This is a genomic window from Geodermatophilus sp. FMUSA9-8, from assembly GCF_037034165.1.
Classification (GTDB): domain Bacteria; phylum Actinomycetota; class Actinomycetes; order Mycobacteriales; family Geodermatophilaceae; genus Geodermatophilus; species Geodermatophilus nigrescens.
On the sequence record NZ_JBAGKE010000008.1, the window covers coordinates 228,817 to 273,540 of the forward strand.

Here is a 44,724-nt window from a genome sequence, read left to right on the forward strand (position 1 = left end):
TCGCCAGCACGATCAGCTCGCCGACCAGCATGATCTTGTTGACCCGCGCCGTGAACTCGATGCCGAAGTAGTTGACGACGGTGTTGAGCACGACGAAGCCGATCAGCCAGACCAGCACCGGCACCGAGGTGATGATCGAGTTCATCGCGATCGCGGCGATGAGGTAGAGCAGCGCCGGGACGAGCACGTAGTCGAGCAGGATCATCCAGCCGGCGATGAAGCCGACCGGCTGGGCGATGCCGCGGCCGGCGTAGGTGTACACCGACCCGGCCATCGGGAACGCCCGCGACATCTGCGAGTACGACGCCGCGGTGAAGGCCATGGCCAGGGCACCGATCGCGTAGGCGAGGGCGACCATGCCGCCCGACGCCTGGAAGACGCCGCCGAAGATGCCGAACGGCGCGATCGGGACCATGAAGACCAGGCCGTAGACCAGCAGGTCGGTGAAGGTCAGGGAGCGCTTGAGCTCCTGGCGGTAGCCGAACTCCTCGACGCCGGCCGCGCCGGCGGCGGGCACCGCTCCGGCGCCGGTCCCGGACAGGTCGGGTGAGTGGGTGGTGCGGGGGTCGCTCACGGCTCCTCCTCTCGGCCGGCTCGGGGCCGGACGCGGGGGAGGGTAGACCCCAGTTGTTTCCAACTGGAAGCACCGGTGTCTCGGCGGTGTCTAGCCGACCTCGCGGAAGACCAGCCCGTCGGCGCGCGCCAGCCGTGACGGGGCCGGCCGGGCGGGCGCCGCGCCCCCGCCCGCGAGCAGTGCGGCCGCGGTGCGGACGCCGTCGTGCACGCCGCGGGCGTAGGCGCAGACCACCGGCGCCGACGGGCCGGCGCGCGCGGCCAGCCGCTCCTGCAGGTCGAGCTGGCCCTCGTCGCCGGTGCCGTCGGCCGCGGCGAACGACGGCATGCAGGCGTAGAGCTCGCCGGTGCCGTCGCCGCCCACGGCGTAGAGGCCGTTCTCCTCCAGGGCGCCCGACAGTCGCACCACCCGCCGGTCGAGCCCGGCGCGGGCGAAGGCGCGGTTGAAGGCCACGAGGTCGCGGCCGACCAGGCTGAGCAGGACGGCGTCGGCCCGGGTGCGGCGCACCAGGTCCAGTGCCGGGCCCGGGTCGGTCGGGCCGAAGGGGACCAGCCGCTCGCCCACCACCTCGGCGCCGAGGTCGGCGAGCACGGCGCGGGCGGCGCGGTGCACGGCCTGCGGCCACACGTAGTCGGTGCCGAGCAGGACCCAGCGCCGCGCCCGGCGGGAGCGCACCAGCCAGGCGAGCGCGGCGGCGTGCTGGGCGAGCGGGGACGAGCCGATGCGCAGCACGCCGGGCCGCGACCGGCCGCCCTCGTGGGGCGGGGTGAACACGTACCCGGCCCGGCCGGCCAGCGCCGCGGCGACGGCCCGGGAGACGTCGCTGGTCGAGAAGCCGACGAAGACGTCGACGGCGCCGGCCGCGTGCAGGGCCGCGACGTCGGCCGCGACCTCCGCGGGGCGCCGGCCGGCGTCGACGGCGACTAGCTCGACGGCGCGCCCGCGCACCCCGCCGGCGTCGTTGAGCTCGTCGGCGGCGAGGCCCGCGAGGTCGAGCGCGGAGGGCGCCGTCATCGCCAGCGGGCCGGAGAGCGGGACGGCCAAGCCGACGCGCACGACACCGGGGGAGCGGCCGGTGACCGCGGCCTCCCAGGCGTCGATCGGGACGGTCGGTCCGGGCACTCCCTGAGTATGGTGCGGTCCATGCCGGTCGAGCAGCAGGCCCCGGGGTCCCCCGTGCCGCCGGCGACCGCGCCGTCGCTGGTCGAGCTGCTCGCCGTCGTCAGCCGGAGGGTGGCCCGCGGGGTGGGGGCGGTGCTCGCCGAGGACGGCGCCACGCTCGAGACCTACCGCCTGCTGCGGGCGCTCGGCGCGGGCCCCGGCCGGACGATGACCGAGCTGTGCGCCGCGCTGGCCGTGCCGGCGGCCACCGCCACCCGGCTGGTCGACGGCCTCACCGACGCCGCGCTGGCCTACCGGCTGCCCGACCCCGACGACGGCCGGCGGGTGCGCGTGCACCTGTCCGCGCGCGGGCGGACGCGGCTGGACCGGCTCGAGGCGCTGGTGGCCGCGCACGAGGCGGCGCTGGCCGCCGAGCTCGGCGCCGGGCGGGTGGCCGCGCTGACCGCCGCGCTCACCGACCTGGCGACCCCGCCGGAGCCCGCGGGGTCCTGACCGCGGGATCCGGACCGGCGGGGCTCACTCCGCCGGCGGGAGGACGCGGGGGACGAACACCTCGTCGATCGGGCGCGGGCCGACGTACTGCCGGCAGGTGCAGGGCACCCACGTGTGGCCGGCCCAGCGCCCGCGCTTGTCGTAGGCGTCGCGGCGCAGCTCGGCGTAGCAGGTGTTGGTCTCGGTGTCGTGCTGGCTCAGCGTGTGGCCGCAGCCGCAGACCGGCTGCGGGTTGGCCGGGGGAGCCGGCGGCCGTCTCCGACCGACCCGGCCCGCCAGGAACCCGGCGGCCAGCAACGCCGCACCGACCACCAGGCTGACTGGTTCCACCGCTGATCTCCTCCCACCGCGAACGTCCTCCCGACGGTAACGCCGGGAGCGCGGCCGGGGTGCCGGAGGAGCTCAGGCCTCGTGCCGGCCTCGCCCGCTCACCGCGTCGCGCAGGTGGTCGACGAGCGCCGCCACCGGGCCCAGCGCCGTCCGGATGCCGCCCTCGTTGGGCACCAGCGGGTGCGGCCGGGTGGGGGAGATGGCCTTGATGCGCTCCACCTGCTCGGCCATCCGGACCAGCTCGGCGTGGTCGAAGCGGGCCTTGAGCTCGGTGAACATGCGGCCCTCCTCGTGCTCGACGTGCTCCCGGATCTCGGTGATCAGCGAGCGGATGCCGGCGTCGTACTGCGGGTCGGCGGGGTCGAGCCGCTCGAGCTGCTTCATGGTGTGCTCGGCCTGGTCGTGCTCGTGCTTGGAGCGCTCGGCCTCCTCGGCGTCGACCTCGGCCTCCACCCGCGGGTAGACCTGCGTCTCCTCGGCCACCGAGTGCTTGACCAGGCCGATGCTCACCTCGTCGACGAGGGCGCGCTTGCGCTCGAGGTCGGCGGGGTCGGTGCTCCCCAGGAGCTGCTCGAGCTCGCGGAAGATGCGGTCGAACTCGCGGTGGTCGGCGCTGAGCAGTTCCACCACGTCGCGCTGGGTCTCGGTCACCCCCCGTCGGTTCCCGCGCCGGGAGGGCGGCACACGCTCACTCGGACGGCGGGTTTCGGACGGTTGTGGCGCGGGGCACAGCAGGCACGTGGAGTCCTACGCGGTCGGGTTCGCGCGCCCGGACCGGTGGTCGCAGAGCAGCCAGGGGTCAGCGCGGACCCCGTGGCACGCCGTACCCGCGCTCCGTCCGCTCCGCGAGCTGGACGGCGAGGTGGAGCTCGCGCTGTGCGGCGCGATCACCCAGATCTGGGGCGGGCAGCAGTGGAGCCGGGTCGGGGCCGGCCGCACCGGCTGCGCCGAGTGCCGCCGGCTGTCCGGACTCGCCTTCGAGGTCGCGCAGCTCAGCCGCGCCGGGTGACGGGCCGGCAGACGGTCAGCGGCGCCGGCCGCTGATCGCCGACAGGCCGGTGATCTCCCGGCCGACGATGAGCGCCTGCACGTGGTCGGTGCCCTCGAAGGTGTAGATCGCCTCGATGTCGGCGTGGTGCCGCGCGATGTGGTGCTGCAGCAGGATGCCGTCGCCGCCGAAGAGGTCGCGGGCGTCGGCGACGATCTGCCGCGCCGTCGCGCAGCAGTGCCGCTTGGCCAGCGACGCCATGGCCGCCGTCATCCGGCCGGCGTCGGCCAGGCTGGACAGCCGCCAGCACATCAGCTGCATGTTCGTGATCTCGGCCAGCATCGTGGCGAGCTTCTCCTGCACCAGCTGGTAGCCGGCGATCGGCTGCCCGAACTGCTCGCGGCCCAGGCAGTGCGCCAGCGCCAGCTCGTAGGCGGCCATCGCCACGCCCAGCGCCCGCCAGGCGACGGTGTAGCGGGTGCGGTCGAGGATGGTGGAGACGTCCTTGAACGACCGGCAGTTCTCCAGCTTGTTCTCCGCCGGCACACGGGCGCCCTCGAGGGTGATCTCCGCCTGCCACACCGCCCGCAGCGCCGTCTTGCCGGTCATCACGGTCGCGGTGAAGCCGGGCGTGCCCTTCTCGACGACGTAGCCGCCGACCTGACCGTCCTCGTCGCGCGCCCAGATGAGCACGTAGTCGGCGATCGACCCGTTGCCGATCCACTTCTTCTGCCCGTCGAGGACGAAGACGTCGCCGTCGCGGCGGGCGGTGGTCTCCAGGGCGACGGCGTCGCTGCCGTGCCGCGGCTCGGTCAGCCCGAACGCGCCGATCTTCTCCATGCGCGCCATCTCCGGCAGGAACCGCTCGCGCTGCTCCTCCGACCCCAGCAGCGCGACCGACTGCATGGCGAGGAAGCTGTGCACGCCGTTGAAGGTGCCGATGCTGCCGTCGGCGCGGGCGAGCTCGGCGGCGACCAGCCCGGCGGCGACCGCGCTCATCCCCGGCGAGCCGTAGCCCTGCACCGTGCCGCCGGCGATGCCGAGCTGCGCGAAGCCGGGCACGAGCTCGAAGGGGAACTCCGCGCGCTCCCAGTAGTCGTTGATGCGCGGGGTGACCTCCTTGGCGCACCAGTCCGCCACCCGGTCGCGGATCTCGAGCTCCTCGGGCGCCAGCAGCTCGTCGAGGGCGTAGAAGTCGGTGCGCTCGGTCTCGGCCACGCACCGACGCTACGCGCGGGCGGGGGATGCCGCCGGTCGTGCGTGCGGCCCGGGTCGCGGTCCGATCAGGTGCTGGTCAGGCCCCCAGGAGGCCGCGCACGTAGGCCGCCTGGCCCACGTGCTGCAGGTCGTCGGACAGGACGCTGACCAGCCGGACGCCGAGGGTCACCGGCGGGTCCCAGCGCTCGTCGACGACGCGGTCGAGGTCCTCGTCGGTCAGCCCGCCGAGGTACTCGGCGCTGCGGGCGGCGACGGCGTCGGCGTACTCGAGCAGCAGGTCCGCGGACGGCACCCGCAGCGCCTCGACCTCCAGGCTGCTCATCCCGTAGCCGGTGGAGGTGTCGTCGGCGGGGCGGCCGAAGCGGGCGGCGAACCCCTGCGCGGTGTAGACCTGCTCGCTGCCGGCGACCTCGGCGACGTGGTCGTCCTGCACGCGCAGCAGGTGCCAGGCCAGCCAGCCGATCGGGTTGGCGTCGGGCGCGACGCGCGCGGCCAGCTGCTCGGAGGTGAGGCCCTCGACGGCGGCGCGCAGCGTCCCGCCGATCTGGGCGTAGGCGTACGTGAGGAGGTCTCGGGTGCGCATGGCGCCCCGCTACCCGTCCCGCTCGCGGGGGACGCCTGTCGCCGCGGCGGAACGGTAGGTTGCGGTGTCCGCCGCGCCGTCGAGGAGCCCCGTTGCCGTTCTTCCTGCACCGGCTGCTGCGCTTCGCCCGCATCCGGCTGCCGGGCTGGCGCCTGCCGCTGGCCGTGGCGCTCGCCGTCTTCCTCACCAGCTGGGGGCTGATGGCGCTGGCCGAGCCGGCGGGCAGCGAGCTCGTCGCCCCGGGCAACTACTGGTGGTACTTCGTCGTCACCGCCGCCACCGTCGGGTACGGCGACTTCTTCCCGGAGACCCTCGCCGGCCACGCCGTCGGGGCGTACGTGATCGTCGGCGGGATCGTCACGCTGACGCTGCTGTTCACCGAGCTGGCCACCGCCCTGCAGAACGCGCGGGGCAAGCGTCTGAGAGGGGTGGTGGCCCTGGACCTCCGGGACCACGTCGTCGTCCTGGGCTACACCGCGGGCCGGACCGAGCGGATCGTCGCCGAGCTGACCGTCGAGCCGGGCACCCAGGTCGTGCTCTGCGCCCACGACGACGTGCCGGGCAACCCGATGCCCGAGCAGCCGGCCGTCTCCTTCGTCCGCGGCGACCTCACCCGCGCCGACGTGATGGAGCGCGCCTGCGTCGCCCGCGCCCGCACCGCCGTCATCGACGGCCGCGACGACAACGAGACGCTGGCGATCGCCGTCGCCGTCGACCACGCCAACCCGGGCGTGCACATGGTCGCCGCGGTGCGCGACCTCAGCCGGCGCGAGACCCTGCGCTACGTCAACCCCGGCGTGCAGGTGGTGCAGTGGCACATGCCGTTCCTGCTGTCGGAGGAGGCGGCCGACCCGGGGCTGACCCAGGTCTACAACGAGCTGATGACCGCCGGCGGGCACGGCAACACGTACTCGGTGCCCGTGCCGGCGGGGTGTCGGCACCGCAGCTTCGGCGACGTCCAGACCGCCTTCGGCCGCGAGCACGGCGCCACCGTGCTGGCCATCCGCACGGGCGAGGGCCTGCTGGTCAGCCCCGCCTGGGACACCCCGCTGCCGGAGGGCGCGACGCTGTACTACGTGGCGGCCAGCCGCCTGGACCCCGCGCGGCTGCTGCAGCGCGCCTGAGTCACCAGACGCCGAACGCCGCCGCCAGCAGCGCGACGGCCCCGCCGAGCGCCGCGAGCACCGCGAGGACGGCGAGCACCACCGGGACGACGACCCAGCGGCGCTTGAACCGGCGGCGCCGCGCGGCCGGCCGCGGGGGTGCGGCCACCGGCGGCGGCGGCGGAGGGGCCGGTCTCGGGGGAGCCGGTCGCGGGGGAGGCGGGGCGGCCGCGCGGGCCTGCTTCTCCGCCTTGCGCTCGCGGCGCTTGTCGGCGAGGTGGCGGGCCTGGTCGCGGGCGTCGCGGGCCACGGTGCCGATGACCGAGGCGAGCGCCCGCAGGTCGTCGACGTCGAAGCGCTCCACCTGGCCGCCGAGCGAGGGCGCGTCCCCGCGCGGCGGGCCGTCGGCGGCCGGCGGCGACCACGCCTGCTGCGGCCCGGCCTCCTCGGCCACCCGGCGCAGCGCCGTCCGGGTGCGGGCGACGTCCCACCGCTCGGCGACGTCGCGGGTGAGCAGGCCCTCGAGCACCGGGCCCAGCGGCCCGGCCAGCCGGGGCGGCTCGGGGTCCTCGTGGACGACGGCGAACAGCGTCGCCATCGGCTCGGGCCGGTCGAAGGCCAGCCGCCCCTCGACGGCGGTGTAGAGCGTGGCGCCCAGCGACCACAGGTCGACGGCGGGCCCCGGCTCCTCGCCGCGCGCCCGCTCCGGCGACATGTAGGCGGGCGACCCGAGGATCGCGCCCGAGGTGGTGATCGAGGGGTTGCCGGTGGCCGTGGCGATGCCGAAGTCGGTGAGGTGGGCGGCGCAGTCGGCGCCGACGAGCACGTTGGCCGGCTTCACGTCGCGGTGCACGATCCCGGCGGCGTGCGCGGCCTCCAGCGCCTCGAGGACGTCGAGGCCGATCCGCGCCACGGTGGGCCAGGGCAGCGGGCCCGAGCGCTGCACGACCTCCTGCAGGCTGCGGGCGTCGACGTGCTCCATGACCAGCCAGGGCCGGCCGTCCTCCTCCACGACGTCGTAGAGCGTCGTGACGTTCGGGTGCAGCAGCCGTGCCGCGGTGCGGGCCTCCCGCAGGGTGCGCGAGCGCAGCGCCTCGCGCTCGTCGTCGCTGAGGTGCGTGGGGAACACGACCTCCTTGAGGGCGACGGGCCGGCCCAGCACCTCGTCGGTGGCGCGCCAGACGACGCCCATCCCCCCGCGGCCGATCACCTCGGTGACGGTGTAGCGACCGGCGACCAGCCGTCCGGTACCCGCTTCGGCGGACATGCGGGGGACAGTACGCCCGGGGTCGTGCCCGCGTCCCGGCTCAGGCCGGGTTCGCGGGCTCTTCCGGGTCGCTCTTGGCCTCGAGGTCCGCGGCGACCTCCGGCGTCTCCATCTCCAGCGCGATGTCGCGCGGCTGCGGGGTCTCCGGGTCGGGCTGCGGCGTCGTCATGCCTGCAGCCTGCCCCGGATCGCGGCCGCCCGCTCCCTAGACTCCCGCGACCGTGAGCGTCACGCGGCTGCTGGTCGCCAACCGCGGGGAGGTCGCCGTCCGCGTGCTGCGGACCGCCGCGGCCCTCGGCCTGTCCACCGTCGCCGTCGCGCCGGAGGACGACGCCGGCGGCCTGCACGTGCGCCGGGCCGACGACGCCGTCCGGCTGCCCGGTGCCGGGCCGGCCGCGTACCTCGACGTGGCCGCGGTGGTCGGCGCGGCCGTGCGCAGCGGCGCCGACGCCCTGCACCCGGGCTGGGGCTTCCTCTCCGAGAGCCCGGCGCTGGCGCGGGCCTGCGCCGGGGCGGGGGTGGTGTTCGTCGGGCCGTCCGCGGAGACGCTGGCGCTGTTCGGCGACAAGACGGCGGCCCGCGCCCGGGCGGCGGGGCTCGGCCTGCCCGTGCCGGCCGCGACCGGCCCGGACCCCGCGCCGGAGGAGGCGGCCGCGTTCCTCGCCGGCGGGCCCGTGATGGTCAAGGCGGTGTCCGGCGGCGGCGGGCGCGGGATGCGGCCGGTGACCGACCCCGCCGGCCTGCCCGCCGCGCTGGAGCGGTGCCGGTCGGAGGCGCGGGCGGCGTCCGGCGACGGCGCCGTCCACCTGGAGCGGCTGCTCCCCGGCGCCCGGCACGTGGAGGTGCAGGTGGCCGGTGACGGCGCGGCGGTGGTGGTCCTCGGCGACCGCGACTGCTCGCTGCAGCGGCGCCGTCAGAAGCTGGTGGAGGTGGCGCCCGCGCCGGGGATCGACGGCGCCGTGCGGGACCGCCTCGCCGGGTGGGCGGCGGCGCTGTGCGGGTCGGCCGGCCTGCGCGGGCTGGCCACCGTGGAGTTCCTGGTGCGCGGGGACGAGGTCGCCTTCCTCGAGGTGAACCCGCGGCTGCAGGTGGAGCACACGGTCACCGAGGAGGTGACCGGCCTGGACCTGGTGGAGGTGGGCATCCGGCTGGCGTCGGGTGACTCGCTGGCCGCGCTCGGGCTGTCGGCGCCGCCCCCGGTCCGCGGCGCCGCCGTCCAGGTGCGGGTCAACGCCGAGACCCTGCGGCGCGACGGGACGGTGCTGCCCGGCGCCGGCGTGCTCGGGCGGTTCGTGCCGCCGACCGGGCGGGGCGTGCGGGTGGACACCGGGGTGGTCGCCGGCGACGAGGTGTCCCCGCGCTACGACTCGCTGCTCGCCAAGGTGGTGGTGCGCGACCGCGACCTGCCGCGGGCGCTGGCGGGGTGCCGCCGCGCGCTGGCCGAGCTCGACGTCGCCGGGGTGCCGACCGGACGCGACCTGCTGGCCGCGCTGCTCGGGCTGCCCGAGGTGGCGGCCGGTCGGGCGACCACCGACCTGGTCGACGCGCGGCTGGCGGACCTGCTGCCCGACGAGGAGCCCGCGGTCGCGGCCGGGCCGGTCGACGGCGTGCTGCCGGTGACCGCGCCGCTGTCGGGAGCCGTGGTCGAGGTGGCCGCCGCGGACGGGGACGCCGTCGCCGCCGGGGCGCCGCTGCTGGTGCTCGAGGCGATGAAGATGGAGCACGTGGTGCCCGCGCCGGGCGCCGGCCGGGTCACCGGGCTCGCCGCGCGGGTGGGCGACGCCGTGACCGCCGGGACGGTGCTCGCCGGCGTCGTGCCCGGCGACGTGGACGCCGTCGACGGCCCGGACGACGGCGACCCCGACGTCGTCCGGCCCGAGCTCGCCGAGCTGCACGAGCGGCGGGCGGCCACCCTCGACGACGCCCGGCCCGGCGCCGTCGCGCGGCGGCACGGGGCGGGGCGGATGACCGCGCGGGAGACGGTGGCCGCGCTGGTCGACGAGGGCACCTTCGTCGAGTACGGGCAGCTCGGCCTCGCCGCGCAGCGGGCCCGCCGGTCGCTGGACGAGCTCGTCGCCCGCACGCCGGGCGACGGGATGGTGACCGGCCTCGGCGAGGTCGACGGCGTCGCGTGCGCGGTGCTCGCCTACGACTACACGGTGCTGGCCGGCACGCAGGGCCACGTCAACCACCGCAAGACCGACCGGCTGCTGGAGCTCGCCGCCGAGCGCGGGCTGCCGGTGGTGCTGGTCGCCGAGGGCGGCGGCGGACGGCCCGGGGACACCGACGGCGCGGGCGTCTCGTGGCTCGACGTCCCGACCTTCACGACGATGGCGCGGCTCGCCGGGCGGGTGCCGACGGTCGCCGTCGTCTCCGGGTTCTGCTTCGCGGGCAACGCGGCGCTGGTGGGCTGCTGCGACGTCGTCATCGCGACCGAGGCCAGCAGCATCGGGATGGGCGGCCCGGCGATGATCGAGGCCGGCGGGCTCGGCGTCGTCGCGCCGGAGGACGTCGGGCCGACGGCGGTGCACGCGGCCACCGGCGTCGTCGACGTCGTGGTGCCCGACGACGCCGCCGCGGTGGCCGCCGCCCGGGAGGCGCTCGGCCTGCTCGCCGGGCGGCGGCGCCCGGGGGAGGCCGCCGACCAGCGGCCGCTGCGGACGGCGCTGCCGGCCAACCGGGTGCGCAGCTACGACGTGCGGCCGGTGGTGACGACGCTGGCCGACGCCGGCAGCGTGCTGGAGCTGCGTGCGGCGTTCGGGCGGGGCGTGGTCACGGCGCTGGCCCGGCTCGGCGGCCGGCCGGTGGGCCTGCTGGCCAACGACCCGCGGCACCTCGGCGGGGCGATCGACGGGGAGTCGGCGGACAAGGCGGCGGCGTTCCTGCGGCTGTGCGGGTCGGCGGGGCTGCCGGTGGTGTCGCTGGTGGACACCCCGGGGTTCATGGTCGGGCCGGAGTCGGAGCGGACCGGTACGGTGCGCCGCTTCGGCGGGCTGTACGTCGCCGGGGCGCAGCTGCCCGTGCCGCTGCTGGCCGTGGTGCTGCGCAAGGCGTACGGGCTGGGCGCGATGGCGATGCTCGGCGGCGACCTGCGGGCCCCGCTGCTCACGCTGGCCTGGCCCACCGGCGAGTTCGGGCCGATGAGCCTCGAGGGTGCGGTGCGGCTCGGCGCGCGGCGGGAGCTGAAGGCGCTGGCCCCGCCCGAGCGGGAGGCACGGTTCGCCGAGCTGGTGGCGGAGTCCTACGCGCAGGGGAGGGCGCTCAACGTGGCGTCGGTGTTCGAGGTGGACGACGTCGTCGACCCGGCCGACACCCGGGAGGTGCTGCTGCGCGCGCTCGCCGGGCTGGCCTGAGGGTCCTACGGTCCCGGCATGCCCCGATTCCGCCTGACCACCGGCGACGGTTCCGTGCTGCAGGAGTGGGACGCCGCCGACGCGGCGGCCGCGGAGTCCGAGGCGGTGGAGACCGTGGCGCGGCACCGGGCGGAGGACCCGCCCGGCGCCGCCGAGTACGTGCTCGCCGACGACGCCGGTTCGGACGTGGCGCGCTGGGGGTCCGAGGCGCCCTGACCCGACTCAGGCCAGGCGGCGCTCGAGGACCTCGTGCTCGCGGCGCAGCACCACCTGGCTGACCAGGTCCCGGACGGCGGCCTCGGCCTGCTTGCCGATGAACGGGGCGTCGACCTTCGCGTCGCCGGTGACGGTGGCGCGGGTGCCGCCGCCCGGCGCCGGGACCAGCCGCCGGTCGCACGTCACCCGGGCCTCGCGGCCCATGATCTCGGCGCGCAGGTCGAGGCTGCCGCGCCAGCCGCCGTCGCCGTCGGGGGTCCAGGTGGTCACCTGGGAGACCGGGACCGTCTTGCCGACGAAGCGCGCGAAGACCGGCGGGATGCCCGTGGTCGGGGCCGACAGGCGGGTCGTCGTGCGGGTGTCGCTGCCGTCCTTCGCGCTGGACACCTCCTGCACCTGCGCCTCCAGGGCCTGCGCGACCTCGCGCAGGAACGTCTCGTCGGTGAGGACGGCGAGCACGCGGTCGGGGTCGGCGGCGTAGGTGGTGGTGGCGTCGATGGGCACGCCCCATCCTCATCTGCGCCGCCGGGCCGCGCGCCCCGGGGTGCCGGCGGGGCGGGCGGGGACGGTGGGACGACCGGCCCTCGACGCGATGCGGACCTCCCCGGTCTCCCATCTCGCGACACCTAGCGTGCCGCGCAGCGCGCCGGACACCGGGGACCGGCGCACCTCTCGAGGAGACGACACGTGCGCCGCAGCACCGCCGTCGCCGGGGCCTTCGCCGCCGGCCTGATGATCCTGTTCACCGGTCCCGCCGCCCAGGCCGCCGCGACCGACACCGTCTACGTGCCCGAGGACTTCGTGACCTCCCTCAGCCAGACCCGGGCAACGGGTCACTACGAGGTGGTCGGGACCGGGCTACGCGTCTGGACCGAGAGCAACAAGTCCACGGACAAGGTGGCCGAGTACGTCGCCACGACCACGCCGCTGGCCGGTGTGGGTTCGCCGCGGCTCAACGTCACCACCACCGCCGGGACCATCGCGCCGGGATTCCAGCTCGTCGTCGACCTCGATGGCAACGGCACGAAGGACGGCATCCTGGTGGGCGAGCCGACGGCTCCGGGTTACGAGGACAACTGGTGGCTCGCCTCGAGCACTCTGCCGTTCCAGCGGCTCGCTCCGCACACCGGCGGTGGCTTCGGCAGCCCCTACTACGGCACCCTCGCCGAGTGGACCGCGGTCTTCGACGGCGACACCGACGTCAACGGCGACGGCGTCGTGGACGCGCAGGATGACATCACCGCTGATGGCGTCGATGACAAGGCGGCCGTGGTCCAGGCGTTCGGCTTCTCGCTCGGCTCCGGCGTCTACGGGGACCACACCATCACGTCGATGGACTTCGCCGGGACGCGGTACACGTTCGCCGAGCACGTCCGGCTGAGCACCAAGAACCAGTGCAAGAACGGCGGGTGGGCCACGAGCACGTTGCCCGAGTTCCGCAACCAGGGCGAGTGCGTCGCGTCGTTCGCCAAGGCCGCCGAGCGCTGACCCGCTCCGCAGCACGACGGAGGCCCGTCACCCGGTCCGGGTGGCGGGCCTCCGTCGTGCCGGTGAGCGGTCAGGGCGCCGGAGCGGGTGCGGGCTCCCCGGTCGCCGGTCCGGTGGCGGCGCAGGAGTCGTCGGTCGCGGCGTCGGCGGCCGCCGCGTCCGGGGTGACCTCCGTGGGGACGGGCTCCGCGGGCTGCGCCGCGGGGTCGGTCACCGACGCGTCGGGGGAGATCTCGCAGCCGGCGTCCTCGACGGCCGGCTCGGCGGGTGCAGGGGCGGGCTCGACGGGTGCGGACTCGACCGGAGCGGGCTCTGCGGGCGCAGGCTCCGCGGGGGCCGGCACGGTCGGCGTCGGCTCTGCGGGCGTCGGCTCTGCGGGCGTCGGCTCTGCGGGCGTCGGCTCTGCGGGCGTCGGCTCGGCCGGGGTGGGCTCGGCCGGGGTGGGCTCGGCCGGGGTGGGCTCGGTCGGCTCGACGGGCGCGGACTCGACGGGCGCAGGCTCGACAGGCTCGGGCTCGACAGGCTCGGGCTCGACAGGCTCGGGCTCGACAGGCTCGGGCTCGACAGGCTCGGGCTCGACAGGCTCGGGCTCGACCGGGGCCGGCTCACTGGGGGCGGGCTCAGTCGGCGTCGGCTCGGCCAGGGTGGGCTCAGTCGGCTCAACGGGCGCCGGGTCCACGGGCGCCGGCGGGACGTCGGCCGGGGTCGGCGGTGTCTCGACCGCGGGCTCCTCGACCGGCGGCACGTCGGCAGGCGGGACCTCCACGGGCGGCACATCGGCGGGCGGGGCCTCGGTCGGCGGGACGTCGGACGGCGGGATCTCCACCGGCGGCGGGTCTGCAGGCGGCGCCTCCACCGGCGGCGGGTCAGCAGGCGGCGCCAGCGGCGGCGCCTCGACGGGCGGCTCGGCCGGGGGGCTCTCCGCCGGCACGTCGAGCGGAGCAGGGCCGGAGCCGTCGAGGTACTGCCGCAGCAGCGCGTCGAGGTAGGCCTCGGACTCCGCATCCAGGTCCGGGAACGGGTCGGCGGGCGTCGGTGCTGCCGCCGGCGCGGGCGGCGCGGGAGGCGGCGGCGCCCAGCCGTCCTCGAAGCCGGGCGCCACGACGCCGATGCTCGGCAGCGCGAGCGGGCCGCCGTCGGGCTCGGCCTCGCCCATCCGCGCGGCGGTGTCTCCCGCGGGTTCGATGCCCGTGGTGCTGGCGTCGGCGACCGGCGGCCCCGAGACCGCGGCCAGCGCGGCCGCCATCCCGAGCGCGCAGGCGCTCGCGCCGACCGCCGGGATGAACCGGGCGGACCGGATGCCTCGTCTCGACCTGTCCACTGCTCTTCCCCCTGAGCCGTAGGACTCTCCGCACCCATCGTGACCCGGCCGGTACCGGACGTCTACGCGAGCGGGCACGCCGGCGGCGTCGGTTCACCCGTCAGGCGTGCGGGCGACACCCGGACGCGCGGGTCATCACCGCGCGTGCACGCGTCAGAAGGGCGGGAGGTCGAGGTCGGTGCCGAACCGGGGTGGTGGGCTCGCCCGGGTCCCGCCGTCGGGGGACGTGACCAGCAGCGCGCCGTCGTCACCGACGTCGAAGCACCAGCCCGGCGCCTGGTGCTTGAGGCGGTGATGGTGCTCGCACAGGCAGCAGAGGTTCCGGGCGGTGGTGGGCCCGTCGGGCCAGCGGCGGCAGTGGTCGAGGTCGCAGGTGCGCGCCCGTGCCCGGCAGCCGGGGAACCGGCAGCGCCTGTCGCGGAGCCGGACGAAGCGGTCGAGGGCGGCACCCGGGTCGTGGGCGTCGGTGCCGGCGGGCGGCCCGAGCGCGGCCCCGCGGCGGAGACCGGTGGCATCGGTCAGGGCGACGAGGCTGCCGCGGAGCATGTCGGTGACCGCGACCCGCGGCCGCTCGGCCAGCGCGGTGCCGCCGAGGGCGCGGACGTCGAGCAGCGCACCGACGTCGAGCAGGCCGCGGAGCTCGCCGTCGGTCCACGTCCCGCGCAGCACCGCCCGGCGGGCGCCGGCCGTGGCCTGCCGCACCGCGTCCGCGTGCCGCGCCGCGGCCTCGGCCATCGGTCCGACTCCGGCCGGGGGCCGGGGCGTGGGATCGGACGGCGGCCCGGACGTGGGCTCGTCGCCGACCGGGTCGCACACCCCGCCGTCGTCCCCTGGCTGGTCGGCTCCCGGCTCGTCGTCCCGGGGCTCGTCGGCTCCCGGTGCGTCGGCTCCGGGTTCGTCGGCTCCGGGTTCGTCGTCCTGCGGCTCGTCGTCCTGCGGCCCGTCGTCCCCCGTCGGCAGGTCGTCCACCGCGGCGGCCGGGCGGGGGAGCAGGCCGAGCGCGTACGCCAGCTCGCGCACCATCTCGGCCGGCACGACGGCGCCCTCCACCAGCCCGGGCTCGCTGCCGCCGAGCATCGTCTCCAGCGCGACGACGAGGGTCAGCGCGACGGTGACCGGCGGGCGGCCGTCCTCGCCGGGCCGCAGCACCAGGTCGGCGAGGGCGTCGGCCATGCGCTGCTGCCGCGTGCGCTCGTCGCCCTCGACCCGGTTCTGCTCGGCGTAGGCCTCCAGTGCGCGGTGGATCGCCGCGCAGGTGGGGAGGGGGAGGTCGATGACGAGGGTGGCGGAGCCGTCGCGCCGGTCGTGCATGCGCACCCCACGGCCGCGCACCGCGGCGACCAGCCGCCGCCCGGCCGCCTCGGCGTCCTTCCGCAGCACGACGCGGCGGGCGCAGTCGCCGAGCTGCGGTGGCGTCTTGCCGCCGAGCAGGCGCAGCACGTGCGCCTCGATGTCGGTGCGCAGCGCGTCGTCGCGCACCGGCCCGACGACGGTGACCATCTGCCGCGCGTGCGCCGGGCTGATCTCCCCACGGGCGAGCAGCGCCAGGGTGGCGGGCAGCCGCTCGACGAGCGTCACCGCCTCCTCGAGCATCGCGCCGGCGGCCGGGCCGGAGGTCCGCAGGGCGAGCGCCACCTCGTCGACGGCCCACTCGCTCACCCCGGTGAGGACCGCCGGGCGGGCGGCGCGGCTCGCCGCCGACATCGCGCCCCGCTCGCCGGGCTGCCGGTCGAACCGCCCCGCCGGGCGGCAGCGGGCCAGGTCGGCGAGCGAGACGGCGAGGACCGCGGCCTCACGGGCACTTCGCCGCGCCGCGGCCGTCGCCCGCGACAGCGCCTCCGACCCCAGGACGAGCAGCCGGTCGAGCTCGTCGGCGCCCGGCGTCCTGCGGTGGTGTGGCCTCCCCGCGACCTCCCACCGTCTCCCGCTCCGCGCCTCGGGACGGACCAGGTCGAGGACGGCGGGCCGGGGACCGAGGGCGGCGCGCAGCGCCTCCTCGACCGGACCCATCGCATCGAACACGCGTTCGATCATACCGACACGGCAGGGCTCCGACCAGCGGAGACGCCGCCTGTGGACGAGCGGTCAGGCGCGGTTGCGGCGCGCGATCTCCGTGCTGAGCGCCGTCGCGAAGGCGGTCCAGCCGGCGTAGGGGAGGAGCAGGGCGCCGGCTGCCCGGTCGGCCGACCAGGCCCGCCTCGCGAGGTCCGCGGTCGACGCGGCGAGCAGCGCCGCCTCCGCCGCGGCCAGCGGCGGCCGGTGCGCCCGGAAGAACACCCACGGCCAGGCGGCGTTGAGCGCGAGGTTGGCGGCGTACGCCCGCCGGAAGCCGCGTCCCGAGCGGCCCGCCCGCGCACCGGCCACGGCCAGCAGCGCGTACAGCGCCGTCCACGCGATCCCGAAGACCGGACCGGGCGGCTGCCAGCGCGGCGTGTCCAGCCGCCGGTACCAGTCCGAGGAGACGTCGGTGCCCGCCGCGCCCAGCAGGGCGGTGAGCACGACGGGCACGGAGGCGGACACTGCCGGGGAGGCGCGCACGTCCCGAGCATGGCCGCCCGGACGGACGACGGCAGCACGGTCGGACGAGCACGGTCGGACGAGCACGGTCAGACGAGCGCGGGCTCCCGCGGCGCGGGCGCGGCGGGCGCCGGCGGCACCCGCCGGGACCGCGCGGCGCCCAGGCCGAGCAGCGCCAGCCCCGCGGCGCACCAGACGGCGAGGGTGAGCAGCGCGGGCCCGGCGCCGGCGCCGTCGAACCAGGAGGTGGCGCGCAGCAGCGTCCCGGTGGCGCCCGGCGGCATCCACTGGCCGACAGCACCCCAGGCGCCCGGCAGCAGCTCAGGCGCGCCGGCCAGGCCGGACAGCGGGTTGCCGAGCAGGACCGTGACTGCCGCCCCGAGCGCCAGTCCCGGCGTGCCGAGCAGGTCGTGCAGGCCGAGCAGCACGAGCGCCGTGGCGGCGATGCCCAGGGCCACCACGCCCGTCGTCGTCCACCACCCGGCCTCGACCGAGCCGAGCCAGCTGCCGAGGACCGTCGCGGTCACCATGCCGCCGGCCAGCGCCGCGGCCAGCGCCGTCGCTGCCCGCCGCAGGCGGCCGCGGACCAGCCGTGAGGTGAGCGCCGCGGTGAGGATCCCGCCGATCGCCAGCGGCAGGGCGGCCGCAGCCAGGCCGGCACCGCGCGGGTCCGCCTCGGGTGCCGGGACGACGTCCTCCACCGGCACCGCCGTGCCGGTGGCCGCGCCGAGGCCGGCGGCCACCTGGCGCAGGGAGGCTGCCACGGTGGGCGAGGCCGCGGAGGCGACGAGCAGCCGCGGTCCGGAGGGGCCGACGACGACCGCGCCGTACACCTCGCGGCCGGCGATCGCCGCGCGGGCGGTGGCCTCGTCGTCGACCGGCCGGACGGCGAAGGCGCCGGGGGCGGCGGTGTCGAGCGCGGTCTCCACCTGGGTCACGGCGGGAGCGGGCCCGGCGACGGCGAGCGGCAGGTCGTGCGGCGCCGAGCGGACGGCGAACCAGGCGAAGGCCGTGAGGACCACGGCGAGGAGGGCGGCGACCGCCACCGGCACGGCCAGGCCGGCGCGGGCGGGAGGGGCTGCGGGCATGGGGACCACTCCAGTAAAACGAAGGACCGTTCGCTTACTCGGACGAGTGTGCCGACCACCCGCTCCGCCGTCAAGAACGATCGTTCGCTTTACAGTGGACGGCGTGCCCCGCGTCCCGGAGTCCCACCTCGCCGCCCGCCGCGACCAGATCCTCGACGCGGCCACCGCCCGCTTCGCCGCCAACGGCTTCCAGGCCACCGGCATGGCCGACGTCATCGCCGCCTCAGGGCTGTCGGCCGGCGCCGTCTACCGCTACTTCCGCAGCAAGGACGAGCTGATCGCCGCGATCGTCGAGCGGGTCGTGGGCGCCGCGGCGGCGCGCTTCGAGCAGCTGCTCGAGGACGACGCCGCGCCGGACCCGGCCGAGGCGGTGGCGGCCGCGGTCGAGATGGTGGCCGAGCTGACCACGCGCGGGCCGGTCGACCTCAGCCGCGTCGCCGTCCAGGCGTGGGGTGAGGCGCTGCGCAACCCCGGCGTGCACGCCGTCGTCGACCCGGCCTACCGCACGATGCGCGGCTACTTCGTCGAGATCGCGCGGCGGGGGCAGGCGGCCGGCCGGTTCCCGGCCGACGCCGACCCGCTGCACCTGGGCGCCACGATGATGTCGTCGGTGTTCGGGTTCGTCCTGCAGCGGCTGCTGCTCGGCGACGTCGACCCGGCCGCCTACGCCGCCGCGCTGCGGGTGACCTGGGCCGGCGCTCCGTCCACCACCGGGTAGGCCCGCGGCGGCCGGCTGCCGTACAGCACCCCGGCCACCACCAGCGCGCCGCAGGCGACCTCCACCAGCGGCAGGCGCTCGCCGAAGAACAGCCACGACGACGCCGTGCCGACCACCGGCACCAGCATGGAGAACGGCGCCACCGTGCCCGACGGGTGCCGGCTCATCAGCGCCGTCCAGATGCCCGAGCCGAGCAGGGTCGCGACGACGACGGTGAACAGCAGCCCGGCCAGCGCGAGCAGGCCGCGCTGCGTGCCGAGCGTGGTGAGCGAGGCGCCGATCCGCGCCGGGCCCTCCGTCGCGAGCGACAGCGCGAGCATCGGCAGCGGCGGCACGACGGTCATCCAGAGCATCAGCCGGAACGGCCGCGCCGGGCGGGCCTGCCGGTTGCAGAGGTTGCCCAGCGCCCAGCCCAGCCCGCCGCAGAGGGTGAGCAGCACCGGCAGCAGTGTCGCGCCGCCGTCGAGCCCGGCCCGGTGGACGGCGATCCCTGCCAGCCCCGCGACGGCGAGCGCCACCCCGGCGGCCTGCCGGCCGGTCAGCCGCTCGCGCAGCAGCAGCCCGGCGAGCACGACGGTGAACGGCGCCGAGGACTGCAGCACCAGCGAGGCCAGCCCGGTCGGCATCCCGGTGTCCATCGCGACGTACAGGAAGACGAACTGCAGGACGCCGAACCCGAGCCCGTAGCCGACCACCCACCGCCAGGGGACGCCGGGCCGCGGCACGAGCAGCAGCGTCGGGACGGCGACCAGCGCGAACCGCAGCGCCACGAGGAAGAACGGCGGGAACTGCTCGAGCGACAGGTGGATCGCCGGGAAGTTCAGCCCCCAGACGACGGCGACGACGAGGGCGAGGAGGCGGTCGCGGACGGGCACGCGGTCGAGCCTGCGCCCGCCGAAGCGTCAGCACCAGCGAAAGGTGCTGTACCGACGATGTAGCGTCGCTTCATGGACCTGCGGGCCCTGGAGACCCTGCGGACGGTGCGCACGCAGGGCGGCGTCGCGGCCGCGGCGGCCGTGCTGCACCTCACGCCCTCGGCGGTCTCCCAGCAGCTCGCCGCGCTGTCCCGGGAGGCCGGCGTCCCGCTCACCGAGCGCGTCGGGCGCGGGCTGCGGCTCACCGCGGCCGGCGACGCTCTGGCCGACGCCGCCGTCGACGTCGCGGTGGCCGTCGAGCGGGCGCGGGCATCGCTCGCGGCGTTCACCGGGGCGGCCGAGGGGACGGTGCGCGTCTCGGCGTTCCAGAGCGGCGCCCGGCTGCTGCTCCCGCCGCTGCTCACCCGCGTGCGGGCGCTCGGCGGGGTGCGGGTCGAGTGCTCCGACGAGGACGTCGCGCAGGACGCCTTCCCCGCGCTCACCGACCGGGTCGACGTCGTGGTCGCGCACCGGCCCGACGGCGGCGCGGAGTGGGCGGGCGACGGCAGCCGGCTGCGGGTCGTGCCGCTGCTGCGCGAGCCGCTCGACGTCGCCGTGCCGCGCGGGCACCCGCTGGCCGGCCGCGACCGGGTGCGGGCCGGCGACCTGGTCGGCGAGGAGTGGATCGCCGTCCGCGAGGGCTTCCCGGTGGCCACCGTGCTGGCCGCCGTCGCCGCGGGGTCGGGCGCGGCGCCCCGGATCGCGCACCGGATCAACGACTTCTCCATCGCCGAGGCGATGGTCGCCGCCGGGCACGGCATCTCCCTGCTGCCCCGCTTCACCGGCGGAGGCCACCCCGGCGTGCGGCTGCTCCCGCTGGCGGGCGTGCGCGCCGGGCGGAGGGTGGAGGCGCTGCTGCGCCCGGACACCGCCGAGCGGCTGGTCGTGCGGCGGGTGCTCGACGAGCTGGTCGCCGTCGCCGCGGAGGTCACCGGCGCCTCGGCCTGAGGCCGCGCCGTCAGCGGCGGCCCCGGGGGCCGGAGCCCGCGGGGACCCGTCGTGCGCGGTGCCGCAGGTGCAGGCGGGCCGGCCGGACGGCGGGACGGGGCGGGTCGGCGAGCAGGGCCGCCTCGGCCGCGAGCAGGGCCGCGCCGGGGTCGAGCCCGAGCTCGGCGGCGAGGACGCGCCGGACCCGGCGGAGCGCGGCGAGCGCGTCGGCCCGCCGGCCGCCCTCGGCCAGGGCGCGCGCGAGCAGCACCCAGCCGCGCTCGCGCAACGGGGAGCGGGCCGTCAGCTCCCGGGCCCGCCCGGCCGCCTCCGCCACCCGGCCGGTGCGCAGCAGCGCCTCGGCCAGGTCCTCCTCGGCCGCCGTCCGCAGCTCGGTGAGCCGCGCGGCCGCGGGGGCCAGGCCCGGCAGGTCGGCGAGGCCTGCCAGCGCCTCGCCGCGCCACAGCCCGAGCGCCCCGCCCAGAGCGGTTGCCGCCACCGCGGGGGAGCCGGTCGCGAGGGCCGCGGCGCCCCCGGCCGCGAGGCGGGCGAACCGGACGGCGTCGACGGCACCGGGGTCCAGGTCCAGCGCGTAGCCGCCGCCCCGGCGGGTCACGCCCCCGCCGAGGCCGCGCCGCAGCCGGGAGACGTGGTGCTGCAGGGTCCCCGGCCGCGCGTCCGCACCCGGCGGCCACGCGCCGGTGAGCAGCCCGCCGTCGGACACGGTCGCCGGGGCGGCCGTGGCGAGCACCGCGAGGACGGCACGCGGCCGCGGTCCGCCGAGGTCGAGCGGCCGCCCGTCGCGGGTCGCCGTCACCGGTCCCAGCAGGCACAGCTCCAGGCCGGGCACCCCGCGCGCCTCAGGCGCGGACCGGCGCGCCGGCCAGCATCGGCAGCAGCAGCTCCAGGCGGCCGACCTCCTCGACGTTGTGCCGCACCCAGGCCCGCACCATGGGGTCGGGGAACCGGCGCCGCAGCACCCGGTTGACCGGCGCGGACAGCGGGCCGCGCGCGCCGAGGTCGAGCACGCTGACGTAGTGGGTGCGCCCGCGCCCGGCCGACCACGTGTGCTCCAGCTGGGTGACGACGGCGCCGCCGATCCGCTGGACGAGCCGGATGCCGGTCCGGTCGAGCTTCTCCACCCGGTCCACGACGTCGATCGCGTACTCGGGCCGGCCGGCGAAGCGCTCGACGATCCGGAAGCGGGCGCCCTCGGCCGCGCCGCCACCGGGCGCCGGCCGGGCGAGCTCCCACCGGACGTGGTCGAGCGGGTGCCAGGCCAGGTACCGCGACACGACCCCACCGTCGTAGTCCATCGTCGCGCCGAGCGAGCCGAACCAGTCGAGCACCTGGTCCGGGGTCACGCCCTCCAGCGGTGCGTGGTCGATGGTGACGCGGCGGCGACCGTGCGGGTGCTCCTCGTACCGGACCGTGGCGGTGTCCGGCGTGCGGAGCGGGACGACGAGCGGCAGGGCCATGACTCCTCCTGGGGAAACGCGACCGTATCTCGCGCGGCGGACGCTAGGGTGGCGTCCGGAGATACGCAAGCGTTTCCTGCGCGGGAGGTCGGGATGGCCGTGGAGTCCCCCGTCGCCCGGCCCGCGCGCCGCCGCGGCGCCGAGCTGGAGGCCGCGATCGAGGCCGCCGTCGTCGGGCTCGTCGTCGAGCAGGGCGCGGCGGCGGTGACGATGGAGGCGGTCGCCGCCCGGTGCGGGACCAGCAAGCCCGTGCTCTACCGGCGCTGGCCCGACCGGGCCGCCCTCCTGCGCGACGTGCTGCTGCGGCAGGCCACCGCCGCCATCCCCGCCGAGGACACCGGCAGCTACCGCACCGACATGCTCGCGGTCCTGCGCGGCTGGGCGGCCGTCCTCACCGGGCCCGGCAGCCGGGTCGTGCACGCCGTCGTCACCGCCATGGCCACCGACCCGGCCTTCGCCACCGCCTTCCGCGACGGCGTCATCGGCTGGCGCAAGGAGGAGATGGCGCGCCTGCTCGCCCGTGGCGTCGCGCGCGGCGACGTCCGTCCCGGCGTCCCGGTCGACCTGCTGCGCGAGCTCGGGCAGTCGGTGCTATGGCACCGCTTCCTCGTCACGGGCGACCCCATCACCGACGACGTCGTCGTGCGGGTGGTCGACGAGGTGCTCGTGCCGCTGGTGCGGCCCTGACGACGGTCAGGCGCGGGGCGGTGCCCAGGCCTCGACGGCGGCGAGCTGCCGGCCCGCGGCCGACGGCGGGGTGAGCCGCAGGACGGCGTCGCGCACCCGGGAGGTGACCGGCCCGCGCGCCTGGGCGACCCGGCCGACGGCGCGCGCCCGGCGGGCGATCCGCCGCACCCGCGGCCGGCGCAGCCGGTCGTAGCGGTCGAGGGCCTCGTCGGGGTCGAGACCGGGGCCGCCGCCGGACAGCAGCGCGGTCAGGGTGGCCGCGTCCTCGAGTGCCTGGTTGGCGCCCTGGCCGAGGTCGGGCGTCATCGCGTGCGCGGCGTCGCCGAGCAGCACCACCCGGCCGCGCCGGAGGGATGGCACCGGTCCCGCCAGGTCGTGCACGTCCGAGCGACTGACGTCGGCCGGGCGGGTGGCCGCCAGCAGCTCCCCGACCGGCTCGTGCCAGCCGGCGAACAGGCAGCTCACCGCGGCGTGCTCGTCGTCGGCCCGCCCGCCGGCCGGTGCCGACGCGACGGCGAACCAGTAGACGCGGCCGTCGGCGAGCGGAGCCATCCCGAACCGCAGCCCGCGGCCCCAGGTCTCCCCGGCGGCGCCGCGCAGGTCGACCGGGACCGCGGTGACGCCCCGCCAGGCGGTGTAGCCCGCGTAGCGGAGGCCCGGGTCGCCCGGCCAGCCCGCGCGCACCCGGCTGCGGATGCCGTCGGCGGCGACCACGACGTCGGCCCGCTCCGCGCCGTCGCGCAGCCGGACCGTCCCGTCGTCGTCCACCCCGGTGACCTCGCATCCCCAGCGCACCGTCCCGGGGGCCAGCGCGTCCTCGAGCTGCCGGTGGAGGTCCGCCCGGTGGACGACCCGCAGCCGGCGCACCGCGTCCGGCGGGGTCCGGGACAGCCAGGAGCCGTCCGGCCGGCGCTGCCCGGCGAGGAGCCGGTGCCCGGGGCCCGTGGCCGCGCGGACGGCGTCCCCGAGGCCCAGGGCGTCGAGGGCGGTGAGCCCGTTGCCGAACAGCGACAGGCCCGAGCCGACGACCCGCGCGCCCGGTGCCCGTTCCAGGACGGTCACCCGCGTGCCTGCCCGCTGCAGGCCGGCGGCGGTGGCGAGCCCGCCGATGCCGGCGCCGACGACGATCACGTGCACGAGGTCCTCCTGTCGCGGGTGGTGCCGACAGGGGAGCGCGCCGCGCTGAGCGGCGGCTGAGGGACCGCTGAGAGGCTGGGGTCAGGGCCGCCAGCGGTGCAGGCCGGTGACCCGCCGGACGGCGGCAGCGGTGACCCGGTGGGGGAGCGCGCCGAGGACCGTGGCGAGCTTGGCGTCCGGGCCGACCGTCACCCGGAACCGCGGGCGCCGGGCCTCGAGCACGCCGGCGACGGCGCGGGCCACCTCGCGGGGGTCGCGCGAGCGGGGCAGGTGCTCGGTCTCGACGAACCGCTCGACCGCCTCGAGCAGGCCGGTGTAGGCGCTGTCGGGCGGGACGACGCGCGGCGTCGTCTCCCAGATGGCGGTGTCGTAGTTGCCGGGCTCCACCAGGACCACCCGGACGCCGAAGGGCTCCACCTCGTAGGCCAGCGACTCCGCCCAGCCCTCCAGGGCCCACTTCGACGCGCAGTACAGCGACAGTCCGGGGTTGCCGTAGCGCGCCGAGTCGCTGGAGACCAGCACCAGCCGCCCGGCCCGCTGCGCCCGCATCACCGGCAGCACCTCGCGGGTCAGCCGCATCGCGCCGAGCAGGTTGGTGTCGAGGACCCGCTGCCACTCGGCCTCGTCGGTGTCCTCGAAGGCGCCCCCGGACGCGGTGCCGGCGTTGCTGACCAGCGCGTCGAGCCGGCCGCCGGTGAGCTCGAGGGTCTCCTTGACGGCGCGGGCGACCGACCCGGCGTCGGTGACGTCGAGCTGGACGACGTCGAGCGGGTCGAGGCCGGCCTCGCGGGTGCGGGCGTCGAGCGCGGCCCGCTTCCCGGGGTCGCGCATCGAGGCGACGACGTGCCGGCCGCGCGCCGCGAGCTCGACGGCCGTCTCCAGGCCGAGGCCGGAGGAGCAGCCGGTGATCAGGACGGTCGGTCGCTGGTTGCGCACGGCAACGTCATCGGCAGTCCCGGCGCCGGGGGCGACTGGGTGCGCCTCGGTCAGCGGCGCACCAGTGCCAGGGCGAGCCCGGCCGCGGCGAGCGCGGCGGCGGTGAGGACCAGCGCGCCCGCGTCGGTGACGAGGAGGCCGCCGATCACGCCGCCGCCGGCGATGCCGACGTTCGTCGTCGCGTTGGTGAGACCGGGGGCGGCGTCGCCGGCGTCGGGGGCGGCGTTGCGGGCCGCCGTCTGGGTGAGCGTCGGCAGCGCGCCGTAGGCCACGCCCCAGACCACCGTCGCGACGACGGTGACCGCCGCCGCGGAGCCGAGCACCCCGATGACGCCGAGGGCGAGCACGAGGACCGCGACGGTGACGGCGAGCGCGCGCCGGGGGAACCGGTCGGCGAGGACGCCGGCCAGCGCCAGCCCGACGGCCCCCGCGGCGCCGTAGCCGAACAGCACCAGGCTGACCCCGCCCTCGCCGACGCCGGCCGCGCGCAGGACCGGCGAGACGTAGGTGAAGGCGGTGTAGTGCCCGAGCATGACGACGACGGTCAGCGCGGCGGCCAGCTGCACCGGGCGGCGGCGCAGCACCTGCCGCAGTGGCGCGGGCGACGTCGCGGCCGGCGGCGGGGCGGCCGGCAGCAGGGTCGCCGCCAGGACGGCGAGCGCCAGCAGGACGGCGGCGATCCCGGCGAACGCCCAGCGCCAGCCGACCGCCGTCCCCAGCGCGGTGCCGGCGGGGACGCCCGCGGTGAAGGCGACGGTCACGCCCGCGAGCACCAGTGCGGTGGCCCGCCCGGCGCGCGCCGCGGGGACCAGCGCCACGGCGGCGCCCACCGCGACGGAGAAGAAGCCGGCGTGCGCCAGCCCGGCGAGCACGCGCGCGACGACCGCGACCCCGTAGTCGCTCGTGGCGGCGAAGACGGCGTTGCCCACGGCGTAGGTGACCAGCAGCCCGGTGAGCGCCCGCCGCCGCGACCACCGGGCGAGCAGCGCGGTGAGCGGCAGCGACGCCGCGGCGACCACCACCGCGTAGGCGGAGACGAGCAGGCCCACCCGGTCCTCGCCGGTGCCCAGGTCGCGGGCGATCATCGGGAGCAGCCCGACCGGCATCATCTCGGCCGTCACGGCGGCGAAGACGGCCAGCGTCAGCACCCCGAGCGCCACCGGGACGCGGGCTCCCCCGTCCGGGCGGGCGGGCGCGGTCGTCACGGGGGCGGAGGTCACCTCCCCATTAGACTCCGCGCCAGAGCAAATTGGGAGGTGGGCGGTGGGCGCGTTGCCCGAGCGGGCGGTCGCGATGCTCGCCGCCGTCCACGCCCGGCCCGGCCTGACCCGCGCCGAGGCCAGCCGCGCGCTCGGCATCGGCACCGGCGGGGCGGCCGAGGTGGTCGGCCGCCTGGTGGGCGAGCGGCTGCTCGCCGAGGGGCCGGTGGTCCCCGCCGGCGGCCGCGGGCGGCCCACCCGGCGGCTCACCGCCCACCCGGAGGGACCGCTGGTGCTGGCCGCCGTCGTCACGCACGAGTCGTGGCGGGTCGACGCCGTCGAGCTCGGCGGGGCGTCGGTGGCCGGGCTGTCCGGGCGGCACAGCTGGGAGCCCGCCGGGGCCGTCCTCGCGGAGCTGCGGCGGTCGGTGGAGGAGCTGCGCGTGCGGTTCGGCGACCGGGTGCGCGGGCTCGGGCTGGCCGGCCCAGGCGTCGTCCTGGACGAGCGGTGGCTCGACGCCACCGTGCTCGGCTGGACCGACGTCGACCTGTGGTCGGTGTGGCCCGACGCCGGGGTGCTCGTCGCCGACAACGACGCGACCCTCGCCGCGCTGGCCGAGTCCCGTCGCGGCGCCGCCGTCGACGCGCGGCTGGCGCTGCACCTGCGGGTCGACGCGGGCCTCGGCGGCGCCGTCGTCGAGGCGGGCCGGCTGCTCGGCGGCGCGCGCGGCGCGGCGGGGGAGTTCGGCCACCTGCCGATGGGCGACCCCGCGGTCCGCTGCGCGTGCGGCGCGCGCGGGTGCTGGGGCACGGCGGTCGACGGCGGCGCGCTGGCCCGGCTGCTGGGCGCCCCGGAGCCGCGCGACCCGGTGACCTACGCCCGTCAGGTGCTCGCCCGCGACGACGACGCCGCCCGGGCCGCGGTCGCGACCGTCGCCGCCGCGCTGGGCCGGGGCGTCGCCGGGCTGGTCAACGCCCTCGACCCCGACGTCGTCACCCTCGGCGGCCTCGGCGCCGAGCTGCTGGCCGCCGCGCCCGACGAGCTCGACGCCGCCTGCCGGGCCGGGCTCATGCGCTTCCGCGGCGGCACGCCCCCACCCGTGGTGGCCGCCCGGCTCGGGGAGGACGGGCCGCTCACCGGCGCGGCCGAGCGGGTGTGGGACCGGTGGTGGGCCCGGCTCCGTCGGTGAGGCGCCCTACGGTCCCGGCCGTGCCCCGCCGCATCGACCCGCCCGCCGACCTCGACGCCGTCCGCGCCTCCTACGACCGGGTCGCCGCGAACTACGTGGCCATGGGCGCCGGGGAGCTCGGCCCGCACCCGTGGCTGCGCGCCGTGCTGGGCGCCTTCGCCGAGACCGTGCGGGAGCGCGGCCCGGTCCTCGACGTCGGCTGCGGCCCCGGGTTCGTCACCGCGCACCTGGCCGGTCTCGGCGTCGACGTCGCGGGCGTGGACCTGTCGCCGGGGATGGTGGCGCAGGCGCGGCGCCTGCACCCGGGCCTGCGGTTCGACGTCGCCCCGGCCACCGACCTCGGCCTGGCCGACGGGTCGCTGGGCGGCGTCCTCGGCTGGTGGTCGCTGTTCAACCTGCCGCGCGACGTGCTGCCCGCCGTCCTGCGGTCCTTCGCCGAGGCCCTCGTGCCGGGCGGGCAGGTGCTCGTCGGCACGCACGTGGGGGAGGGCGACCTGGTGCGCACGCAGGGCTACGGCGGCGTGCCGGTGACGTGGACGACCCACCTGTGGCTGCCCGGGCAACTGACCGCGGTGTTCGCCGACGCCGGCCTGGAGCCGGTCGCGGAGCTGCGGCTGCCGGCTGACGCGTCGGGGCACCCGCAGGTGGCGGTCACCGCCCGCCGCCCGGGCTGACCCGGCCGCGGCCGGTCACTTCTTCTTCTTCTTGCCGCCCTTCTTGCCGAGCTCGCTCTGGGCGGCCGAGCTCGTGCGGGGGTTCTTCTTCCCCTCGTCCTTCGCCTTCTTGTTCGCCTTCTTCGCGGTGTCGCTGCCCTTGCCGCTCGTGCCGGCCACGGTGCCTCCCCGTTCGTCGTCGCCGCCCGGGTCCGGGTGGCGGGCGGTCGCACTACCCGCCGTCGCCCGCCCGGAACGCCCCGGTCGGGTGACCGGGCCTCAGCGGTCGAGCAGCGCGGCGAGCTCCCGCACGGTGTTCCAGTTCCGCACCGTCGTCACCGGCCCGCCCCGGCCCCTGCCCAGCGCCGTCACGAGGGGACTGTCCATCTGCCCGTGCGGGCACCACAGGTACAGCTCGCGGCCCACGACGGCCCACCGGTCGTCGCCCGGCTCGGTGGAGCCGAGCAGCTCCGCGAGGCCGGGCCCCGGCGGCTCGGCCATGAACGCCACCAGGGAGCGCGACCCGTCGACGGCGACCTCCCCGAGCGGGTCGAGGTCGACCACCGCGCGCACCTCCTCGCGGGTGCGGACGACCGCGGCCACGTCCATGCCGAGGCGCTCCGGGATCGCCTCCTCGACGGCCCGCCCCACGGCGGGGCCCGGCAGGTCGGACGCCAGGACGACGTTGCCGCTCTGCAGCAGCTTCGCGACGTCGCCGAAGCCGGCGTCGCCGAGGAGCGCCCGCAGGTCAGCCAGGGTGCCCGATCCGGTCGCTTGACCGGGGGCGTCGCGGCCCGGGAGGGTCCGCGGGGCCGCCACACCGGCCGGAGCCGCGACCTGGGAGGACGCCCGTGCGCCGTGTCACCTACTCGATGGGCGTCTCGCTCGACGGCTACGTCGTCGGCCCCGACGGCGACTTCGCCTGGCCGGGGTTCAGCGACGAGGTCTTCCGGTTCTCCATCCAGGAGATCCAGGACGTCGGCGTCCACCTCATGGGGCGGCGGCTCTACGAGACGATGCTGTACTGGGAGGACGCCGCGCAGGACCCGGACCTCGACGGCGACCGGCGCACGTGGGTCGGGCTCTGGAACCCGCTGCCGAAGGTCGTCTTCTCGCGGACCCTCACGTCCGTCCGCGGCGCCGCGCGCCTGGCCACGGGCGGCCTGGCGGAGGAGATCGAGCGGCTGCGGGCGGAGCCGGGCGACGGCGACATCGCCATCGGCGGCGCCACCCTCGCCGCCCAGGTGGCCGACCTCGGGCTGATCGACGCGTACCGCATCCGCGTCTTCCCGGTGCTGGCCGGCGGCGGCCTGCCGTTCTTCGACCACCACGCGCGGCGGGTGGACCTCGAGCTCGTCGAGACGCGCACCTTCGGCACCGGCGTCGTCTACCTGCACCACCGCGTCGTCCGCTGAGCGGACCGATGAGTCGGCGCCCGCCGCGCGGTCTCTACTCCTGAACCGCACCGGAGCCGCCCGCGGACCGGTGCCCACCACAGGAGGACACCGTGAGCGACCGCGCACCCGCCCTGGACCTGCGCTCGGGACCCGAGCGGGTGTTCGCGCACCTGCTGGTCAACAACGTGCTGGTGTCGGTGGTGAACTACACCGTCTGGTTCGCGGTCACCTTCTGGGTGTTCCTCGAGACCGGCTCGGTGTTCGCCACCGGGATGATCGCCGGCATCTTCCTCGTGGCCACGGCGGGCACCGGGATCTGGTTCGGCAGCCTCGTCGACCACCACCGCAAGCACACGGTCCTGCAGGCCTCGGCCGCGGCGTCGACGGCGTTCTACGCGCTGGCGCTCGGGCTCTACCTGGTGACGCCGGCGGAGTCCTTCACGACGGCGGGCAGCCTGCCGCTGTGGGTCTTCGTCGTCCTGCTGATGCTCGGCGTCATCGCCGGCAACCCGCGGATGATCGCCCTGCCCACGCTGGTGACGCTGCTGGTCCCCGAGGACCGGCGGGACCGGGCCAACGGCCTGGCGGGGTCGGCGTCCGGGCTGTCCATGCTGGTCACCTCGGTGATCAGCGGGCTGCTGGTCGCCTTCGGCGGCATGGCGGCCGTCCTCGCGCTCACCCTCACCGTCCTGGTGCTCTCGATCGGCCACCTCGCCCTGGTGCGGGTCCCGGAGGACCGCCCGGCGGCCTCCGCCGCGGGTGGGGACGGCGCGTCCGCCGGGGTGGACCTGCGCGGGACGCTGCGCCTGGTCCGCGGCGTGCCGGGCCTGCTGCCGCTGATCCTGTTCAGCTGCTTCAACAACTTCCTCGGCGGCGCTTTCATGGCGCTGATGGACCCCTACGGCCTGTCGCTGATGTCGGTGCAGGCGTGGGGCCTGCTGTGGGGCGGGCTGTCGGCGCTGATGATCGTCGGCGGGCTGCTGGTGGCCCGCGTCGGCCTGGGCAGCCGTCCGATCCGGGTGCTGCTGCTGGTCAACGCGGCGATGTGGGCCGTCACGATGCTGTTCCCGCTGGTTTCCTCGGTGCTGACGCTGACCGTCGCGATGGCCGTCTTCATGACCGTGATGCCCTTCGCCGAGGCGGCCGAGCAGACGGTGCTGCAGCGGGTGGTGCCCTTCGAGCGGCAGGGCCGGGTGTTCGGGTTCGCCCAGAGCGTCGAGCAGGCGGCCTCCCCGCTGACCGCCTTCCTCATGGCGCCGTTCACGCAGTTCGTCGTCATCCCGTTCATGACCGACGGCGCCGGCGCGCGGGCGATCGGCGGCTGGTTCGGCACCGGCGCCGACCGGGGCATCGCGCTCGTCTTCGTGGTCAGCGGGCTGATCGGGGTCGTCGTCGTCCTGGCGGCGCTGGCCAGCCCCGCCTACCGGCGCCTCAGCGCGGCCTACGCCGCGGCCCGGGAGGACGCGCCCGCGGACGAGCCGCCTCCTGCGCCGGTCGACGACGCCGTCGTCCTCGACCGCCTCGTGCCGCAGGCCGCGTCGTGCTGACGCGGGTGGCCGACGGCGTCCTGGTCCACCGGAGTGAGCTGCTGCGGAACAACACCGTGGTGGTGGAGGGCCCGTCGGGCGTGCTGGTCGTCGACGCCGGGATCACCGACGCCGAGATGGCCTGCCTCGCCGCCGACCTCGCCGCGGCGGGGCAGCGGGTCGCGGCCGGCTTCTCCACCCACCCGGACTGGGACCACGTGCTGTGGCACGCCGCGCTCGGCGGGGCGCCGCGGTACGGGACGGCCCGGTGCGCGGAGGTCCTGCGGGAGCTGCGGTCGGCGCCCGGGTGGGAGGCCCGCGAGGCCGAGGGGCTGCCGGAGGAGCTCGCCGGCGAGGTGTCGCTGGACCTGTACGGCCTCGTCACCGGATTGCCCGCCGGGGTGTCGGAGGTGCCGTGGGACGGGCCGCGGGTGCGGGTCGTCGAGCACCCGGCCCACTCGCCGGGGCACGCGGCGCTGCTCGTCGAGGGGAGCGGGGTGCTCGTGGCCGGCGACATGCTCTCCGACGTCTTCGTCCCGATGCTCGACGAGCCGGGCCCCATCGATCCCGTGGAGGGCTACCTCGCCGGGCTGGACCTGCTCGAGGCGCCGGCCGACGAGGCCGACGTCGTCGTCCCGGGCCACGGGTCGGTCGGCGGGGCCGGCCAGGCGCGTGCCCGGCTCGACCTGGACCGCGCCTACGTGCACGCCCTCCGCGACGGCCGCGACCCCCGCGACCCGCGGCTCGTCTCGCCCGAGCCGGGCTGGGAGTGGGTGAGTGCCATCCACGAGGGCCAGGTCGCGAGCGTCGCCGCGAAGCGCGTCTGACCTGGGGTTCCCTGCGTGGGGCGGGTGGGGCTCGAACCCACGACCCAGGGATTATGAGGTATCTCAGGGCCCTTAGCCGACCTGCACGATCATCGGCAACTTCCATCCTGACCTGCATTTTCAGGGTTGGCGGCTGATGGCCGTCGATGGTCGAAAACGGCCTTCTTGTGGGCACGGTGTGGGCACGGCGAGTACGCATACCCGGCACAGGTATGCGGATCATCCATCTCGGCAGGAGCGGTCGGGTCGCTCCGGCGGTGTGTTGCCGGCGAGGCTTGGCGTCCGTGTCCGTGACGCCTAACCCAAGTTCTGCCCGTCGCGCTGAGCTACAGGAATTGGGCCCAGCTTCTCTCCGGACGGTGAGCGGCCGGGCTTCGCGCCGTTTACGGCGCAGACTCGTTCTCGGCGGGCGGTGATGTTAGCGATGCGCGCTCGCCAAGCGCCGCCGATGGAATGACTCAAGGCCCAGGCTTCCCACCCCGATGAGGATGCCGGCTGCCTTGGTCGCCGGAAGGGCGCTCCGCGTCCCTGCGGGATCGGCCTCCGGCCGACCCTTCCCCCGCCCAGCGGCAGCCGGATGGAGCGGGTTGTGGGAAGCACCGGGGGAGTGTGGACGCCGACGCCTGCCACTCCGGTCACGACGCGCTCAGTCCGCTGAGGACGACGCCTCGTCTGCCGTCACTCCTCGCCGTGAGAGTTGGCGGCCGCAGCCCAGCGTCTCGCAGGGGGTCTCTACGCGGCGGGGTAGGCCATCCGGTGTGCGGAGCGCACAGGGCCCTTGGACCTGTCCCTGAAGGCGGCCTATGGGGCACCTAGAGCACGCCTCCGGCGCTAGACATGGCCTGGCTTAGGGAAGGTCCTGCGTGGCCAGGCGATGCAAGATGCCGACCAGGTGCGCCAGGTCATGCCAAGCCGAGACGAAGCCGTCCTCATAACCCAGGATTTCGTCCAAGTTCGCTATGTCATCCGAGAGCTGCCCGACCGTGAACTGGCCCGCCGAGGGAGCGCTGGAGAGGTCGTACAACGCGTGTGGGTCGGCCACCCAGTAGTAGTCGGCGCTCAGCGGGATGCTTTCCCCGTGCTCGGCTTCCAACCCGGTCAGGACGCGATCAAGGGCCTGCCGAAGCTTGCCCATGGGTACGACCGAAGGATCTGTCATGCGGCCTTGCTACCAGCAGACTGGTCCTCGCGCGGTTATGCACGACCACGTGCCCGTTCGAGCGGTGGACTTAAGTGGGTCGCTCAGTGACACGGCACAGTGCGCCGCGAAGGCGGGTTCAAAGACACGTCCTTGGGCTGCGGCCACAGGGACGCGGCACCCCCACACACGTCCCTACGATCCTCGCGTGGCGCAGTCCAAGAAGCTGAGCAGAGCGGAAGTGCGGGCTCGCCGTGACGAGCGGCAATCCCAGTTCACAGCGAGCCGCGTCTACGGCCTGACCGTTGAAGACCCGATGGCTCAGACTTGGGAGAGCCAGGCCATCGTTTTCGCCACATCACCTGATGAGGCACGAGCGCTCTTTCAGGCAATTGGGTTTCTCAAGCGCAACAGTCAGCCAATTGAGGCGAATAAGCTGGCAGATAAGGAGTTCACGGTAGCGAAGGCTCAGCCTCTCCAGGTGTTCCTGCGACGCGGGCACGATTTCGGGTGGAGTCGGTGGTATCCGCTGCCGGCGGGCTACGTGCATCCACCCAGGGGTTCGGTCAGAGGGCTTGGCGCTAACTGGCTGCTCCCAGGCGAGCCACCGGATCCAGCCGACGAGTTCTCTTCGCCGCGATGGAGGCCGAGCCCGCGGCGCCCAGGTCTGGAGGCCTGAGCCCAGGTCCGCGCGCTGGTCAGCGGCTGTCCCTGAGTGGGCCGCTGGTGGGACAGGCAGGGCGGGCTCTACGGGACGACCCACCGCCTCCGGTGCGACCGGCGATGCGCGCCCTCGTTAGCCTCCGGGACTGTGGCTGACGAGGTGGACGGACTGCTCCTGCAGTACGAGTACCGCGACACCGACGGAACCGGGGAGCTGCGCGCCCAGGCAAGGTACGGCGGGTTTGCGGGAGCGTCCTCGGCTTGGTTCAGCGACGGCCAACTTCTTGAGTTCGCCGACCAGTTGTTACATCGCCCGGGCGGCGATGCTCAGTTCCGGCTGAGCGGCGGTGCCGGAACGGAGGACGCCTTCGAGGAGCACGTCGGCTTGACGCTTGCGCTGGGGATGCGGGGAGAGGTCGTGCTAGTGGCGCACCTGTCGAAATCCTGACCTGGATGGGAGCCCTGCAGCGCTTCTCTTTCGAGATTAAGGACCTGGTCGCGGGGACAGCAAAAGCGGCCCGGCTCGAAGTCATAGTATCAAGCTAATTCGGGGAGCACCTAAGCGTCCCTGAGTGGGCCGCTCAGAGACACAGGTGATACTGACCGTATGAATGGTTTGCGGGTCGCCGGTGGCAACGGTCAGCCTTCCGCCTCCCCGGTCATCAATACGCTCTGGCGCGCGCGTAACGGCTTGCGCAGCACGATGCTGTCGTAGTTGGTCACCGACCACCGCCACGTGCCCACTGGCTCGTAGCCTCGCCGCCGGTACCAGGCCAGCAGGTCAACGGCCTCAGAGGAGGTGTCGATGACCACGGCCTCACAGCCGGCTGCGGTGAGCCGATCCTCAGCCCACGCCAGCAGTCGATGCCCCAGCCCGATGCCGCGCCAGGCTGGATCGACGGCCAGTTGCGCGAAAGACCCATCACGCTCAGCGGCCGGGTAGCCCTCAGCGAAGCCACCTGGGCCGGTGACCGTCACCGTTCCCACGTACCCACTACGGGGATCCTCGCCAACCTGGCCGCCCACGCTGGCTTTGCGGTCTCGGCCGGCGTTCACGACGGCTATCCAGCACTCATCGCTGCGTACTCGACGGCGGGTGTCGTCTGCGGACTGGTAGGAGGCGAAGAAGCGTCGCCCAGCGGCCGCCTGATCGGCGTAGGCCCTGTGCAGCAGATCGGTGAGCCGGTCGACGTTGTCGGCTTCGTCGGCGAACGGCTCGAGCACGGCGGAGCGCCTTGCTGGAGCGCGGCCTGCGGGGGCGTCAGCTAGCCCGTCGGAGTGCATGAGTCAGCACGCTAGCTTCCAGGTCCGACGTCATGGCTCGACCTAGTGCGCCGCGCGCGGCATCTCCCGCAAGTCCTCCTACCCGGGGGACGGATCGGACGGGACTCCCTCTCGCCCGATGCCCACCGGCTGCCCCATAGTGGGCCGCTCAGAGACAACGCTGGCTCGGTCGGAGGGCAGCTCCGCAAGAACATGGACGCCAGGCGGCTCGGGCTCAGTGCGTCGCGCCGAGCTCCGCGCACCCTGCGGGTGATAGGGCCGCTCCCTCAGTAGGGTCGCCATCGGCACAGGCGGAAGGGACTCCCGTGGAGCAGGGCTCAGCAACAGCAGACACGTACGAGGTGCTCCCACTACGGGCTGCCCCCGATGGGACGGTGCACGTCCCGGGGTCCAAGAGCGTGACCAACAGGGCCCTGCTGTGCGCAGCTCTTGCACCCGGCCGCAGCTTGATTCGCGACGTTCTTGTCGCTGACGACACCCGGGCAATGATGGGCGCCCTCACCGGGTTCGGAGCCCTCATCACCCTCGACGAGGAGGCGCGAACGGTCGAGGTCGTCGGCGCCGACCTAGATGCTGGCAGCGACATCACCGTGGATGCCCGGCAGTCCGGAACCACGTCCCGTCTCATCCTTCCAGCGGCCACCCTACGAAGCGGCGCGACCCTCCTCGACGGCACCGACCAGCTTCGCGCCCGCCCGTTCGGCCCGCAGCTGGCAGCGCTGCGACAGCTCGGCGCAACCCTGGAAGAACTGGGCCGCACCGGGTGCCTGCCCATCAAGGTGCTCTCGCGGGCACGTGGCGGGCACGCCGACATCACGGGCGACGTCTCGAGCCAGTTCATCTCCGGTCTGCTCCTGGCCGGGCCGCTGATGCCCAATGGCCTGGACCTGGCGTTGACGACGGACCTAGTTTCCGAGCCCTACTTGGACATCACGCGAGATGTCATGGCCGCGTTCGGCGTCTCGGTCGAGAGCCTTTCAGTTGCGCCTGGCAGGTACCGGGCCGCGGACTTCACGGTGGAGCCCGACGCCAGCTCGGCCTCGTACTTCTTCGGAGCTGCTGCCGTCACCGGCGGACGCCTGACCGTCGAGGGTCTCGGCACGAGCAGCTCTCAAGGCGATGTCGCGTTCGTGGACGCATTGGAGCAGATGGGTGCCCATGTCGAGCGTCACCGCTCTCGCACGACCGTGACGGGCCCGGCCCAGCTTCACGGCATCGACATCGACATGCGGCACATCTCCGACACCGCCCAGACCCTCGCAGCGGTCGCCGTGTACGCCGACAGCCCGACGAGAGTGCGCGGCATCGGCTTCGTCCGGGGCAAGGAAACCGACCGCATTCGCGCCATCGTCACCGAGCTGCGCCGCGCTGGCCTGGAGGCGCACGAGCACGACGACGGCTTCACCGTCGTGCCGGGCACGCCACAGCCGGTCTTGTTCGAAACCTATGAGGACCACCGAATGGCGATGAGCCTTGCACTCCTGGGTCTGCGCTTCTCTGGTATCGCGCTCGCTGACCCCGGTTGCGTCGCAAAGACTTACCCGGGGTTTTTCACTGACCTCGACAAGCTTCGCTGACCCACCGGCGGCATCGTTGTCCTGCGTAACCCGCTCGGTAGACGGAAGGGTGTCGCGCTGGGCGACCCGTCGCATCTAGCGCCCAGCTACCTGTCCCATAGTGGGCCGCTCAGGGCGTGCCGGTGCGCCATGCTGGCCGGGTGAGTTTTGAGGGCCTTGCGCCGGTGACCGAAGCATCAGGCGCGGCATGGATCCTGCCTCGCCTGCGTGGCTTCGGCGGTCGCGTGAATCAAGTGGTCCCGGATGGCTTCGAGGCCTACGCCCGGCTTCTTCATCCAGCGGCCGACGAGGAAGGTGCCCCGGTGACATGGGCGGAGGTCTGCCGGCGTCAGGGCCGAACAGCGCACGCGCTCATGCAGTGGCAGAGCATCGCCGGTGTCACCGACCATGTCGAAAGGGTCGGCCGCTGGCCGCGCAGGTCATGGGTCAGTGAGCGAACCTCTGAATGGCCCGGGCACGAACCTGAAGAGGGCCGGGCCCCGGCAGACTTGTTGCGCGCGGCGCTGCAGGTGTTGAGCCAGTTCACCGCTGACACCGACCACTGCTTTCATGCAGTGTGGGAGGGATGGGGCTGGCTGCAGGGGGGCGTGCAGCTCCGGCGCTTCACCTTCGATCAGCGCGGCGCATCGCCCGCCGTCCCTGTTCCGGACGCTTTGCCTGCAGGGTTGCTCGAGGGCGCTCGGCTACAGCATCCGGGTCGTGACTACCTGTTGTTCGAGGGCCCGCTGCTAGCAGCACTCCGGATCGGTCCACAGACAACCGCGGACCGATTCAGTCTGCAGTCGCCCAACCTCTTGTGGCCGGCAGACCAGTCGTGGTGCCTTGCCACGGAGGTCGACTTCGACTCGACCCTCATCGCCGGCCCGAGAGAACTCATCGACACCCTCCTGCGCATGCCCGATCTCGAAGCGCGGGCAGTTGAGGCGACCGACGACCTGACAGTCAATGGTGACCTGATCAACCGTCGCAACGCTGGCAGCGACTAGGTGTCATGCCGGCACCGATCCCGGCGTCCCATAGTGGGCCGCTCAGGGACGATCGTGCGCGGTCAGCATTCGAGGCCGCCCTCAGCGACGCCGACGTTGATGCAGTCCAGGCTGTAGGCGAACTCCCTGCGCTCCGCCGCGGTCAAGGCATCCGGTTCGAAGCGGACAACGATCCAGCCGGACAGGTAGGCCTCGCCCGCGAACTCCCGGGCCGCGGCGACGGCGTCCTCCCGGTCGTCGAAGCGGTACATGGTGAGCGTCTCGGCCTGCACGGCTTGCATGCAGGGCAGTTCGGCTCCGCAGAGTTCCGCTGTGGCCCATCGGGCGGCGGGCATCATGCGCTCGGTCCAGGCGTCCCCGGGCTCGACCCAGCTCTCCAGGTCGATGTGCTCCCGGCCGCCGTAGAGGAAGGCGTCGCTGCTGAGGTAGATAGCTCCCGCGCCTATGGCTGCGCCAACGACACCGGTCGTCAGCTTCACGACCCAGTTGCGCATGCGGCTTAGTCCGTCCTGGTCAGGTTGTCGGCTGTCAAGGACCGTATCGGCGGTCTTGGACAACAACCGAGTGCGGCGAGGTCCAACTGTGTCTCTCAGTGGGCCGCTCAGGGACACCCATTCGGGTCTCGCCGTAAGGCGCCTTGAGCGACATCACGCGCTGGATGGCTCTCGTGGCCGGTCAGTAACGTGTCTGGAGATGAGCTCGACCGGGCCAGCGATCTTCGACGACGATCTGGCGTGCGACGTCCGTGACAGCTACCGGAAGCTGCTCGAGGAACGGGTGGCCGATGATGAGGCGACCCGACGCAGCACCGAGGACTGGGCGGAGCTCGGCCCTGATGAATACTCGGTGTTCTGGCTGGCTCTGGCCGCCGCACAGTCTCAGCTCGGTAGACTCGATCCGAACGTGCGACAGCGTGCCCTCGACGTCATCGACTCCGGACAGGACCTCGCCCGCTGGCGCACCGCCGCCCCCGGTCTCGCAGTCGAACGCGCCGCCGTCCTACAGACGCTCCGCGAGCAGCTCGCAGGACCACAGCCGTCACGGAAGACGGTTCGCCGACCCTGGCGCGAGGTCACGGACCTTCAGGCCGGCATGGTGCTGGCCCGGACAGCCAGCAACGGAACCGTTGCCCTGCTCCGGGTGGTGCAACGGCTCGAGGACGCCTTCGACCACACGGTCCGCCCTGTTCTCGAGCGACTCGCCTGGACGGGACCCCGGGTCCCGTCAGCCGAGGTGTTGGCCAAGCTGCCCGCGGCTGCGGGCGCCGAGGCCCAGCGCCGTGCGGCCATCGAAGGCAACCGGATACCGGGCATCTTCATCCCGCTGAGGCCAAATCGGCGCCATCCGGACTGGGCTGAACTCGGATTCACCGTGTGCGGGCAGATTGCGGCCCGGCCTGGAGATGAAGGTGATTGGCTCCCGCGCGCCTCCTATGTGCACTGGGATGCACTGACGTACTTCCTCGACCTCGACCTCGACCTCGACCTCGAGGTCGAGGTCGCCGGGCCGTCCGGGGATCAGTAACGGCGAACCGCAGGCCGCGCTGGCACGGGGCAGATCAAGCTGCTCTGTGTCCCATAGTGGGCCGCTCAAGGACATCGATCAGCCGGCCCAGCCCGCCAGGAAGCCGGCGACTTGGTGGGAGGCGTGGCGTTCGAGTGCTTCGCCGGTGATGTCGTAGCTGCCCAGGGTGGTCTCGGGGCGGGCGTGGCGGAGCAGTCGCTGCACATCGCGTAGCGGGATGCCCTGGTTGAGCCCGACGGTGCCGACGGTGCGGCGTAGTGCGTGTGGTCCGATGGGCCGGGTGATGCCCGCCGCCCTGGCGGTCGCAGCGACGTAGCGGTGCACGGTTCGGCGGTCCATGCCGGCACCGCTGCGGGTGCGCAGCAGGGGCCCGGTGGTGCGGCCGTCGATCGCTGCTTGGACGGCGCCGAGGGCGGGGATGGGCACCGGAACGCGGGCGGGCTTGTCGCCCTTGCCCAGGACGATGAGGGTGGCGTAGCCCCGCACCGTTCCGAAGGACTCCACGGTCAGGGTGGCCATCTCTGTGGCGCGCAGGCCCATCATGCCGCCGAGGACGGCGATGGCGTTTTGGGTCGGGCCCAGGTCGCGGGCGGTGGTCAGGAAGGCGGCGTACTCCAAGACCGTGAGCACCTCGCGGCGTTGCAGTTCGCGCTGGATCTTTGGCCGGGTAACGCGGGCGCAGGGGTTCGCTACGACGAGTTCTTCCTCGTAGGCCAGGCGATAGAGGCTGGCCACGGCGTCGTAGTGCGCGGCGACCGAGGCCCGGGACAGCCCGGAGTCGGCGACGGTGCGCAGCCACAGCTCCACATCGGCGCGTCGGGCGGCCAGCGGATCGATCCGGCGGCCGGCGCACCACCTGTTCCAGCGGGGCAGATAGGTGGCGTACGTCCGCTGGGTGGAGGGCTTGTAGCGGGACAGCCACCAGGTGGCGCGCTCGTCCCAGGCGGCAGATCCGGAGGGCGGCAAGGTCATAGCGTTCATGCACTGCATGACGGCCGCGGGCTGCGGGCCGCCGCTGAAAGCGTCGCGATCCGGAGAACCAAACGCGAAGGAGGGATCGGCTGTCGCCTGCTGGAGTGAGCACCTCATCGACCGCGCACCCAGCTCGGGGTGACCTCGAGCGGCCCACTAAAAGACATAGGGTGGCGCGGCTTCTGCCTCCTTCACGAAAGTCTGTAGACCTGCGGCAGCCAGGCGACGTAATTGTCGTTCTTACGTCAAGCGGATGTAGCAGCGGGCATCGCTTGAGCCCTGGTTGGGCTGCTGGAGGCATCCGGCGATGACGGTCGGGCTCTGGTCGAAGAGCAGCACCGTCACCACCGTGGGGTCCTGCACGAAGATGTCAGCCGGCACTTGCAGCTTCTCCACGCTCAGCGGCGCATCAGGGGCGCCGAACACCCGGCGGATCACTCCGTCGCTCTCCAGGACGAATCGCGCATCGTTCCCGTAGGTCATGGGCTCGCGGGGCACCGTGAGGGTGCCGGGGTTCGTGTAGGGCTGCGCCTCCACCCAGCCGGAGCCGGAGGACCAGGCCGGGCTCGCCATGTCGGGCTGGCCGGTGCGTATGGCGCCGCCGACGCACTCCGTCTGCGAGAACTCGTAGAGGGTCACGGCCCGCTGAGTCTCCAGGAGTCGGATCCAGCTGCCATCGTCCAATCGATCCACCACGACCTCGTACGGGTCGTCGAACTGTTCTTCGTTGAGTGGGTCCGCGGACGAGCCGAGCGGCCCGCTGAGCGATGAGAGGGCGTAGAGCCCATCGGCCAGCAGGCACAAGAACCCGTCGCGCCCCGCTGCTTGGACAGCCGTCCGGTCGTTCTGCGGGTCATAGGCGATCAGCCCCCCACCGGTAGAGACCCAGACGAGATCCTTCTGGACGCCGAGCAGCTGTACCCCATCACTGTCCTCGAGAGGTCCCGGGCTGCGCGAGTACTCCTGCTCGGAGAGCGTCGAACCTTCGCCATCCAGGACCAGAACCTTGCTGACCGTCTCCGAGCACCTCCGGTCGGCGCACGCGAACCACGTGACGACGACACCGTCCCGGTAGGGGGCCATGGAGTGCGTCTGCCCGGGCAGGGACACGACGTCCGTCGGTCGACCAGCGACGTCGATCCTGGAGAGGAACGCACCGTCATCCTCGCCCGTCAGCAACCATGCCTGGCCTTCTCCCGCGACGACCTGGATCGGCCGCTCGACCTGAAAGATCCCGTCGCCCCCTGCCGATATAGCCGGACCACCGGCGCCGCACGCCGACGTCAACGCGATCACACCGGCTGACAAGCCGAGCACGAGCCGGTCGGCGCGGCGACGAGACATCGGACCTCCGGGGTTCTGAAGTTTCAGGGAGTCATACAGCACTGGATGTCGCGCGTCACGCGCGGAAGAGCGGCGCCTGTCCATGAAGCCGCCCTCAAGCGCCCCGGCGGCGTGCGTCCCTGAGCGGCCGGTGGACTCAGGCGGTCGTCGCAACACCCGTTGAGCGTGGGGGTGTTGTGGTGGTTTCGGAGTGGCGGCGAATTCGGGATGAGCGGCGGGAGCGGTTCTGGGAGCTGCTGACGGCGGGATCGTTCTCTTCGCAGGCCTGTGAGGCTGTCGGCGTGGATCGGCGGCAGGGATATCGGTGGCGACGGGACTCGGGCGGTCGACCGCCAGCGGCACCGCGGGTGGTGTCGGCGAGATATCTGTCGCTGGAGGAACGGCTGCAGATCGCCGACTTGCATCTGGGCGGCGCGTCGATGCGCGCGATCGCTGCCCGGCTGGGCCGCGCTCCGTCGACGATTAGCCGCGAGCTCCGGCGCAACGGGCCCGCGCCGGCGCCCGGGCGGGCGAGGCGGACCAGATACGCCCCGTACGCGGCGCACAAACGCGCCGGCCTGCGGGCCCGGCGACCCAAGCCGTTCAAACTGGAGGACCCACGGCTGGCGATGGCGGTGCAGGCAAAGCTGTGCCTGAAGTGGAGCCCGGCCCAAATCAGCGCGCACCTGGCCGGCGAGCACGGCGACGAGGCGGCGATGCGGGTGAGCCACGAAACGATCTACCAGGCGCTGTTCGTGCAGGGCCGCGGCCAGCTGCGCACCGAGTTGCACCGGCATCTGCGCACCGGTCGGGCCTGGCGCCGGCCGCACGGGTTCTCCAGCCCGACCACGGCGAAGATCTCCAGCATGGTCTCGATCAGCGAACGGCCGGCCGAAGCCGCTGACCGCGCGGTGCCCGGCCACTGGGAAGGCGACCTGATCATGGGCCAACACTGCCGCTCAGCGATCGCCACCCTGGTTGAACGCCAGACCCGCTTCTGCCTGCTGGTGCACCTGCCTGATGGGCACGGCGCTCAGACCGTCCGCGACCGGCTGGTCGACACGATTCAGACCCTGCCCGAGCAGCTGCGCCGCTCACTGACCTGGGACCAGGGCACCGAGCTGGCCCAGCACCAGGCGATCACGCTGGCCACCGATATGGCGATCTACTTCTGCGACCCGCACTCGCCCTGGCAGCGCGGCAGCAACGAGAACACCAACGGCCTGCTGCGCCAATACTTCCCGAAAGGCACCGACCTCTCGGTTCACAGCGCTGAGCACCTCGAGGTCGTCGCCGCTGAGCTCAACGGCAGACCCCGTCAGACCCTCGGGTTCATCACCCCAGCCGAGGCCATGCAGCGGCTACTGTCCGACCCCGAGAAGCCAGTCGTTGCGACGACCGCCTGAAACCGCCGCCCACTATGGGACAGCCCGGAGAGACCGACCGCGCGGTGGATCCTCGTCGGAACGCGTGCGAGGCCGCCGCAGTGCACGCTCAGGTCCGGAGTTTCTTAAGCCATGAGGTCGATGCGGGGCAACCCGAGGATCCGCAGATGGCTGACGTTTTGGTACAGGTCTTCGCCGGCCCGGCGGATGGGCCAGGCGAGGAGCAGTTCCAGGTCGAGGTAGTGACCCCCGCGGCGCTCAGGGCGCGGCTCAGCAAGAGCCAATTCCTCGTCGGGAGGCATCTGCTGATCACGGAGAGGTTTGATTGGGCCGCCACAACGGACTTCCTCCGGGCCAGGTTCGAAGAACCTGAGGCACCGACCTGGCCCGAAGTCGCGGACAAGTTGGCTCGCCTCGGCCTATGGGAGTTCGAGGAGTACCGGGACTACGGCTTGTGACCCTGAGCGGCCCACTATGGGGCACGCCGTCCGCCTCGTCGCGAGGCCATGCCCGCCCTTGTGGGCCAGCGGCTCGCGCCCCGGCGGCCCACTCCGGGGCCCACTCGGTGCGACAAGACGAAGTGCCCCGACCAGCTAATTGAAGCGGCTTTGTTACTGCGTCAGTCCGTGGCGGCGGCCCACTCGGCGGCGGTTGTCGGGTCGTAGTAGCGGGTGAGGCCGCAGCCTTGGCCGATGAGACCCCGCCCCTCGACGTCGCTCAGCTCCCCGGCGACCAGCAGGCGGGTGCCGACGGCGTAGGTCTCGGCGAATCCTCCTTCCGGCGTCTGCGGGAAGGGCCCGTCCATGTGCAGGGTGACAGTCTCGCCGGCACCGCCCCGGTACCAGGCGTGCACCCGGAGGGTGACGGAGTTGTCGTAGTCGGCGTCGGTCTCTCCCGGCAGTGGGGCGAAGCGCTGCTCCCCGATGTCGGTGACGGTGCCGTCCAGCGCGAAATCCTGCCCGGCCACGAGGGCGGGTGAGTACGCGGAGCAACCCGCAGCGCCCGGAGCCGGCAGCGGGCCCGCCGGCAGCTCGGCGGCAGCGACGGCGGCCCACTCGGCCGCGGTGGCCTCGTCGTGGTACCGGGTAAAGCCGCAGGTCAGACCGAAGTAGGACGTGTCCGCTGTGACGAACTGCGCGCCGGAAGCGGTTTCGATCCGGGGAAGCACACCGGACACGAGCAGGCGGGTACCGACCCCGTACGCTTGCACGCTCGAGTCGATGTTCGAGCCGGGCCCGTCCATCAGCACGTCCACCGTCTCGCCAGCGCCGCCGTGGTACCAACTCTGCACCCGGAAGGTCACCTGCGTGTACCGGCGGGGCACTTCTGGTCCGAGGTCGACGACGCCCGGCCGGATCCCGGTCACCGTGCCGTCGAGGGCGAACCCGCCCTCCCGGGTCAGGTTCGCCGCCAACGCGACGAGCGAGTAGCCGTTGCAGTCCTCGCTCGCGCTGCCGGGGAGCCCGCCGACGCCCGTGGGTGCGGCCGCGGGGGAGGACTCGAACCCCAGGGGACCCCGGACGATCGCGCTCCCGCCGATGACGATCACGGCCGCGATCAGCGCTGTCGCCGCGGTCCGCCGGGCGCGGCGGCGACGCCGCACCCGGTGCAGGGTGAGGGCGACGAGGCCACCCGGGTCGGGCGCGCCCGCGGCGTCGGCGGCGAAGAGCTCGCGCAGCTGCTGCTCGGTGGGGGGGTTGTTCATGGCGTCTCCTGGACGGTCTCGACGACGGCGGTGGTCCGGAGGCTCGCCAGCGCACGGGAGGCGGTCGCCCGCACCGCGCTCTGGCTGACGCCCATCGACTCGGCGATCGCGGCGTCGTCCAGGTCGGCGTAGTAGCGCAGCACGAGGACGGTTCGCGCCCGCGGCGCCAGACCCGCCAGCAGCGTGCGCAGCTGGTCCCGTTCCTCGAGGCCGTCCCCAGGTTCGGCTGCCTGGTCGGGCGAGGTGTCGGGCAGGTCGGTCGGGCGTTCGGTGCTCGACCGGCGGCGTCGCCAGCTCAGGTGTGCGTTCACCAGCATTCGGCGCACGTAGGCCGGCGGATCGGACGCCGCCGTCACCTTCTTCCAGTGCCGGTAGGCGTCGGCCAGCGCCGCCTGAGCCAGGTCCTCCGCGAGGTGCCGGTCACCGGTCAGGACGAACGCCAGCCGCAGCAGAGACTGCCCCTGCACCGCCACGAACTGCTCGAACGTCACGCCCGCTCCCGTCAGCTGTCTACACCCGAACAGACGCATCGAGCACCCGCTGGCGCTGCAGACTCCCGCCGCGAGCTGTGCCGAAGCTGGTGATCGTGGATGATCGAGCGGTCCTGCTCGCTGAGATGGCGCCGCGCCGTCCGTCGCAGCTGTCTGGCCGACCACAGCTCGACTGTCAGGCGGCTGCTCGGCCAAGGCGCCGGGGCCGTCGGCGTGGTCAAAGGCCCGGCACATCTTGACCAATCGCTGCCGCGACTGACCCCGGCAGCCGGCGACCGGAGGGCCCCTGAAGCCGCCCTTTGGGCGGTTTGGCGACGGGTGCCCCTGAGCGGCCCACTAAGGGACACTCGCACTGTGCATCGGCCGGGCACGCCGGCACCGTCTGCCACCGGGGAAGTCCATAGTCCGTGCCCCCCCCCCCCCCCCCC

Annotated in this window: 49 protein-coding genes (1 of these 49 only partly in view); 21 read left to right on the forward strand and 28 right to left on the reverse strand. The window is 74.6% G+C overall.

Annotation, left to right across the window (positions count from 1 at the left end; translation table 11 throughout):
- Together WA616_RS17490 and WA616_RS17495 are read right to left on the reverse strand one after the other, a co-directional pair.
- Window positions 1-574, reverse strand: partial view of an APC family permease gene (locus WA616_RS17490; RefSeq protein ID WP_336031836.1) — the 5' portion only. Its footprint begins 869 nt before the window's first position; 574 of the gene's 1,443 nt are visible here — the first part of the coding sequence; it begins with the start codon at window positions 572-574; the stop codon falls past the left edge of the window.
- A gap of 90 nt (window positions 575-664) precedes the next feature.
- Window positions 665-1,696 (reverse strand): ABC transporter substrate-binding protein, encoded by a 1,032-nt coding sequence (locus WA616_RS17495; protein WP_336031837.1) that lies wholly within the window; start codon window positions 1,694-1,696, stop codon window positions 665-667.
- A 21-nt stretch (window positions 1,697-1,717) separates the two neighbouring features.
- Between WA616_RS17495 and WA616_RS17500 the strand changes: the two genes are divergently transcribed.
- Window positions 1,718-2,188: a MarR family winged helix-turn-helix transcriptional regulator gene (locus tag WA616_RS17500; RefSeq protein WP_336031838.1), complete on the forward strand. Its 471-nt coding sequence runs from the start codon at window positions 1,718-1,720 to the stop codon at window positions 2,186-2,188.
- A 24-nt stretch (window positions 2,189-2,212) separates the two neighbouring features.
- On the opposite strand, the gene WA616_RS17505 is transcribed toward WA616_RS17500, so the two are convergent.
- The gene (locus WA616_RS17505; RefSeq protein WP_073419285.1) at window positions 2,213-2,518 is read right to left on the reverse strand and encodes a hypothetical protein; all 306 of its coding nucleotides are present in this window, start codon (window positions 2,516-2,518) and stop codon (window positions 2,213-2,215) included.
- Between the two features lie 72 nt (window positions 2,519-2,590).
- Entirely contained in the window at window positions 2,591-3,169 is a 579-nt protein-coding gene (locus WA616_RS17510; RefSeq protein WP_073419286.1) for a hemerythrin domain-containing protein, read from the reverse strand.
- Window positions 3,170-3,257: 88 nt separating this feature from the next.
- Here WA616_RS17510 and WA616_RS17515 point away from each other — a divergent pair, with 88 nt between their 5' ends.
- Entirely contained in the window at window positions 3,258-3,527 is a 270-nt protein-coding gene (locus tag WA616_RS17515) for a hypothetical protein (RefSeq protein ID WP_336031840.1), read from the forward strand.
- A gap of 15 nt (window positions 3,528-3,542) precedes the next feature.
- On the opposite strand, the gene WA616_RS17520 is transcribed toward WA616_RS17515, so the two are convergent.
- Entirely contained in the window at window positions 3,543-4,724 is a 1,182-nt protein-coding gene (locus tag WA616_RS17520; RefSeq protein ID WP_336031842.1) for an acyl-CoA dehydrogenase family protein, read from the reverse strand.
- 76 nt (window positions 4,725-4,800) lie between these two features.
- Entirely contained in the window at window positions 4,801-5,307 is a 507-nt protein-coding gene (locus WA616_RS17525) for a mycothiol transferase (protein WP_336031843.1), read from the reverse strand.
- A 92-nt stretch (window positions 5,308-5,399) separates the two neighbouring features.
- Here WA616_RS17525 and WA616_RS17530 point away from each other — a divergent pair, with 92 nt between their 5' ends.
- Window positions 5,400-6,431: an ion channel gene (locus WA616_RS17530; protein ID WP_073419290.1), complete on the forward strand. Its 1,032-nt coding sequence runs from the start codon at window positions 5,400-5,402 to the stop codon at window positions 6,429-6,431.
- A 1-nt stretch (window position 6,432) separates the two neighbouring features.
- Here the strand turns inward: WA616_RS17530 and WA616_RS17535 are convergent, their stop codons facing one another.
- Both WA616_RS17535 and WA616_RS17540 read right to left on the reverse strand, forming a co-directional pair.
- Window positions 6,433-7,677, reverse strand: coding sequence for a serine/threonine-protein kinase (locus WA616_RS17535; protein WP_336031845.1), 1,245 nt, complete (start codon window positions 7,675-7,677; stop codon window positions 6,433-6,435).
- A gap of 40 nt (window positions 7,678-7,717) precedes the next feature.
- A complete protein-coding gene (locus WA616_RS17540; RefSeq protein WP_281248055.1) occupies window positions 7,718-7,846 on the reverse strand; it encodes a hypothetical protein in 129 nt (42 codons plus the stop codon).
- 52 nt (window positions 7,847-7,898) lie between these two features.
- Between WA616_RS17540 and WA616_RS17545 the strand changes: the two genes are divergently transcribed.
- Both WA616_RS17545 and WA616_RS17550 read left to right on the forward strand, forming a co-directional pair.
- Window positions 7,899-11,030 (forward strand): acetyl-CoA carboxylase family protein, encoded by a 3,132-nt coding sequence (locus WA616_RS17545; protein ID WP_336031846.1) that lies wholly within the window; start codon window positions 7,899-7,901, stop codon window positions 11,028-11,030.
- 18 nt (window positions 11,031-11,048) lie between these two features.
- Window positions 11,049-11,246, forward strand: a complete 198-nt coding sequence (locus tag WA616_RS17550) for a hypothetical protein (protein ID WP_336031847.1) — start codon at window positions 11,049-11,051, stop codon at window positions 11,244-11,246.
- 6 nt (window positions 11,247-11,252) lie between these two features.
- On the opposite strand, the gene WA616_RS17555 is transcribed toward WA616_RS17550, so the two are convergent.
- The gene (locus WA616_RS17555; RefSeq protein WP_336031848.1) at window positions 11,253-11,750 is read right to left on the reverse strand and encodes a DUF2505 domain-containing protein; all 498 of its coding nucleotides are present in this window, start codon (window positions 11,748-11,750) and stop codon (window positions 11,253-11,255) included.
- 183 nt (window positions 11,751-11,933) lie between these two features.
- On the opposite strand from WA616_RS17555, the gene WA616_RS17560 reads away from it, so the two are divergent.
- Entirely contained in the window at window positions 11,934-12,734 is an 801-nt protein-coding gene (locus WA616_RS17560; protein ID WP_336031850.1) for a hypothetical protein, read from the forward strand.
- A 70-nt stretch (window positions 12,735-12,804) separates the two neighbouring features.
- Here the strand turns inward: WA616_RS17560 and WA616_RS17565 are convergent, their stop codons facing one another.
- From WA616_RS17565 to WA616_RS17580, 4 genes are all read right to left on the reverse strand, one after another.
- Complete coding sequence (locus WA616_RS17565; RefSeq protein WP_336031852.1) at window positions 12,805-14,055, reverse strand: hypothetical protein; 1,251 nt, start codon at window positions 14,053-14,055, stop codon at window positions 12,805-12,807.
- 153 nt (window positions 14,056-14,208) lie between these two features.
- Window positions 14,209-16,077 (reverse strand): HNH endonuclease signature motif containing protein, encoded by a 1,869-nt coding sequence (locus WA616_RS17570; protein ID WP_336031854.1) that lies wholly within the window; start codon window positions 16,075-16,077, stop codon window positions 14,209-14,211.
- A gap of 63 nt (window positions 16,078-16,140) precedes the next feature.
- Window positions 16,141-16,593, reverse strand: coding sequence for a TspO/MBR family protein (locus tag WA616_RS17575; RefSeq protein ID WP_336031856.1), 453 nt, complete (start codon window positions 16,591-16,593; stop codon window positions 16,141-16,143).
- A gap of 68 nt (window positions 16,594-16,661) precedes the next feature.
- Window positions 16,662-17,660 (reverse strand): hypothetical protein, encoded by a 999-nt coding sequence (locus WA616_RS17580; RefSeq protein WP_336031858.1) that lies wholly within the window; start codon window positions 17,658-17,660, stop codon window positions 16,662-16,664.
- Window positions 17,661-17,763: 103 nt separating this feature from the next.
- Between WA616_RS17580 and WA616_RS17585 the strand changes: the two genes are divergently transcribed.
- The gene (locus tag WA616_RS17585; protein WP_073419300.1) at window positions 17,764-18,378 is read left to right on the forward strand and encodes a TetR/AcrR family transcriptional regulator; all 615 of its coding nucleotides are present in this window, start codon (window positions 17,764-17,766) and stop codon (window positions 18,376-18,378) included.
- On the opposite strand, the gene WA616_RS17590 is transcribed toward WA616_RS17585, so the two are convergent.
- On the reverse strand, window positions 18,324-19,253 hold the full coding sequence (locus tag WA616_RS17590) for an EamA family transporter (RefSeq protein WP_336031861.1): 930 nt from the start codon (window positions 19,251-19,253) through the stop codon (window positions 18,324-18,326). The genes WA616_RS17585 and WA616_RS17590 overlap by 55 nt on opposite strands.
- 72 nt (window positions 19,254-19,325) lie before the next feature.
- Between WA616_RS17590 and WA616_RS17595 the strand changes: the two genes are divergently transcribed.
- Window positions 19,326-20,240, forward strand: coding sequence for a LysR family transcriptional regulator (locus WA616_RS17595; protein WP_336031862.1), 915 nt, complete (start codon window positions 19,326-19,328; stop codon window positions 20,238-20,240).
- A 10-nt stretch (window positions 20,241-20,250) separates the two neighbouring features.
- On the opposite strand, the gene WA616_RS17600 is transcribed toward WA616_RS17595, so the two are convergent.
- Entirely contained in the window at window positions 20,251-21,069 is an 819-nt protein-coding gene (locus WA616_RS17600; RefSeq protein ID WP_336031864.1) for an AfsR/SARP family transcriptional regulator, read from the reverse strand.
- Window positions 21,070-21,079: 10 nt separating this feature from the next.
- Window positions 21,080-21,697, reverse strand: coding sequence for a hypothetical protein (locus tag WA616_RS17605; protein WP_336031865.1), 618 nt, complete (start codon window positions 21,695-21,697; stop codon window positions 21,080-21,082).
- 93 nt (window positions 21,698-21,790) lie between these two features.
- On the opposite strand from WA616_RS17605, the gene WA616_RS17610 reads away from it, so the two are divergent.
- On the forward strand, window positions 21,791-22,384 hold the full coding sequence (locus WA616_RS17610) for a TetR/AcrR family transcriptional regulator (RefSeq protein ID WP_336031866.1): 594 nt from the start codon (window positions 21,791-21,793) through the stop codon (window positions 22,382-22,384).
- Window positions 22,385-22,390: 6 nt separating this feature from the next.
- Here WA616_RS17610 and WA616_RS17615 read toward each other — a convergent pair whose 3' ends face one another.
- The 3 genes from WA616_RS17615 to WA616_RS17625 form a co-directional block, all read right to left on the reverse strand.
- Entirely contained in the window at window positions 22,391-23,521 is a 1,131-nt protein-coding gene (locus WA616_RS17615; RefSeq protein ID WP_336031868.1) for an FAD-dependent monooxygenase, read from the reverse strand.
- Between the two features lie 81 nt (window positions 23,522-23,602).
- A complete protein-coding gene (locus WA616_RS17620; protein WP_336031870.1) occupies window positions 23,603-24,457 on the reverse strand; it encodes an SDR family oxidoreductase in 855 nt (284 codons plus the stop codon).
- Between the two features lie 50 nt (window positions 24,458-24,507).
- A complete protein-coding gene (locus tag WA616_RS17625) occupies window positions 24,508-25,677 on the reverse strand; it encodes an MFS transporter (RefSeq protein WP_336031872.1) in 1,170 nt (389 codons plus the stop codon).
- A gap of 43 nt (window positions 25,678-25,720) precedes the next feature.
- On the opposite strand from WA616_RS17625, the gene WA616_RS17630 reads away from it, so the two are divergent.
- Window positions 25,721-26,845, forward strand: coding sequence for an ROK family protein (locus WA616_RS17630; protein ID WP_336031873.1), 1,125 nt, complete (start codon window positions 25,721-25,723; stop codon window positions 26,843-26,845).
- Between the two features lie 20 nt (window positions 26,846-26,865).
- Window positions 26,866-27,519 (forward strand): class I SAM-dependent methyltransferase, encoded by a 654-nt coding sequence (locus WA616_RS17635; protein WP_336031875.1) that lies wholly within the window; start codon window positions 26,866-26,868, stop codon window positions 27,517-27,519.
- 15 nt (window positions 27,520-27,534) lie between these two features.
- Here the strand turns inward: WA616_RS17635 and WA616_RS17640 are convergent, their stop codons facing one another.
- Together WA616_RS17640 and WA616_RS17645 are read right to left on the reverse strand one after the other, a co-directional pair.
- On the reverse strand, window positions 27,535-27,678 hold the full coding sequence (locus tag WA616_RS17640) for a hypothetical protein (protein WP_336031877.1): 144 nt from the start codon (window positions 27,676-27,678) through the stop codon (window positions 27,535-27,537).
- A 99-nt stretch (window positions 27,679-27,777) separates the two neighbouring features.
- On the reverse strand, window positions 27,778-28,317 hold the full coding sequence (locus WA616_RS17645; RefSeq protein WP_336031879.1) for a DUF1697 domain-containing protein: 540 nt from the start codon (window positions 28,315-28,317) through the stop codon (window positions 27,778-27,780).
- Between the two features lie 32 nt (window positions 28,318-28,349).
- Here WA616_RS17645 and WA616_RS17650 point away from each other — a divergent pair, with 32 nt between their 5' ends.
- The 3 genes from WA616_RS17650 to WA616_RS17660 all read left to right on the forward strand — a co-directional run bounded on the left by WA616_RS17650 (window position 28,350) and on the right by WA616_RS17660 (window position 31,248).
- Window positions 28,350-28,913 (forward strand): dihydrofolate reductase family protein, encoded by a 564-nt coding sequence (locus WA616_RS17650; protein ID WP_336031882.1) that lies wholly within the window; start codon window positions 28,350-28,352, stop codon window positions 28,911-28,913.
- A 92-nt stretch (window positions 28,914-29,005) separates the two neighbouring features.
- On the forward strand, window positions 29,006-30,442 hold the full coding sequence (locus WA616_RS17655; RefSeq protein WP_336031885.1) for an MFS transporter: 1,437 nt from the start codon (window positions 29,006-29,008) through the stop codon (window positions 30,440-30,442).
- The gene (locus tag WA616_RS17660) at window positions 30,436-31,248 is read left to right on the forward strand and encodes an MBL fold metallo-hydrolase (protein WP_336031888.1); all 813 of its coding nucleotides are present in this window, start codon (window positions 30,436-30,438) and stop codon (window positions 31,246-31,248) included. The genes WA616_RS17655 and WA616_RS17660 overlap by 7 nt, the downstream gene beginning before the upstream one ends.
- An 847-nt stretch (window positions 31,249-32,095) precedes the next feature.
- On the opposite strand, the gene WA616_RS17665 is transcribed toward WA616_RS17660, so the two are convergent.
- Entirely contained in the window at window positions 32,096-32,407 is a 312-nt protein-coding gene (locus WA616_RS17665) for a hypothetical protein (RefSeq protein WP_336031892.1), read from the reverse strand.
- Between the two features lie 187 nt (window positions 32,408-32,594).
- Here WA616_RS17665 and WA616_RS17670 point away from each other — a divergent pair, with 187 nt between their 5' ends.
- Together WA616_RS17670 and WA616_RS17675 are read left to right on the forward strand one after the other, a co-directional pair.
- Window positions 32,595-33,065 carry a hypothetical protein gene (locus tag WA616_RS17670; protein ID WP_336031894.1) on the forward strand — a complete coding sequence of 157 codons (471 nt, stop codon included), beginning with the start codon at window positions 32,595-32,597 and terminating at the stop codon, window positions 33,063-33,065.
- A gap of 132 nt (window positions 33,066-33,197) precedes the next feature.
- A complete protein-coding gene (locus tag WA616_RS17675; protein ID WP_336031896.1) occupies window positions 33,198-33,497 on the forward strand; it encodes a hypothetical protein in 300 nt (99 codons plus the stop codon).
- 191 nt (window positions 33,498-33,688) lie between these two features.
- Here the strand turns inward: WA616_RS17675 and WA616_RS17680 are convergent, their stop codons facing one another.
- Window positions 33,689-34,273 (reverse strand): GNAT family N-acetyltransferase, encoded by a 585-nt coding sequence (locus WA616_RS17680; RefSeq protein ID WP_336031897.1) that lies wholly within the window; start codon window positions 34,271-34,273, stop codon window positions 33,689-33,691.
- 434 nt (window positions 34,274-34,707) lie between these two features.
- Between WA616_RS17680 and aroA the strand changes: the two genes are divergently transcribed.
- Together aroA and WA616_RS17690 are read left to right on the forward strand one after the other, a co-directional pair.
- On the forward strand, window positions 34,708-35,910 hold the full coding sequence (aroA, locus tag WA616_RS17685) for a 3-phosphoshikimate 1-carboxyvinyltransferase (RefSeq protein ID WP_336031898.1): 1,203 nt from the start codon (window positions 34,708-34,710) through the stop codon (window positions 35,908-35,910).
- Window positions 35,911-36,050: 140 nt separating this feature from the next.
- Window positions 36,051-36,896, forward strand: coding sequence for a hypothetical protein (locus WA616_RS17690; protein WP_336031900.1), 846 nt, complete (start codon window positions 36,051-36,053; stop codon window positions 36,894-36,896).
- A gap of 62 nt (window positions 36,897-36,958) precedes the next feature.
- Here WA616_RS17690 and WA616_RS17695 read toward each other — a convergent pair whose 3' ends face one another.
- Window positions 36,959-37,390 carry a hypothetical protein gene (locus WA616_RS17695; protein WP_336031901.1) on the reverse strand — a complete coding sequence of 144 codons (432 nt, stop codon included), beginning with the start codon at window positions 37,388-37,390 and terminating at the stop codon, window positions 36,959-36,961.
- A 199-nt stretch (window positions 37,391-37,589) separates the two neighbouring features.
- Here WA616_RS17695 and WA616_RS17700 point away from each other — a divergent pair, with 199 nt between their 5' ends.
- A complete protein-coding gene (locus WA616_RS17700) occupies window positions 37,590-38,420 on the forward strand; it encodes a hypothetical protein (RefSeq protein ID WP_336031902.1) in 831 nt (276 codons plus the stop codon).
- Between the two features lie 78 nt (window positions 38,421-38,498).
- Here the strand turns inward: WA616_RS17700 and WA616_RS17705 are convergent, their stop codons facing one another.
- Window positions 38,499-39,392 (reverse strand): tyrosine-type recombinase/integrase, encoded by an 894-nt coding sequence (locus WA616_RS17705; RefSeq protein WP_336031903.1) that lies wholly within the window; start codon window positions 39,390-39,392, stop codon window positions 38,499-38,501.
- A gap of 240 nt (window positions 39,393-39,632) precedes the next feature.
- On the reverse strand, window positions 39,633-40,736 hold the full coding sequence (locus WA616_RS17710) for a hypothetical protein (RefSeq protein ID WP_336031904.1): 1,104 nt from the start codon (window positions 40,734-40,736) through the stop codon (window positions 39,633-39,635).
- Between the two features lie 179 nt (window positions 40,737-40,915).
- Between WA616_RS17710 and WA616_RS17715 the strand changes: the two genes are divergently transcribed.
- Window positions 40,916-42,121 (forward strand): IS30 family transposase, encoded by a 1,206-nt coding sequence (locus WA616_RS17715; RefSeq protein WP_336031907.1) that lies wholly within the window; start codon window positions 40,916-40,918, stop codon window positions 42,119-42,121.
- A gap of 14 nt (window positions 42,122-42,135) precedes the next feature.
- Window positions 42,136-42,558, forward strand: a complete 423-nt coding sequence (locus tag WA616_RS17720; protein ID WP_336031908.1) for an Imm8 family immunity protein — start codon at window positions 42,136-42,138, stop codon at window positions 42,556-42,558.
- 161 nt (window positions 42,559-42,719) lie between these two features.
- On the opposite strand, the gene WA616_RS17725 is transcribed toward WA616_RS17720, so the two are convergent.
- Both WA616_RS17725 and WA616_RS17730 read right to left on the reverse strand, forming a co-directional pair.
- A complete protein-coding gene (locus tag WA616_RS17725) occupies window positions 42,720-43,805 on the reverse strand; it encodes a hypothetical protein (RefSeq protein ID WP_336031909.1) in 1,086 nt (361 codons plus the stop codon).
- Entirely contained in the window at window positions 43,802-44,296 is a 495-nt protein-coding gene (locus WA616_RS17730; RefSeq protein ID WP_336031911.1) for a SigE family RNA polymerase sigma factor, read from the reverse strand. Before WA616_RS17730 ends, WA616_RS17725 begins: the two co-directional genes overlap by 4 nt.
- Window positions 44,297-44,724: the final 428 nt, after the last annotated feature.

Bases quoted from the DNA above. Each gene is read 5' to 3' on its own strand.
- WA616_RS17550 (WP_336031847.1), top strand. From the start codon at position 11,049: ATGCCCCGATTCCGCCTGACCACCGGCGACGGTTCCGTGCTGCAGGAG.
- WA616_RS17500 (WP_336031838.1), top strand. From the start codon at position 1,718: ATGCCGGTCGAGCAGCAGGCCCCGGGGTCCCCCGTGCCGCCGGCGACC.
- WA616_RS17720 (WP_336031908.1), top strand. From the start codon at position 42,136: ATGGGACAGCCCGGAGAGACCGACCGCGCGGTGGATCCTCGTCGGAAC.
- WA616_RS17610 (WP_336031866.1), top strand. From the start codon at position 21,791: ATGGCCGTGGAGTCCCCCGTCGCCCGGCCCGCGCGCCGCCGCGGCGCC.
- WA616_RS17700 (WP_336031902.1), top strand. From the start codon at position 37,590: ATGAGCTCGACCGGGCCAGCGATCTTCGACGACGATCTGGCGTGCGAC.
- WA616_RS17665 (WP_336031892.1), bottom strand. From the start codon at position 32,407: ATGACAGATCCTTCGGTCGTACCCATGGGCAAGCTTCGGCAGGCCCTT.
- WA616_RS17540 (WP_281248055.1), bottom strand. From the start codon at position 7,846: ATGACGACGCCGCAGCCCGACCCGGAGACCCCGCAGCCGCGCGACATC.
- WA616_RS17525 (WP_336031843.1), bottom strand. From the start codon at position 5,307: ATGCGCACCCGAGACCTCCTCACGTACGCCTACGCCCAGATCGGCGGG.
- WA616_RS17695 (WP_336031901.1), bottom strand. From the start codon at position 37,390: ATGCGCAACTGGGTCGTGAAGCTGACGACCGGTGTCGTTGGCGCAGCC.
- WA616_RS17595 (WP_336031862.1), top strand. From the start codon at position 19,326: ATGGACCTGCGGGCCCTGGAGACCCTGCGGACGGTGCGCACGCAGGGC.
- WA616_RS17580 (WP_336031858.1), bottom strand. From the start codon at position 17,660: ATGCCCGCAGCCCCTCCCGCCCGCGCCGGCCTGGCCGTGCCGGTGGCG.
- WA616_RS17535 (WP_336031845.1), bottom strand. From the start codon at position 7,677: ATGTCCGCCGAAGCGGGTACCGGACGGCTGGTCGCCGGTCGCTACACC.
- WA616_RS17710 (WP_336031904.1), bottom strand. From the start codon at position 40,736: ATGTCTCGTCGCCGCGCCGACCGGCTCGTGCTCGGCTTGTCAGCCGGT.
- WA616_RS17705 (WP_336031903.1), bottom strand. From the start codon at position 39,392: ATGACCTTGCCGCCCTCCGGATCTGCCGCCTGGGACGAGCGCGCCACC.
- WA616_RS17605 (WP_336031865.1), bottom strand. From the start codon at position 21,697: ATGGCCCTGCCGCTCGTCGTCCCGCTCCGCACGCCGGACACCGCCACG.
- WA616_RS17725 (WP_336031909.1), bottom strand. From the start codon at position 43,805: ATGAACAACCCCCCCACCGAGCAGCAGCTGCGCGAGCTCTTCGCCGCC.